Source organism: Amycolatopsis sp. NPDC026612 (assembly GCF_040638285.1).
Taxonomy (GTDB): domain Bacteria; phylum Actinomycetota; class Actinomycetes; order Mycobacteriales; family Pseudonocardiaceae; genus Amycolatopsis.
Map to the genome: position 1 here is coordinate 1 of NZ_JBEZYB010000046.1, position 55,074 is coordinate 55,074.

58 protein-coding genes and 1 tRNA gene (1 of these 59 only partly in view) are annotated in these 55,074 nt (G+C 71.4%); 29 read left to right on the forward strand and 30 right to left on the reverse strand.

Translation table 11 applies throughout. The features are described from left to right. Positions 1-95 precede the first annotated feature (95 nt). The 5 genes from AB0F15_RS30900 to AB0F15_RS30920 all read right to left on the reverse strand — a co-directional run bounded on the left by AB0F15_RS30900 (position 96) and on the right by AB0F15_RS30920 (position 3,893). Complete coding sequence (locus AB0F15_RS30900; protein WP_003105220.1) at positions 96-356, reverse strand: hypothetical protein; 261 nt, start codon at positions 354-356, stop codon at positions 96-98. Next, positions 356-1,333 (reverse strand): TNT domain-containing protein, encoded by a 978-nt coding sequence (locus AB0F15_RS30905; protein WP_360277887.1) that lies wholly within the window; start codon positions 1,331-1,333, stop codon positions 356-358. The genes AB0F15_RS30900 and AB0F15_RS30905 overlap by 1 nt, the downstream gene beginning before the upstream one ends. 111 nt (positions 1,334-1,444) lie before the next feature. Further along, positions 1,445-2,422: a hydroxymethylglutaryl-CoA lyase gene (locus tag AB0F15_RS30910; RefSeq protein ID WP_360277890.1), complete on the reverse strand. Its 978-nt coding sequence runs from the start codon at positions 2,420-2,422 to the stop codon at positions 1,445-1,447. After that, positions 2,422-3,012 (reverse strand): PH domain-containing protein, encoded by a 591-nt coding sequence (locus AB0F15_RS30915; RefSeq protein ID WP_360277893.1) that lies wholly within the window; start codon positions 3,010-3,012, stop codon positions 2,422-2,424. The genes AB0F15_RS30910 and AB0F15_RS30915 overlap by 1 nt, the downstream gene beginning before the upstream one ends. 83 nt (positions 3,013-3,095) lie before the next feature. Further along, positions 3,096-3,893, reverse strand: a complete 798-nt coding sequence (locus AB0F15_RS30920; protein WP_360277896.1) for a biotin--[acetyl-CoA-carboxylase] ligase — start codon at positions 3,891-3,893, stop codon at positions 3,096-3,098. Positions 3,894-3,974: 81 nt separating this feature from the next. Here AB0F15_RS30920 and AB0F15_RS30925 point away from each other — a divergent pair, with 81 nt between their 5' ends. Continuing rightward, a complete protein-coding gene (locus tag AB0F15_RS30925; RefSeq protein ID WP_360277899.1) occupies positions 3,975-5,003 on the forward strand; it encodes a C40 family peptidase in 1,029 nt (342 codons plus the stop codon). Here AB0F15_RS30925 and AB0F15_RS30930 read toward each other — a convergent pair. From AB0F15_RS30930 to AB0F15_RS30940, 3 genes are read right to left on the reverse strand one after another with little or no spacing between them, the layout of a single operon-like run. After that, complete coding sequence (locus AB0F15_RS30930; protein ID WP_360277902.1) at positions 4,976-5,659, reverse strand: DNA alkylation repair protein; 684 nt, start codon at positions 5,657-5,659, stop codon at positions 4,976-4,978. The two genes, AB0F15_RS30925 and AB0F15_RS30930, sit on opposite strands and share 28 nt — an antisense overlap. Next, complete coding sequence (locus tag AB0F15_RS30935) at positions 5,656-6,303, reverse strand: response regulator transcription factor (RefSeq protein ID WP_360277905.1); 648 nt, start codon at positions 6,301-6,303, stop codon at positions 5,656-5,658. The genes AB0F15_RS30930 and AB0F15_RS30935 overlap by 4 nt, the downstream gene beginning before the upstream one ends. Next, entirely contained in the window at positions 6,300-7,400 is a 1,101-nt protein-coding gene (locus AB0F15_RS30940; protein WP_360277908.1) for a histidine kinase, read from the reverse strand. Before AB0F15_RS30940 ends, AB0F15_RS30935 begins: the two co-directional genes overlap by 4 nt. 190 nt (positions 7,401-7,590) lie before the next feature. Between AB0F15_RS30940 and AB0F15_RS30945 the strand changes: the two genes are divergently transcribed. The 3 genes from AB0F15_RS30945 (at position 7,591) to AB0F15_RS30955 (ending at position 9,276) form a co-directional block, all read left to right on the forward strand. Next, positions 7,591-7,911, forward strand: a complete 321-nt coding sequence (locus AB0F15_RS30945) for a DUF6223 family protein (RefSeq protein WP_360277910.1) — start codon at positions 7,591-7,593, stop codon at positions 7,909-7,911. Positions 7,912-7,922: 11 nt separating this feature from the next. Beyond that, positions 7,923-8,261 (forward strand): VOC family protein, encoded by a 339-nt coding sequence (locus AB0F15_RS30950; protein WP_360277913.1) that lies wholly within the window; start codon positions 7,923-7,925, stop codon positions 8,259-8,261. 160 nt (positions 8,262-8,421) lie between these two features. Continuing rightward, positions 8,422-9,276, forward strand: coding sequence for a sigma-70 family RNA polymerase sigma factor (locus tag AB0F15_RS30955; protein ID WP_360277916.1), 855 nt, complete (start codon positions 8,422-8,424; stop codon positions 9,274-9,276). Here the strand turns inward: AB0F15_RS30955 and AB0F15_RS30960 are convergent. Further along, on the reverse strand, positions 9,266-9,853 hold the full coding sequence (locus AB0F15_RS30960; RefSeq protein ID WP_360277919.1) for a dihydrofolate reductase family protein: 588 nt from the start codon (positions 9,851-9,853) through the stop codon (positions 9,266-9,268). The genes AB0F15_RS30955 and AB0F15_RS30960 overlap by 11 nt on opposite strands. A gap of 237 nt (positions 9,854-10,090) precedes the next feature. On the opposite strand from AB0F15_RS30960, the gene AB0F15_RS30965 reads away from it, so the two are divergent. Then, positions 10,091-10,993 (forward strand): LysR family transcriptional regulator, encoded by a 903-nt coding sequence (locus AB0F15_RS30965; RefSeq protein WP_360277922.1) that lies wholly within the window; start codon positions 10,091-10,093, stop codon positions 10,991-10,993. A 138-nt stretch (positions 10,994-11,131) separates the two neighbouring features. Here AB0F15_RS30965 and AB0F15_RS30970 read toward each other — a convergent pair whose 3' ends face one another. Then, complete coding sequence (locus AB0F15_RS30970) at positions 11,132-12,130, reverse strand: helix-turn-helix domain-containing protein (protein WP_360277924.1); 999 nt, start codon at positions 12,128-12,130, stop codon at positions 11,132-11,134. Positions 12,131-12,200: 70 nt separating this feature from the next. Between AB0F15_RS30970 and AB0F15_RS30975 the strand changes: the two genes are divergently transcribed. Beyond that, positions 12,201-12,932 (forward strand): NAD(P)H-dependent oxidoreductase, encoded by a 732-nt coding sequence (locus AB0F15_RS30975; protein WP_360277927.1) that lies wholly within the window; start codon positions 12,201-12,203, stop codon positions 12,930-12,932. Here the strand turns inward: AB0F15_RS30975 and AB0F15_RS30980 are convergent. Further along, positions 12,916-13,665 carry an SDR family oxidoreductase gene (locus tag AB0F15_RS30980; protein ID WP_360277930.1) on the reverse strand — a complete coding sequence of 250 codons (750 nt, stop codon included), beginning with the start codon at positions 13,663-13,665 and terminating at the stop codon, positions 12,916-12,918. The two genes, AB0F15_RS30975 and AB0F15_RS30980, sit on opposite strands and share 17 nt — an antisense overlap. Continuing rightward, a complete protein-coding gene (locus tag AB0F15_RS30985; RefSeq protein ID WP_360277933.1) occupies positions 13,662-14,513 on the reverse strand; it encodes an NAD(P)-binding domain-containing protein in 852 nt (283 codons plus the stop codon). The genes AB0F15_RS30980 and AB0F15_RS30985 overlap by 4 nt, the downstream gene beginning before the upstream one ends. Positions 14,514-14,595: 82 nt before the next feature. On the opposite strand from AB0F15_RS30985, the gene AB0F15_RS30990 reads away from it, so the two are divergent. After that, the gene (locus AB0F15_RS30990) at positions 14,596-14,961 is read left to right on the forward strand and encodes a helix-turn-helix domain-containing protein (RefSeq protein WP_360277936.1); all 366 of its coding nucleotides are present in this window, start codon (positions 14,596-14,598) and stop codon (positions 14,959-14,961) included. Between the two features lie 64 nt (positions 14,962-15,025). Here AB0F15_RS30990 and AB0F15_RS30995 read toward each other — a convergent pair whose 3' ends face one another. Further along, on the reverse strand, positions 15,026-15,589 hold the full coding sequence (locus tag AB0F15_RS30995) for an NAD(P)H-dependent oxidoreductase (protein ID WP_360277938.1): 564 nt from the start codon (positions 15,587-15,589) through the stop codon (positions 15,026-15,028). A gap of 77 nt (positions 15,590-15,666) precedes the next feature. On the opposite strand from AB0F15_RS30995, the gene AB0F15_RS31000 reads away from it, so the two are divergent. From AB0F15_RS31000 to AB0F15_RS31015, 4 genes are read left to right on the forward strand one after another with little or no spacing between them, the layout of a single operon-like run. After that, positions 15,667-16,083 carry a MarR family transcriptional regulator gene (locus tag AB0F15_RS31000; protein WP_360277941.1) on the forward strand — a complete coding sequence of 139 codons (417 nt, stop codon included), beginning with the start codon at positions 15,667-15,669 and terminating at the stop codon, positions 16,081-16,083. A 55-nt stretch (positions 16,084-16,138) separates the two neighbouring features. Further along, positions 16,139-16,936, forward strand: a complete 798-nt coding sequence (locus tag AB0F15_RS31005) for an SRPBCC family protein (RefSeq protein WP_360277944.1) — start codon at positions 16,139-16,141, stop codon at positions 16,934-16,936. Positions 16,937-16,970: 34 nt separating this feature from the next. Then, positions 16,971-18,077, forward strand: coding sequence for a sensor histidine kinase (locus AB0F15_RS31010; protein ID WP_360277946.1), 1,107 nt, complete (start codon positions 16,971-16,973; stop codon positions 18,075-18,077). After that, on the forward strand, positions 18,074-18,721 hold the full coding sequence (locus tag AB0F15_RS31015) for a response regulator transcription factor (protein WP_360277948.1): 648 nt from the start codon (positions 18,074-18,076) through the stop codon (positions 18,719-18,721). Before AB0F15_RS31010 ends, AB0F15_RS31015 begins: the two co-directional genes overlap by 4 nt. Before the next feature lie 18 nt (positions 18,722-18,739). Here AB0F15_RS31015 and AB0F15_RS31020 read toward each other — a convergent pair whose 3' ends face one another. Further along, positions 18,740-19,525 (reverse strand): GNAT family N-acetyltransferase, encoded by a 786-nt coding sequence (locus tag AB0F15_RS31020; RefSeq protein WP_360277950.1) that lies wholly within the window; start codon positions 19,523-19,525, stop codon positions 18,740-18,742. A gap of 55 nt (positions 19,526-19,580) precedes the next feature. On the opposite strand from AB0F15_RS31020, the gene AB0F15_RS31025 reads away from it, so the two are divergent. Together AB0F15_RS31025 and AB0F15_RS31030 are read left to right on the forward strand one after the other, a co-directional pair. After that, positions 19,581-21,218: an acyl-CoA carboxylase subunit beta gene (locus AB0F15_RS31025; protein ID WP_360277953.1), complete on the forward strand. Its 1,638-nt coding sequence runs from the start codon at positions 19,581-19,583 to the stop codon at positions 21,216-21,218. A gap of 8 nt (positions 21,219-21,226) precedes the next feature. Beyond that, the gene (locus tag AB0F15_RS31030) at positions 21,227-21,448 is read left to right on the forward strand and encodes an acyl-CoA carboxylase subunit epsilon (protein WP_360278042.1); all 222 of its coding nucleotides are present in this window, start codon (positions 21,227-21,229) and stop codon (positions 21,446-21,448) included. A gap of 4 nt (positions 21,449-21,452) precedes the next feature. On the opposite strand, the gene AB0F15_RS31035 is transcribed toward AB0F15_RS31030, so the two are convergent. Together AB0F15_RS31035 and AB0F15_RS31040 are read right to left on the reverse strand one after the other, a co-directional pair. Continuing rightward, a complete protein-coding gene (locus tag AB0F15_RS31035) occupies positions 21,453-21,911 on the reverse strand; it encodes a MarR family transcriptional regulator (protein WP_360277956.1) in 459 nt (152 codons plus the stop codon). A 9-nt stretch (positions 21,912-21,920) separates the two neighbouring features. Continuing rightward, positions 21,921-22,814 carry an LLM class flavin-dependent oxidoreductase gene (locus AB0F15_RS31040; RefSeq protein ID WP_360277959.1) on the reverse strand — a complete coding sequence of 298 codons (894 nt, stop codon included), beginning with the start codon at positions 22,812-22,814 and terminating at the stop codon, positions 21,921-21,923. Positions 22,815-23,183: 369 nt separating this feature from the next. On the opposite strand from AB0F15_RS31040, the gene AB0F15_RS31045 reads away from it, so the two are divergent. From AB0F15_RS31045 to AB0F15_RS31060, 4 genes are all read left to right on the forward strand, one after another. Beyond that, positions 23,184-23,252 (forward strand) — tRNA-OTHER (locus AB0F15_RS31045). Between the two features lie 100 nt (positions 23,253-23,352). Then, positions 23,353-24,933 carry a TROVE domain-containing protein gene (locus tag AB0F15_RS31050; RefSeq protein WP_360277962.1) on the forward strand — a complete coding sequence of 527 codons (1,581 nt, stop codon included), beginning with the start codon at positions 23,353-23,355 and terminating at the stop codon, positions 24,931-24,933. Between the two features lie 140 nt (positions 24,934-25,073). Beyond that, complete coding sequence (locus AB0F15_RS31055; RefSeq protein WP_360277965.1) at positions 25,074-25,700, forward strand: PadR family transcriptional regulator; 627 nt, start codon at positions 25,074-25,076, stop codon at positions 25,698-25,700. Then, a complete protein-coding gene (locus AB0F15_RS31060; protein WP_360277968.1) occupies positions 25,681-27,294 on the forward strand; it encodes a DHA2 family efflux MFS transporter permease subunit in 1,614 nt (537 codons plus the stop codon). The genes AB0F15_RS31055 and AB0F15_RS31060 overlap by 20 nt, the downstream gene beginning before the upstream one ends. A 72-nt stretch (positions 27,295-27,366) precedes the next feature. Here the strand turns inward: AB0F15_RS31060 and AB0F15_RS31065 are convergent, their stop codons facing one another. Continuing rightward, on the reverse strand, positions 27,367-29,226 hold the full coding sequence (locus AB0F15_RS31065) for a glycoside hydrolase family 3 N-terminal domain-containing protein (protein ID WP_360277971.1): 1,860 nt from the start codon (positions 29,224-29,226) through the stop codon (positions 27,367-27,369). Between the two features lie 120 nt (positions 29,227-29,346). Between AB0F15_RS31065 and AB0F15_RS31070 the strand changes: the two genes are divergently transcribed. Together AB0F15_RS31070 and AB0F15_RS31075 are read left to right on the forward strand one after the other, a co-directional pair. Then, a complete protein-coding gene (locus AB0F15_RS31070) occupies positions 29,347-29,976 on the forward strand; it encodes a Maf family protein (RefSeq protein WP_360277974.1) in 630 nt (209 codons plus the stop codon). A gap of 103 nt (positions 29,977-30,079) precedes the next feature. Beyond that, positions 30,080-31,432, forward strand: coding sequence for a dicarboxylate/amino acid:cation symporter (locus tag AB0F15_RS31075; protein WP_360277977.1), 1,353 nt, complete (start codon positions 30,080-30,082; stop codon positions 31,430-31,432). A gap of 73 nt (positions 31,433-31,505) precedes the next feature. Here the strand turns inward: AB0F15_RS31075 and AB0F15_RS31080 are convergent, their stop codons facing one another. After that, the gene (locus tag AB0F15_RS31080) at positions 31,506-32,228 is read right to left on the reverse strand and encodes a hypothetical protein (RefSeq protein WP_360277979.1); all 723 of its coding nucleotides are present in this window, start codon (positions 32,226-32,228) and stop codon (positions 31,506-31,508) included. Positions 32,229-32,342: 114 nt separating this feature from the next. Between AB0F15_RS31080 and AB0F15_RS31085 the strand changes: the two genes are divergently transcribed. From AB0F15_RS31085 to AB0F15_RS31110, 6 genes are all read left to right on the forward strand, one after another. Next, positions 32,343-32,618, forward strand: coding sequence for an SAV_915 family protein (locus AB0F15_RS31085; RefSeq protein WP_360277982.1), 276 nt, complete (start codon positions 32,343-32,345; stop codon positions 32,616-32,618). Between the two features lie 106 nt (positions 32,619-32,724). After that, positions 32,725-34,518, forward strand: coding sequence for an acetyl/propionyl/methylcrotonyl-CoA carboxylase subunit alpha (locus AB0F15_RS31090; protein ID WP_360277985.1), 1,794 nt, complete (start codon positions 32,725-32,727; stop codon positions 34,516-34,518). A gap of 58 nt (positions 34,519-34,576) precedes the next feature. Further along, the gene (locus tag AB0F15_RS31095) at positions 34,577-35,095 is read left to right on the forward strand and encodes a DUF1707 domain-containing protein (protein ID WP_360277987.1); all 519 of its coding nucleotides are present in this window, start codon (positions 34,577-34,579) and stop codon (positions 35,093-35,095) included. A gap of 7 nt (positions 35,096-35,102) precedes the next feature. Continuing rightward, complete coding sequence (locus AB0F15_RS31100; RefSeq protein ID WP_360277989.1) at positions 35,103-35,495, forward strand: DUF1707 domain-containing protein; 393 nt, start codon at positions 35,103-35,105, stop codon at positions 35,493-35,495. A gap of 69 nt (positions 35,496-35,564) precedes the next feature. After that, positions 35,565-36,581: a hypothetical protein gene (locus AB0F15_RS31105; protein ID WP_360277992.1), complete on the forward strand. Its 1,017-nt coding sequence runs from the start codon at positions 35,565-35,567 to the stop codon at positions 36,579-36,581. A 56-nt stretch (positions 36,582-36,637) separates the two neighbouring features. Next, complete coding sequence (locus AB0F15_RS31110; RefSeq protein WP_360277994.1) at positions 36,638-37,168, forward strand: GNAT family N-acetyltransferase; 531 nt, start codon at positions 36,638-36,640, stop codon at positions 37,166-37,168. Between the two features lie 7 nt (positions 37,169-37,175). Here AB0F15_RS31110 and AB0F15_RS31115 read toward each other — a convergent pair whose 3' ends face one another. After that, positions 37,176-38,909 carry a glycerol-3-phosphate dehydrogenase/oxidase gene (locus tag AB0F15_RS31115; protein WP_360277997.1) on the reverse strand — a complete coding sequence of 578 codons (1,734 nt, stop codon included), beginning with the start codon at positions 38,907-38,909 and terminating at the stop codon, positions 37,176-37,178. 234 nt (positions 38,910-39,143) lie between these two features. Between AB0F15_RS31115 and AB0F15_RS31120 the strand changes: the two genes are divergently transcribed. Both AB0F15_RS31120 and glpK read left to right on the forward strand, forming a co-directional pair. Continuing rightward, the gene (locus tag AB0F15_RS31120; protein WP_360277999.1) at positions 39,144-39,893 is read left to right on the forward strand and encodes an MIP/aquaporin family protein; all 750 of its coding nucleotides are present in this window, start codon (positions 39,144-39,146) and stop codon (positions 39,891-39,893) included. A 31-nt stretch (positions 39,894-39,924) separates the two neighbouring features. Beyond that, on the forward strand, positions 39,925-41,439 hold the full coding sequence (glpK, locus tag AB0F15_RS31125) for a glycerol kinase GlpK (protein WP_360278002.1): 1,515 nt from the start codon (positions 39,925-39,927) through the stop codon (positions 41,437-41,439). A gap of 66 nt (positions 41,440-41,505) precedes the next feature. Here the strand turns inward: glpK and AB0F15_RS31130 are convergent, their stop codons facing one another. The 5 genes from AB0F15_RS31130 to AB0F15_RS31150 all read right to left on the reverse strand — a co-directional run bounded on the left by AB0F15_RS31130 (position 41,506) and on the right by AB0F15_RS31150 (position 45,725). After that, on the reverse strand, positions 41,506-42,309 hold the full coding sequence (locus tag AB0F15_RS31130) for a VOC family protein (RefSeq protein ID WP_360278004.1): 804 nt from the start codon (positions 42,307-42,309) through the stop codon (positions 41,506-41,508). Between the two features lie 81 nt (positions 42,310-42,390). Beyond that, the gene (locus tag AB0F15_RS31135) at positions 42,391-43,041 is read right to left on the reverse strand and encodes a class F sortase (protein ID WP_360278006.1); all 651 of its coding nucleotides are present in this window, start codon (positions 43,039-43,041) and stop codon (positions 42,391-42,393) included. Between the two features lie 75 nt (positions 43,042-43,116). Further along, a complete protein-coding gene (locus AB0F15_RS31140; RefSeq protein ID WP_360278009.1) occupies positions 43,117-43,635 on the reverse strand; it encodes a hypothetical protein in 519 nt (172 codons plus the stop codon). Positions 43,636-43,772: 137 nt separating this feature from the next. After that, the gene (locus tag AB0F15_RS31145; protein WP_360278012.1) at positions 43,773-44,252 is read right to left on the reverse strand and encodes a hypothetical protein; all 480 of its coding nucleotides are present in this window, start codon (positions 44,250-44,252) and stop codon (positions 43,773-43,775) included. 72 nt (positions 44,253-44,324) lie between these two features. Further along, positions 44,325-45,725 (reverse strand): NAD(P)H-quinone dehydrogenase, encoded by a 1,401-nt coding sequence (locus AB0F15_RS31150; RefSeq protein WP_360278014.1) that lies wholly within the window; start codon positions 45,723-45,725, stop codon positions 44,325-44,327. A gap of 128 nt (positions 45,726-45,853) precedes the next feature. Here AB0F15_RS31150 and AB0F15_RS31155 point away from each other — a divergent pair, with 128 nt between their 5' ends. Next, a complete protein-coding gene (locus AB0F15_RS31155; RefSeq protein ID WP_360278016.1) occupies positions 45,854-46,306 on the forward strand; it encodes a gamma-glutamylcyclotransferase in 453 nt (150 codons plus the stop codon). Positions 46,307-46,415: 109 nt separating this feature from the next. On the opposite strand, the gene AB0F15_RS31160 is transcribed toward AB0F15_RS31155, so the two are convergent. The 6 genes from AB0F15_RS31160 to AB0F15_RS31185 all read right to left on the reverse strand — a co-directional run bounded on the left by AB0F15_RS31160 (position 46,416) and on the right by AB0F15_RS31185 (position 54,338). Then, complete coding sequence (locus AB0F15_RS31160) at positions 46,416-47,249, reverse strand: DUF559 domain-containing protein (RefSeq protein ID WP_360278045.1); 834 nt, start codon at positions 47,247-47,249, stop codon at positions 46,416-46,418. A gap of 205 nt (positions 47,250-47,454) precedes the next feature. Beyond that, positions 47,455-48,756 (reverse strand): amidohydrolase, encoded by a 1,302-nt coding sequence (locus AB0F15_RS31165; RefSeq protein ID WP_360278019.1) that lies wholly within the window; start codon positions 48,754-48,756, stop codon positions 47,455-47,457. Positions 48,757-48,958: 202 nt separating this feature from the next. Beyond that, on the reverse strand, positions 48,959-49,276 hold the full coding sequence (locus AB0F15_RS31170; RefSeq protein ID WP_360278021.1) for a hypothetical protein: 318 nt from the start codon (positions 49,274-49,276) through the stop codon (positions 48,959-48,961). A 50-nt stretch (positions 49,277-49,326) separates the two neighbouring features. Further along, positions 49,327-50,322, reverse strand: coding sequence for a methylmalonyl Co-A mutase-associated GTPase MeaB (meaB, locus tag AB0F15_RS31175; RefSeq protein WP_360278024.1), 996 nt, complete (start codon positions 50,320-50,322; stop codon positions 49,327-49,329). Between the two features lie 3 nt (positions 50,323-50,325). Further along, on the reverse strand, positions 50,326-52,494 hold the full coding sequence (scpA, locus tag AB0F15_RS31180) for a methylmalonyl-CoA mutase (protein ID WP_360278027.1): 2,169 nt from the start codon (positions 52,492-52,494) through the stop codon (positions 50,326-50,328). Beyond that, a complete protein-coding gene (locus AB0F15_RS31185; RefSeq protein ID WP_360278030.1) occupies positions 52,491-54,338 on the reverse strand; it encodes a methylmalonyl-CoA mutase family protein in 1,848 nt (615 codons plus the stop codon). Before AB0F15_RS31185 ends, scpA begins: the two co-directional genes overlap by 4 nt. A 151-nt stretch (positions 54,339-54,489) precedes the next feature. On the opposite strand from AB0F15_RS31185, the gene AB0F15_RS31190 reads away from it, so the two are divergent. Then, on the forward strand, positions 54,490-55,074 hold the 5' portion of the coding sequence (locus AB0F15_RS31190; protein ID WP_360278048.1) for a protein kinase. Its footprint extends 1,158 nt past the window's final position; the window shows 585 of its 1,743 coding nt (coding positions 1-585); it begins with the start codon at positions 54,490-54,492; the stop codon falls past the right edge of the window.

Consider the following 55,074-nt stretch of genomic DNA (forward strand, 5'->3'; position numbering starts at 1 on the left):
CATCTTCACCTTCGCGGTGAGCTGACGACCGGCACTTTCACGTGAAAGTGACCACCTGCGGGCGGCACTTTCACGTGAAAGTGCCGCTTTTGCCGTCAGGAGCCGGGCAGCAGGCCGACGGCGCCGCGGGCGACCTGGGCCCAGGCCAGCCGGCCGAAGAGGTAGTGGCACGCCACCTGCTCGCTGGTGAACCGCGCCCAGTCGTAGCGGTTGCCCTGCTCGCGCCAGAACACCTCCCAGGCCTCGTCCTCGCCCTGCATCAGGCACCAAGCGTTGTCGACCTCGGCGCCGAGCGAGACGACCTCCGGCGGTACGCCCAGCACGCCGAGCCATCGCTGGATCGACTGGGTGTTCATCAGTCCTCATCCCCCTTGGCCTCGGCGAGGTAGCCGAGGGTCACCAGTTCGTCGGCCGCCAGCAGCGCACGGTACCGCGTGCCGCCGCCGACCTGCCCGAACCAGTTCGCGGTCTCCGAGCGCCACATCGGCACCTTGCGCACCACGACGTACCGGCGGTATTCGGCGTCCAGGAACGCGGGTGGCAGCGAGCGTTCCGCGAACGGCGTGCCGTCGGCGAAGAGCACCCGCCCGTACGCCGGGCCGAAGCGGTCGAGGACCGTGTCTGCCGGGACCATCACCGGCTCGGGCCAGTCCACGCTGCTCTCGGGGAACTGCTCGCCCGGTGGCCACGCGTACTCGGGGCCGAGGTCGCTGTGCCCGACGACGAACCGGCGGATCCAGACCGCCTGGGTAGCGCGCGCGTACGGCACGTACCCGTCGGTGAGGTGCCGCGGCACCGGCCGTGACGGCGCGGTCGGCGAGCGGCGGAAGCCCGCGGTGACGTTGGTCAGGGCCTGGTCGTCGAAGACCAGCCGGGCGTCCGGGTGGTCGTTCGGGCCGAAGCCGTCCGGGTCGTCGGGCAGCGGCAGCTGCCGCGCCGGCTTGTCCATCGCGATCGGCAGGTGCCCGATCGGGAACATGTGCACCAGGAACAGCGCGACGACGCTTTCCCGTTCCTTGCGCGGCGAGCCGAGCGGCGGCAGCGGGGTGGGCGAACCCGGGTTCGGCGGCGGACCGGCGACCGGCGGCGGCGGGCCGGCCACTGGCGGCGGCAACGGGGCCGGCGTCGGTGGCGGGGGCGGGGGCGGAGGCAGCGCGAACGGCGGGAGCAGCGGCGACACCGCGTGCGGCCACGCCTCGGGATGGCCCGAGGGCGGGGTCGGCGCCTCTTCGAAGGCGCCCGAATCCGTCAGGCCGTACCCGGGCAGCTGCACCGGCCCGGTGTCGAGGTCGGCCTCGACCGGTTCGGAGCCCGCCTCGGAAGGCTCGGTCACACCCATCCTCCGGCTCGGTCGGTGCCCGGGGGCACACTGTTCGACGCGGCCGCGGCGCTGCCGGTCCCCCTTGATACCGCACGCCCCCCGCGGCGGCGCAGCGAGGTCAGCTCACTGCTTCTTTTCGGGGGCTCCGGGTGGCGGAGCCCCCGGCCCGGGGCGACACAGCGCGGCCACCACGCGGGACGCGCTCGGGCGGCCGAGCTGTCCCGCCATCCACGCGCTGGCCGCCACCAGCGCGTCCAGGTCGACGCCGTGAGCGACGCCGAGCCCGTCGAGCATCCACACCAGGTCTTCGGTCGCCAGGTTGCCCGTGGCCGATTCGGCGTACGGGCAGCCGCCGAGCCCGCCCGCCGAAGAGTCCACTGTCGACACTCCACATCGGAGCGCCGCCAGGGTGTTGGCGAGAGCCTGACCGTAGGTGTCGTGGAAGTGCACGGCCAAAGTACCGACATCGCCGAACAGCCCGACGAGCGTTTCGACCTGCCCGGCCGTCGCGACGCCGATGGTGTCGCCCAGCGAAAGCTGCGAGCACCCCATGTCCAGCAGGCGGCGGCCCGCGGCGGCGACCTGCTTGGCGGGCACGGCACCCTCCCACGGGTCGCCGAAGCACATCGAGAGGTAGCCGCGCACGTCGAGGCCGGCTTCCCGTGCCCGGGTGACCACCGGCTCGAACATCGCGAACTGCTCGTCCAGCGACGAGTTGAGGTTCTTGCGCGCGAACGTCTCGGTCGCGCTGGCGAAGATCGCGATGTGCTCGACCCCCGCTTCGAGGGCCCGGTCCAGGCCCTTCTCGTTCGGCACCAGCACCGGGTACCGGACGCCTTCGCGGCGGTCGACCCGGGCCAGCAGCTGCTCGGCGTCGGCCAGCTGCGGCACCCACTTCGGGTGGACGAAGCTGGTCGCCTCCAGCGTCGTGAGGCCGGCTCCCGCGAGCCGGTCGAGGAACTCCAGCTTGACCTCGACTTCGACGATCGCCTTCTCGTTCTGCAGCCCGTCCCGCGGGCCGACCTCCCAGATCGTCACCCGTTCCGGCAGTTCACCCGCCGAGGGGACCCGTTCGGGCAGGCCCAGTTCGCGCGTGCCCATCAGCGGCGTCGTTCGCCGCGCGGCGGGTGCCCACCGCGCTGGGGCGGCAGCGGCTCGGTCCGCTGGGGCGGCTGCGGGGCGCCCGTGCGGTAGTCGTCGTACGGGTTGTCGTTGACTTCGCGGTAGATGACCGTGTGCACCTTCTCGACGTGCGGGATGTCCTCGAAGCGCAGCGGCTCGTCGGAGGCCGACTCGATGATCAGCGTGCCGCAGCCGAAGACGCGGTCCAGCAGGCCGTGCTCGAACTGGACGCTGTTGATCCGGCCCATCGGGATGTCGATGCCGGTGCGCTTGAGCACACCCTCGCGGGCGATCAGCCGGTCGGTGGTCACGATGAAGTGGGTGGTGCGCCAGCGCACGAGCGGGACCAGGAACAGCCACACCACCAGCACCAGGGCCACCACGCCGATGGCGATCAGCCCGACCGTGTTCCACGGCGACCCGGCGTCCTTCGCCAGGATCGCGAGCCAGGTGCCCGCACCCACGGTGACCAGCAGCGCGAGCGTCGGGAAGATCAGCATCTTGAAGTGCGGGTGACTGTGCACCACGACGTGCTCTTGCTCGCTGAGCAACTCGTCCGGATAAGCCACGGCGGACGCTCCCAAGGTCGGTGCGGCGGTGTCGCCTCACCGTACCGGCGAGGCGAGGAGCGGTGGGCACAACACCCGAACAATCAGGCCGGACGGACGTGGACCACGTCACCCGCGAAGACGGTGTGCCGCTGGCCGCCCGCCACGTCGACCTGCAGCTGCCCGGCGGCGTCGATGTCGGCCGCGCGGCCGGTCAGCTTGGTGCCGTCCGGCAGCTGGACCTCGACGTCCTGGCCGAGGGTCGCGCAGTGGGCGCGGTAGTCGCCGAGCAGCCCGGCTTCGGTGAGGTCGCCGCCGGCGAGGCGCCAGCGCCGCTCCAGGTCGTCGAACCCGGTGAGCAGCGCGACGGCGACGTCGGTGCGGTCGGTGTTCGTGGCGCCCCGCTCGGCCAGCGACGTCGCGGGCAGCCCGCCCGGGCCCGGCTGGACGTCACCGAGCGGCAGGACGTTGAGGCCGATGCCGAGCACGATCGACGGGTTCTCCCCGGCGACGGCCTCGGCGAGGATGCCGGCGCACTTGGCGCCGTCGACGAGGACGTCGTTGGGCCACTTGAGCACGGCGTCCACCCCCACGGACGCGGCGGCCGCGCGAACGGCGAGCCCGGCGACGACGGACAGTGAGCCCAGCACCGCGAAGGGCACGCCCGGCCGGAGCGCGACGCTCAGGTACAGTCCGGCGCCCTTCGGCGAGCTCCACGAACGAGCCCTCCTGCCGACCCCCGCGGTCTGCTCTTCGGCGAGCAGAACGGTCCGGTCGGCGGTGCCGTTTTCGAGGGCTTTCCGCAGGTCGGCATTGGTGGAGCCGGTGCGCTCGACGACGTCGATCCGCGCGTACCGATCCTGCAGCGCCGCGGTGAGCCGGGCAACGTCGATCTCGGGCATGTGCCCACAATATGGGAGTCCCCCTAACGTGCAAGCTACTCGCTCGTTCACCAAGGGGTGCGCTCTTCTAAGTTGGAACCTGTGACGACCAAGCAGACTTCCTGGGCCCGCGGCGCCGCGCTGCGCGGCCTGGTCGCGCTGCCGCTCGTCGCGGGCCTGGTCACGGCGGGCTGGCTGCTGGCCGACCGGTCGCCGGAACCCGCGGCCGCCCCGGTTCCCCCGCCGGTCGTGCGCGACGCGGCGTCGGGCCCGTCGGTCCTCGAAGTCAGCGCACCGGTGAAGGCCCAGGAGCCGGGTCAGGGCGCGTCCGGCCAGGGCGGCAAGAGCCCGCTGCAGCAGTGGGCCGAGCAGCTGTCCGGGCCCCTCGACATCCCGGCGGGCGCGCTGGTGGGCTACGCGAACGGCGAACTGGCGCTGCGCGGCGAAGACCCGTCCTGCCACCTCTCGTGGGTCACCCTCGCCGGGGTCGGCGCGGCGGCGTCGAACCACGGCCGCGACGGCGGGAACCTCCTGGGGCTGCCGGCGGCGCAGGCCAAGAAGCACGGCACCGACGCGCCGATCGCGGCCGGGCGCGCCCTCTGCGCGGGCGGTACCGACCTCGGCGCCGGGCCCGGCTGGTGGAAGGCGATCGCGGCGTACCACCCGGGCAGCGACACCGAGCTCTTCCGCCAGCGGGTGCTCGGCATGGCGCAGCTGTACGCGACGCTGTCGCTCGACCCGGCGTCGGCCGGTTCGGCCCACGTCCGGGCGACCCGGTTCGCGCTCGGCCAGCTCGGCCTCCCGTACGTCTGGGGCGGCAACGGCCCGGACGCGGGCGCGGCGGGCTTCGACTGCTCCGGCCTGACGAAGGCGTCGTACGACAGCGCGGGCGTCGCCCTCCCGCGGACGGCGGACAGCCAATTCCGCGCGCTCCCGCCGGTCCCGCCCACGCAGGAGCCGCGCCTGGGCGACCTGGTGTTCTACGGCAGCCCGGCGACGCGCATCCACCACGTCGGGCTGTACCTCGGCAACGGTCTGATGATCAACGCGCCGACCGAGGGCCAGGCGATCCAGATCCACACGTACCACTCGAAGGGCGACGACTACGCGGGCGCGGGCCGCCCGGCCTGACGGCGCACCACCTCGGCGATCCAGAGGGGTGCGAACGGCGACGTGCAGCCCGGCGGCGTCGGGTAGTCCTCGAGCACCCGCAGGCGTTCCCCGATGGCGACGGCGCGGGCACGGAGCCCGGCGTGCTCGATCCCGATCTGCGCCAGGCAGCTGTTCATCGCCCACTGCAGGCGGCCGGGCGCGGCTTTCAGGTCGGCTTCGATGACGTCGAGCAGGCCGGGGAGGTCGAGCCCCTCTGGCCGCTTGACCACGCGTTCGGTGGTCAGCGCCCAGCCGGCGCTCGCGACCACCGGGTCCGGGTCGGCGGACCAGGCCACGCGCAGCTGCTCGGCGTGCGGGCTCTTCTTCACCACGTAGTTCACGAGCCAGTCGAGCACCTTCGGCGTGCGCGCCTCGCGCACCATGGCGTCCAGCTCGGCGCGCTCGAACGCCTTCGGCCGGCAGAGCAGGATCGCCAGCAGCCGCGCGGCGGAGTCGCCCGACGCCCACAAACCGCGGGCGAGCTCGTGCTGCGTCTTCAGCCGCTTCGCGAGCGCGCGCAGCTTGCCGAGGTTCACCCCGTGGTCGTCGCCGTGGTTCTCGTTCACCGCGCGGACGCCGGGCTCTTCGAGCGCCGCCAGCTCGGCCAGCACCCCGGCCACCGTCGTCTCCGTCACCGCGGCACCAGTCCCGATTCGTAGGCGAACACCACCAGCTGCGCGCGGTCGCGCGCGTGCAGCTTCATCATGGCCCGGTTGACGTGCGTCTTCGCGGTGAGGGGGCTGATCACCATCCGCGCGGCGACTTCGTCGTTGGACAGACCCCGCGCGACGAGTGTGACCGCTTCGCGTTCCCGGTTGGTCAGTTCCGCCAGCCGCGCGCCGGGGACGGGTGGCTGCGTGACGTACCGGTCGATCAGCTTCCGGGTGATCGACGGCGCCAGCAGCGCGTCGCCCCGGGCGGCGACGCGCACCGCGTGCAGGAAGTCCTCCGGCTGGATGTCCTTGACGAGGAACCCGGCCGCGCCCGCGCGCAGTGCTTCGAAGACGTATTCGTCCACGCCGTAGTTGGTCAGGATGACGACGTGCACCGCGGCCAGCGCCGGGTCCGCGGCGATGCGCCGGGTCGCCTCGATGCCGTCGACGCCGGGCATCTGGATGTCGACGAGCGCGATGTCCGGCCGGTGCTCCAGCGCCAGCCACACCGCCTCGCCGCCGTCGCCGGCTTCGGCCACCACCTCGATGTCGTCCTCGACGTCGAGGAGCGCGCGGAACCCGCTGCGGATGAGCGGCTGGTCGTCGGCCAGCAGGACGCGGATCACCCGGGGTCCACCGGCAGTTCGGCCTGGACGCTGAAGCCGCCTTCGCCGCGAGGCCCGGCCTGGAGCCGGCCACCCAGCGCCGTGACGCGCTCGCGCATCCCGGTCAGGCCGACGCCCGGCGCACAGTCCACGGTGGCCTGACCGTCGTCGTCCACGCGGATGAGCAGCGTGCCGGGCCGGTGGTCGATCCGGACCGACGCGGTGGCCGCGGCGGCGTGCCGGGCGACGTTGGTCAGCGACTCCTGGACGATCCGGTAGGCGGTCCGCCCGACCGCGGCCGGCACGGCGTCGGACCGGCCCTCGACCGTCAGCCGCGCGTCGAGACCGGTGGTCCGGGCGCGGCGCACGAGGTCGGGGACGTCGTCGAGCCCGCGCGGCGGATCCTTGTCGTCGTCGCGCAACGCCTCCAGGGTCGCCCGCAGTTCCCGCGCCGCCTCGCGGCCGGCGTCGCGGATCGCCAGCAGCGCGTCGGGCACGTCTTCGCCGCGCTTGCGGGCCAGGTGGACGGCGACTTCGGCCTGCACCTTGATGACCGAGATCTGGTGGGTGAGCGAATCGTGCAGCTCCCGCGCGATGTGCAGCCGTTCCTCGTCCGCGCGCCGCCGCGCGGTTTCCTCGCGGGTGCGTTCGGCTTCGTCGGCGCGGCGCTCGGCCTGGCGCAACGCCTCCCCCGCCGCCCCGGCGGCGATCAGCCACGCCAGCTGGAGGATGTCCCGCGCCTGCGTGAACGCCGCGCCCGGGCCGGCCACCCCCGAAGCCAGGAGCGCGAGCGGGATCGCGGCCAGCATGAGCACCGAAGCCACCACTGCGGCGATCCGGTGTCCCGCCCGGACGGCGGCGTACACGGCGAAGAGGTAAGCGACGACGGGCACTTCGAAGCCGGCGAGCTGGTACGCGAGCGCGCAGACCGCGGTCGCGGCCAGCACGGCGATCGGCGCCCGGCGGCGCGCGGCCAGTGCCAGCCCGCCGGCGGCGAGCGCCGCGTACCCCAGGACGTCGAGCTCCGGGATCCGGTGCGCGCCGGACACCCCGGCGACCACCAGGGCCACCGCGACGCCGGCGGCGATCACCCCGTCGACGACCTGTGCGCGGCTCACCCCTGAACCCTAACCGGGTGACCGCCCGGTGAAGTCCGCCACGAACAGCAGTTCCGGGCTACCGCAGCTGCGGTAGCCGGCCGTCTCCTGCGGCGTCCGCGGTAGCGCGAAGTGTCTGCTCGCGCACCACGACGGGCGGCGGGTCCGGCGGACATGCTTCGGCGTCCGATCCGAACCGAAGGAGCACCTCATGAACGTCCTCGCCGCGGCCGGTCCCTACGACCTCACCCCGGGACGGCTCTGGTCCTTGATCGCCGTCGTGCTCGGAGTAGCGGGAGTCGTCGCGGGCGGGCGGGCACTGGCCCGCGGCCGCGGAGCCGTCGTGGCCCTGGCCGGCGGCCTGGCTTCCGTCGTGATCGGCGGCTGGGTGGTGGCCGCCGCGAAAGGCGGGCCCGGCACCGGCTACGGGATCGTCGGGGGCTACGTGGACCTGGTGATCGGCGCGGTCGCCCTCGTCCTCGGCGGGCTGTCGATGGCCCGCTCGCGCGGTTTTGTCGGTGGTCGCCGCTAGCGTCCGGTGGCATGTACGAAATCGACTTCGCCGAGTTCCCGTCCACGTCGGCCACGGCGTCCGGGCAGTTCTTCGAGCGCGCGTTCGGCTGGACGGCGACGCCGTACGGCCCGGACTACGCCGACGTCCGGGCCGCCGGCCTGACCCTGGGGTTCCAGTCGGACCCGGCCGAACAGCCACGCGCGCCCCTGCTCACCATCGGCACGGAAGACCTGGCGGCGGCCCGGAAGGCCGTGGAAGCGGCCGGTGGCGAGGTGACGAAGGAACCGTTCGCCTTCCCCGGCGGGCGGCGCTTCCACTTCCGCGAGCCCGGCGGGAGCGAACTGGCGGTGTGGTGCCGGGAGGACTAGCACGGCGGCCGGCGCACCGAAGTCCGCCCGTTCTCCTGGGACAGCGCCGCCATCGCGGCCGCTTGCTCGACGTAACCGGCGCCATCCGGCGTCATCCGGTCACCTCCGGTCGCGGCGATACGTCGAGAACGCGACGGTGGGCGCGAGCGAAAGGTGACCGATGGACGACCTGGCGGCCGAATTCGAGGCCGAGCGCGGCAGGCTGCGCGGGCTGGCCCACCGGATGCTCGGCTCGGCGGCCGAAGCGGACGACGCCGTGCAGGAAGCCTGGCTGCGGCTGCAGCGGGTGGACTCCGTCGGCAACCTGGCGGCCTGGCTGACGACGGTCGTCTCCCGCGTCTGCCTCGACGTGCTGCGTTCGCGGAAGGCGCGTCGCGAAGAGCCCTTCGACGTGTTCCCGGAGCCGGTGGACGACGCCGATCCCGCGGCCGAAGCGGCGCTCGCCGACTCCGTGGGCCGGGCGCTGCTCGTCGTGCTGGACGCGCTCGGCCCGGCCGAACGGATCGCGTTCGTTCTGCACGACCTGTTCGAGGTGCCGTTCGACCGGATCGGCCCGGTGCTGGACCGCACGCCGGTGGCGGCGAAGAAGCTGGCGAGCCGGGCGCGGCAGCGGGTCCGGGGCACCTCTCCGCTGCCCCCGGCCGACCTGGCCCGGCACCGCCGGGTGGTGGACAGTTTCCTGGCCGCGGCCCGCGGCGGTGACCTGGCCGCGCTGCTCGACGTGCTGGCCCCGGACGTCGTCCGCCGTGCCGACGCGGCCGCGCTGCCGGCGGGCGCGGCCCTCGAGACGCGCGGGGCCCGTGCGGTGGCCGAGGAGACGCAGGTGTTCGGGAAACGGGCGCGGTTCGCCGAACCGGCTCTGGTCGACGGCGCGGTCGGGCTCGTCGTCGCGCCCCGCGGACGGCTGGTGCTCGCGCTGGCCGTGACGGTCGAAGGCGAGCGGGTGGCGGCGTACGAGGTGATCGCCGATCCCGCCCGCCTCGCCGCGCTGCACGTCACGCTCCTCAGCGCTTGATCCGGTACGACAGGTGCGTCACGCCGGTGCCCTCGACGACCTCCGGGCCGGTCAGCTTGGTGGTGGCGTCGAGGTGGTCGAAGAAGCGGACACCGGAGCCGAGCAGCACGGGGACGAGGTCGACCTGGACGCCGTCGAGCAGGCCGAGGTTCAGGCACTGCTGGGCGATCGTCGTGCTGGCGACCGCGACGTTCTTGTCGCCGGCGGTCTTCTTGGCCTGCTCGACGGCGCTCTCGAGACCGTCGGTGACGAAGGTGAACGGCGCGTCCGGGTGCGGCCAGTCCGCGGGCTCTTCGTGGGTGACGACGAAGACCGGCACGCCCATCGGGTGCGCGCCGCCCCAGCCCTGGGTGAGGGTGAACAGCCGGCGGCCGGTGATCAGGGCCCCGATGTTCTTCATCGCCGCGCGCAGCATCTCCGCGCTGGCTTCGGAGGTCTTGAAAGTGGCCCAGCCGACCGCGGTGGGGACCTCGACGTCGCCGTTGCCGAACCACTCGAAGAGGTGATCGATGCGGTCCTCCGGGTCGGCGACGAAGCCGTCGAGGGACATGGACATGTTGGCGATGACGTCGGCCATGGTGACTCCTCTTTCGCTGGTCGGAGGCGGTTTGCCTCGCTGAGGAGAAGTCTTCCGCGGTCGCCCGGCCGGAAGATCTGCCACCTGGCCGACATCCGGCGGCGGGTGGCCGACCTGAACCATCGGGTCACCGCTCGCCACGCGTGTCCGTCCTTTGTGGAGTTATCGACACCAAGTCGACCATCCGCGAGCCAGAAAGGGAAAGACCGGCGGACTCTGCCGCGATACTCTCCCGGTATGGACGATGTCGAGGTCCGTGAGCTGCGGTATTTCCGCGCGGTCGCCGAAGAGCTGAACTTCTCCCGCGCCGCCGAGCGGCTCGGGATGGCGCAGCCACCGCTGTCCCGCGCCATCCGGTTGCTGGAGCGGCGGCTCGGCGTCCAGCTCTTCGAGCGCACGAGCCGGCACGTCTCGCTGACACCGGCCGGGGCCGTCCTGCTCACGGAGTCGGCGAAGGCCTTGGACGCCGTCACCGCGGCGGTCCGGCGCACCCGGCGGGCAGCGCAGCGGACGCCGGCCCTCGTCGTCACCGCGAAGCGCGGGATCGCGACCGACCTGCTGCGGCGGATCGCCGATGCCCACCCGGATCCCGTCGACATCCGGGTCAGCGGGTACGGCGAGCAGGCGGGCATGCTGCGCGACGGCCGGGCCGACGTGGCGGTGCTCGGGTGCCACGGCAGCACCCACCACGGCCTGGACGTCGAGGTGCTCTTCAGCGAGCCGCGGGTGGCCGCGCTGCCGCCGGATCACGAGCTCGCCGGCCGGTCCGCGCTGACCTGCGCCGACTTCGCCGGGCGGCCGACGCCGTGCTGGCCGCTCTCGTCGGCCGCGGACCGGGCGTACTGGTCCGGGCAGGACGTGACCGGCGGGCCGGTGACACCGGGGCCGGTGGTCCACGACAGCGCCCAGCTCATGGAGACGGTCGCACAGGGACAGGCGGTCGCGCTGCTGCCGGCCTCGGTCGCCGAGCTGCGATCGCGGCAGGACGTCGTCTACCGGCCGGTGGCCGACGCGACGCCGTACTCGCTGGCGCTGGCCTGGGCGGCCGGGGCGCGGGACCTGCGGATCGCCCGGTTCCTGCGGACCGCCGCCGAGGTCAGCGAAGCACTGCCTCGAGCGGGAGCCGTCCCGGCGGGGTGACCGTGCGGCTCACCGGCGCCGGGTAGCTGGCGAAGCCGACGCGGGCCGAGTTCGCGCAGGGTCGCGCTCGAGGTGGTGTCGAGCCGGTCCGCGTGCGGACCCTGGTCAGGGCGGCGCCCCGGGGGGCACAGCGGGATTTCAGCCGGCCTGGGCGGCCAGCTCCCCGCGGAACGTCGAGCGGTACGCGCTCGGCGACACCGCGAGCATCGCCTGGAAGTGCTGGCGCAGCGACGCCGCCGTGCCGAAGCCGGCTTCGGTGGCGACGCGGTCGACCGGCAGATCGGTCTCCTCGAGCAGCCGGCGGGCGCGCTCGACCCGTTGCTGCGTCAGCCATTGCAGGGCCGAGATGCCGACCTCCTCCCGGAAGCGGCGGGTGAAGGTGCGCGTGCTCATCGCCTCGCGGGCGGCCAGCTCGCGCAGTGTCAACGGCCGGTGCAGGTTCTCCAGCGCCCACGCGCGCGCCGCCTTGGTCGACGACGTGCGGGGCTCGGGCACCGGCCGCCGGACGAACTGGGCCTGCCCGCCCTCGCGGTGCGGGGACACGACCGTCCCGCGGGCGACCTCGTTGGCCACGGCCGCGCCGTGGTCGCGGCGGATCATGTGCAGCACCAGGTCGATCCCGGCGGCGACGCCCGCCGACGTCAGCACGTCGCCGTCGTCGGTGTAGAGCACGCACGGGTCGACGTCGACCTCGGGGAACCGCTCCTGGAGCTCTTCGGCCGAGCGCCAGTGGGTGGTGGCCGGGCGGCCGTCGAGCAGCCCGGCCGCGGCGAGCACGAACGCGCCGGTGCAGATCGACGCGATGCGGGCGCCCGCCGGGATGCGCTCGAGGGCGGCCTTGAGCGGCGGGGTCAGCACGCGTGCCAGCGGCTCGTACTCGGCCAGGGACGCGGGGATGATCACCGTGTCGGCCTCGGCGAGCGCCTCGGGGCCGCGGTCGACCGGGATGGTGACGTCGGCGTCGGTGCGGACCGGGCCGGGCTCGGGGGTGCAGGTCACGACCTCGTACAGCGGCTCGCCTGCCGCCGAGCGCGCCTGGCCGAACAGGCGGTGGACGATGCCGAGTTCCATCACCAGCATCCCGTGGCGGACCAGGACGGCGACGTGGTGGCGGGCGGGGTGCACGAATGCGGCCATGGCTCGATTCTTGCACAAGGTGGCCATCGGGCCACTCGATCGAGCCGCGCGAGCGCATGATCATCGAGGGATGAACGTGTTGTGGGTTTTCGCGCATCCCGAGCCGCGCTCGTTGAGCGGCGCCCTCCGTGACGACGGGCTGCGGACGCTCCGCGCGCTCGGTCACGACGTGCGGGAGTCGGATCTGTACGCGATGAAGTGGAACCCGGTGGCCGGCGCGGCAACGCCGGCGCGGGTGCCCACCCGCGGCGAACTGAGCCCGGACGTCGTCGCCGAGCAGGACAAACTGCGGTGGGCGGACGCGGTGGTCGTGCAGTTCCCGCTGTGGTGGTACGGCCAGCCGGCGATCCTCAAGGGCTGGTTCGACCGCGTGTTCGTGAAGGGCTTCGGCTACGGCGTCCGTGCCGAGGACGGCCGGACCCTGCGCTACGGCGAAGGCCGGCTCGCGGGCAAGCGCGCGATGGTGGTGCTCACCGCGGGTGCTCGCGAGCCGGCCATGGGGCCGCGCGGGGTGAACGGGTCCCTGGACGAGGTCCTGTTCCCGCTGCACCACGGAACGCTCTTCTACGCCGGGATGTCGGTGCTGCCGCCCGTGGCGGTGTACGGCGCCGACCGCGTGCCGGACGACCGGTTCGCCGAAGCGCGCGAGTCGCTGCGCGAACGCCTGCGAACGCTCGAAACCGCCGAGCCCATCCCGTTTCGCACGCAGAACGGCGGCGACTACGACGACGACCTCGTCCTCCGCCCGGACCGCGCGCCCGGCGCCGCCGGCCTGGGCATCCACCTCACGCCGGCAGGGTGAGGCGCCGGCCGAGACCGCCGTCCACGGGGAGGTCGGCGCCGGTGGTGAACGTCGCTTCGAAAGCCAGGAACAGCACCGCCGCCGCCACCTCCTCGGCGGTGGCGTGGCGCTTCAACGGCGTGATCTCGTCACCGATCGCCTTGAACTTCGCCAGGACCGGCTCCGGCACGCCGGTGACGCCCATCGTCGGCGTGTCCGTGTAACCGGGGCTGACCACGTTCACCCGGATCCCGCGCGGGGCCAGCTCGGCCGCGTACGTGCGGGCGAACGACCGCACCGCCGCCTTCGCCGCCGAATACAGGCCCATCCCGGCGATCCCCGCCTCGGCCGCGACGGACGTCGTGAAGACGAACGAGCCACCGGGCCGCACCAGCGGCGCGAGCCGCCGCGCCGTGAAGTACGCGCCCTTGGTGTTGACGTCGAACGTCCGGTCGTAGAGCTCGGGCGTCGCGTCTTCGTAGGGCGTCAGCGTCGAGAACCCGACGTTGACGAACACCAGGTCCAGCTCGCCGAGCGTGTCCGTGGCCACCGCACCCAGTTCCTCGACATCGGCCAGGCGAGCCGCGTCCGACGACAGCAGGTGGGCCTGGCCCGGCAGGGTCCCCCGCAACGGCGACACGTCCCGGCCGGTCAGCAGCACCTCCGCGCCGCCGTCGAGCAGGGCGCGCACCACCGCCAGCCCCATGCCGTGCGTGCCGCCGGTGACGACGGCCTTCTTTCCCGGGTACTTCACCGGATCTCCTCGATGACACTGGCGATCGCGTGCGAGCCGTGGCCCGCCGCGACCGCCCGGTCGAACAGCTCCCGCAGCACGGCGGGCACCGCCGTGCCGATCCCCTGCGCGCGGCTCGTCTCGACCAGCAGACCGAGCCCCGCGGCGTTGATGTCCAAACTGGACACATCGGTGGTGTAGTCCCCGGCGGCGACCTGCGCACCGATGCCCGGCAGGAACCCGCCGACGGCCGCGTGCCACGCCGACGCCAACGGCCCGACCTGCTCCGGCGTGACACCTTCGGTGCCGACCAGCGCCAGCGCGTGCAGGTAGCCGGCCATCGTCGACCACATCATGCCGAGCAGCGCCAGGTCGTACAGCGCCGCCAGGCCGGCGTCCTCGCCGAGGAACACCGGCGTCCCCAGCACCGCCAGCACGTCGCGCTGCGCCGTGAACGTCGGTTCCGAACCGCTGTAGAGGATCCGCGCCGCCGGTGTCCCGATGCCCTGCGGCACGGCCATGATCACGCCGTCCACGTAGCCGACACCCTCGGACGCGGCCCACTTCGCGACGCCACGCGCCTGCTCCGGTGTCCCGGACGTGAGGTTGACGAGCACTTTCGGCGAAGCGACTTCGAGCAGCGGCTGCTGAGTGTCATATGTGGACAGACAGCTGAGGACGACGTCCGCCGAAGCCGCCTCCGACGGCGTCGCCGCGAGCCGGGCGCCCCGATCGAGCAGCGGCCCCGCCTTGAGCGGCGACCGGTTCCACACCGAGACGTCGTGTCCCGCCCCCAGCAGCGCCCCGGCGAGGGCGGCACCCATTCGCCCCAGGCCGAGCACGCCCACGTGTTTCTTGCTTTCTACCATGGGTTCCATGCTGCGGGCGCGCTTTACACTGGACAAGTACCGACTAATAAGTCAGGTACCCACCGAAAAGTAAGGATCCTGGATGCAGCCTCGAACGTACCGCTGCGGATTGGACGCGGCCGTCGACGTGATCGGCGGCCGCTGGAAGGCCCTGATCCTCTGGGCGCTGCACGCCGAGCCGCTGCGGTTCGGCGAGCTGAAGCGGAAGATGACGGGGATCAGCGAGAAGATGCTGATCCAGGCCCTGCGGGAACTGGAGGCGGACGAGGTCGTGCACCGCGAGGTGTTCCACGAGATCCCGCCGAAGGTCGAGTACTCGCTGACCGCGCTGGGGCAGCGGCTGAACACGGCGTTGCTGCCGCTGGGCGACTGGGGCGAGGAGAACATGGCCGGCATCGCGAAGCGCCGCGGCGTCACGCCGGCGCCACCGCACCCGGCTTCGGCGTGATCGCGTGGCCCTCGGGCGCCGGCCCGGTCCGCGGCCGGCGCCTGCTCGCGAAGGACGTCCTGGCCTAAGCGGTGACCAGGTCCGCGCCGGCGAAGAACGTCCGCGCGGCCGTCATCGCGTCGGTGTCCAGGAGGACGTCGCCCGGGCGGCTGCCGTTGCCGAGCAGCACGCCGGCCCAGTTCATGCCCAGGTACTCGGCGCAGAGTTCCAGCGTGCCGATCAGCGGCTGGGCCTCGCGCGCGGTCTCGCCGAGCACGCTCACGCCCCACAGCGTCTTCCCGCGCATCCGCGGCTTGAACTCCACCGGCAGCCGCATCCAGCCCGACCAGTAGTCGAGGTAGAGCTTCACGCTCGCCGCGACCGAGTACCAGTACACCGGTGACGCGATCACGATGTCAGTGGCGGCGAAGGTCGCGTCCATCAGCAGCTGTTCGTTCTCGCCCGGCGCCGGGTGGTCGCCGGCGCCGTGGCGGCGGTCCTCGAACGGTGGCAGCGGCACCTCCGGCAGCCGGATCCACCGCTGCTCGACGTCGCCGGGCAGTTCCTTCGCCGCCCGCCGGGCCAGCATCTCGGTGTTGCCCCCGGCCCGCGCGGCGCCGGACAGGAACAGGAAGCTGCGGTCGCTCATGAGCATCCCCTCAGTTACTTGCATGTACATATAAATACTGGACCTGGACTATCCTGGCGTCAAGAGGAGGCCGGAAGATGACCGTCGACGAACAGTCGTGGGGCCGCGTACTCGTGCTGCACGCCCGCATCGAGCAGGAACTCGCCAAAGCCCTGCAGCGGCGCCACGGGCTCGGGCTGTCCGAGTACCGCGCGCTCGGCAAGCTGGTCGCGGGCCCCCGCGGCGGCTTGCGGATGCAGGAACTCGCCGAGGCGATCGGCCTCAACCAGAGCTCGGTCAGCCGGATGTGCGCGCGCCTCGAAGACGCCGGCCTGACCGTCCGCGACCTGTGCGAGGACGACCGCCGCGGCGTCTACTCGGTGATCACCGACGCCGGCCGCAAGCGCTACGCCGAGACCGAGCCGACGTACAGCGCGGTGCTGCGGACGGCGCTGGACAAGGCCGCGAGCGACCCGGACCTCGCCGCCGCGGTTTCCGCCGTCCGCGGCGCTTGACCCGAATATTCCTCAGTGGTTATATACGGGCACGGGCAACCCATGGGAGGACGCCGTGACCGGACGAGCAAAGCTGCAGACCGTCGGCGAACGTCCGGCGGTCCGGCTGGAACGCCGCCTGAAGCACGCACCCGAGAAGGTCTGGCACGCCATCACCGACCCGGCGGAGCTCGAGCACTGGTTCCCCGCGAAGGTGGCCGTCGAGCTGCGGGCCGGCGGCACCATCCGGTTCACCTTCCCCGGTGAGGACAGCACGACGACCGGCCGGGTCGTCACCGCCGACCCGCCGCGCGAATTCACCTTCGTCTGGAACGACGACACCCTGCGCTGGCTGATCTCCCCCGACGGCGACGGCAGCCTCCTGGAATTCACCCACACCTTCGGCCGCGGCGAGCCGGCGATCGCGAAGCTCGCCGCGGGACGCACCGCCGCCGGCTGGGACGTCTGCCTCGACGCCCTCGACGCGCGGCTCGGCGACCGCACGTTCGCCCAGCCGCGGCAGTGGCACGAGCGAATCGCGTCCTATGTGGAGGAATTCGGCCTCGGCGACGGCGAAGTCCTCGGCGACGGCACGATCCGCTTCCGCCGCGACCTCGTCTGGAAGCCCGTGGACGAGGTCCGGGCGCTGCTCCCGGACGAACCCGGGTGGCACGTGCTCCAGGACCCCCTGGACGGCACCCGCGTCGAATTCACCGAAGCGGCGGGCGACGACGTCCCGGCGCAGCTCGCCCGGCGGCACGAGCAGCTCGACCGGCTGTTCGCCGCCACCCACGGCGTCACCCTGCCGGACTGGCCGCCCGACCACGTCGAAGCCGTGAAGAAGCACTACGCGGAGCATCCGACCCAAGGTTGACGCGCGGGCGGAAGGTCCGCATTACGGTCGGTTCATGCGCATTCGCGTCGTTCTGGACGTGCTGGCCGTCCTGGTGCTGACCCTGGGAGCCGGCGGCAACCTCGCCGCCGGCGCGTGGACGCTGCCGCTGTGGCTGCCCGCCTGGCTCGGCTGGACCATCCTCGTGGCGAGCGTCGTGCCGATCGTGCTGCGGCGCTGGTGGCCGCGGCCCGCCTACATCCTCTCCCTGGTGCTGACCGCGGCGGCGGTGCCGATCGGCGGGCCGGTGCTGGCGGTCGCCGTCGTGGCGGCGGGCTGTGCGCTGTACACGTTCGTGGTGGCCCACGGCAGCCGGGCGACCAGGGTCGGGTTCGTGGCCGGACTGGTCGGCGTCGGCGTGATCGGCATCGCGGTGCCGAACCCGAGCACGGCGACGACGGTGAACTTCGGCGCGTCGGCGCTGATCGTCGGGTTCGCGCTCGGCATCGCCGTCCACGGCCGCCGCGAGCACGCCGAGATCGAGCGGGAAACCCATGCCCAGCAAGCGGTCTCGGCGGAACGGCTGCGGATCGCCCGGGAGATGCACGACGTGGTCGCCCACAGCATGAGCCTGATCGCGGTGAAAGCGGCGGTCGGCAACCACGTCGCCCTCGAACAGCCCGACCAGGCCCGAGACGCGCTGCGCGTCATCGAAGACACCAGCCGCGAGACCCTGGCCGAGCTGCGGCGCATGCTCGGCGTGCTCCGCGACGGCACCGGTGTCCCGGCACTGGCACCCGCCCCGACGCTCGACGACCTGCGGGCGCTCGCCGAACGCGCGCAGCAGGCGGGTCCCACGGTCGACCTCGTCATCGACGGCCTCACCGAACTGCCCGGCGGCGTCGGCCAGTCGGTGTACCGGATCGTGCAGGAGGCACTGACCAACGTGGTCAAGCACGCGGGCGCGGGGACGTGCCGGATCCGGGTCACCGGCGGTGACGGCGAAGTGCGCATCGAGGTGCTCGACGACGGCCGCGGCGGCGAGGCCGTCCCCGGTCACGGGCTGATCGGGATGCGCGAACGCGTCGCGGTCTACGCCGGGGAATTCTCCGCGGCACCCGCCGAAACCGGCTTCCGCGTCTTCGCGCGGCTGCCCTACGAAGAAGCGGTGGCGACCCGATGACCCGCGTCCTGATCGCCGACGACCAGGCGCTGCTGCGCGGCAGCTTCCGGGTGCTGGTCGACAGCGCGCCGGGGCTCGAGGTCGTCGGCGAGGCGTCCGACGGCGCCGAGGCGGTCGCCCTGAGCCGCGTCGAGCGGCCGGACGTCGTGCTCATGGACGTCCGGATGCCGGAGATGGACGGCATCGAGGCGACCCGCCGGATCTGCGCGGAAACCGACGTCCGGGTGCTGATGCTGACGACGTTCGACCTCGACGAGTACGTCTATTCGGCGCTGCGCGCGGGCGCGAGCGGGTTCCTCCTGAAGGACACCCGCCCGGCGGACCTGCTGGCGGCGATCGAAGTCGTGGCTTCCGGCGATGCGTTGCTGGCCCCCTCGGTGACCCGCCGCCTGGTGGCGGAGTTCGCGCGCCTGCCGTCGGGGCCGGTGACCCGGCTGGACGGGGTGACGGCGCGCGAGCAGGAGGTGCTGTCGCTGATCGCGCGGGGACTGTCCAACGACGAGATCGCCGCGCGCCTGCACCTCGGCATCGCGACGGTGAAGACCCACATCGGCAGGCTGCTGCACAAGCTCGCCGCGCGGGACCGGGCCCAGCTGGTGATCGCCGCGTACGAATCCGGGCTGGTCCGGCCCACGGCGTCCTGAATCGTGCCCGTGAGCCACTCACCCGACCGCGCGGGTGAAGGGGGCGAAGCGCAGCGTCCAGTCACCCGGTAGCGACCGCCCGCCGAGGACCAGCCGCGGCGCCGGGGCCGTCGGGACCAGGCCGCGCTCGCGGACCCACCCGATGAGGCCCGGGAAGCGGAAGTCCGGGTCCACCCGCACCGCGCCGGGCGCCGACCGCGCCACCCCGCGGATCAGCGCCCGCGCCTGCTCTTCCGTCTCCGCGACGACCGGGCCGATCACCGTCACGTGGCCGATGTCGGTCCCGAACGCGAAGCCGCCGTCGACCACGAACGGCTTCCCCAGCCGCTCCAGGAACGGGCGCCGGTCGACGCCCTGAGCCGCGAGATCCAGCGGGAAGACGTCGGACGGCGACCCGGGCGAAGCCGCCGGGCCGCCGTCGTCGGCGAACGTCCCGGCGTGGCCTTGGCAGCCGCCGTCGGCGACGAACCCCATCGACTCGTACAGCGGAAGGCCGTACTTGGACGCGTGGAGCCAGACGATCCGGTCGCCCGCCGCCGCGATCGCGTGCGCGGTGATCGCCCGGCCCAGGCCCCGCCGCTCGTAGCGGGGCGCGACCAGCACCATCGAGATCGACGCCACCCCGTCGAACGGCACCAGCACGCAGGAAGCGGCCAGGCCGTGGCCGTCCGGGGCGTCGATCCCGAACACCGTCCCGGTCTCGTGCAGCAGCGTCCACTTCGGCGGCTCCCGCGGCCACGAGCGGGACTCGGCCAGGTCGGAGCAGGCGGGCAGGTCGGCGACGGCCAGGGTCCGGATGTCCATGGACGTTGCCTACGCCACACGCCAAGTGACCGGCAAGTAGCTAAGCTCCCGTGGCATGAGCAGTGCGACGGAGCCGCTCGGGACGCCGCCCGAGGATGAACCGGACATCCACACCACGGCCGGCAAGCTGGCCGACCTGTACCGCCGGTACGACGAGGCGGTGCACGCGGGTTCGGCCCGCGCGGTGGAGAAGCAGCACGCCAAGGGCAAGAAAACCGCGCGCGAGCGAATCAAGCTGCTGCTCGACGAAAACTCGTTCGTCGAGCTCGACGAGCTGGCCCGGCACCGCTCGACCAACTTCGGGCAGGAGAAGAACCGCCCGTACGGCGACGGCGTCGTCACCGGCTACGGCACCGTCGACGGCCGCCCGGTGTGCGTGTTCAGCCAGGACGTGACCGTCTTCGGCGGCAGCCTCGGCGAGGTGTACGGCGAAAAGATCGTCAAGGTGATGGACCTGGCGATCAAGACCGGCCGGCCGATCATCGGCATCAACGAGGGCGGCGGCGCGCGCATCCAGGAGGGTGTCGTCTCGCTCGGGCTCTACGGCGAGATCTTCCGCCGCAACGTGCAGGCCTCCGGCGTCATCCCGCAGATCTCGCTGATCATGGGCGCGAACGCGGGCGGGCACGTCTACTCCCCGGCGCTGACCGACTTCGTCGTGATGGTCGACGAGACCTCGCAGATGTTCATCACCGGCCCGGACGTCGTCAAGACGGTCACCGGCGAGGACGTCACCTTCGAGGAACTCGGCGGCGGCCGCACCCACAACACGAAGTCCGGCGTCGCGCACTACCTCGGCTCCGACGACGAGGACGCCATCGCCTACGTCAAGGAACTGCTCTCCTACCTGCCGCAGAACAACCTGTCCGACGCGCCGGTGTTCGACCAACCGGACAGCCCGGCCGGGTTCTTCGAGGACGTCACCGACGCCGACCGCGAGCTCGACACGATCATCCCGGACTCGCCGAACACCCCGTACGACATGCACGAGGTGATCACCCGGGTCGTCGACGACGGCGACTTCCTCGAGGTCCACGAGCTGTTCGCCCCGAACATCATCGTCGGCTTCGGCCGCGTCGACGGCCGCAGCGTCGGCGTCGTGGCCAACCAGCCGACGCAGTTCGCCGGCTGCCTCGACATCGACGCGTCCGAGAAGGCCGCGCGGTTCGTCCGCACCTGCGATGCGTTCAACATCCCGGTGCTCACCTTCGTCGACGTCCCCGGCTTCCTCCCGGGCACCGAGCAGGAGTGGAACGGCATCATCCGCCGCGGCGCGAAGCTGATCTACGCCTACGCGGAGGCGACGGTCCCCCTGGTCACGGTGATCACGCGCAAGGCGTACGGCGGCGCGTACGACGTCATGGGGTCGAAGCACCTCGGCGCCGATCTCAACCTGGCGTGGCCGACCGCGCAGGTCGCGGTGATGGGCGCCCAGGGCGCGGCGAACATCGTCCACCGCAAGACCTTGGCGAAGGCGGCCTCCGAGGGACGCGATGTGGATCAGCTCCGGGCCGAGCTGATCCAGGAGTACGAGGACACGCTGCTGAACCCGTACGCGGCCGCCGAGCGCGGGTACGTCGACTCGGTGATCGTGCCGGCGCACACCCGCGGCCACGTCGGGCGGGCGCTGGCGCTGCTGCAGAACAAACGGGAATCGCTGCCGCCCAAGAAGCACGGGAACATCCCGCTGTGAGCGACGCTGTGAGCGAAGAACAGCGCCCCCTGCTGCGGGTGGTCCGCGGAAACCCGAGCGACGCCGAGCTGGCCGCGCTGACGGCGGTCGTCGCCGCGGCGTCGGCCGCGAAGGCACCGGAAAAGCCGAAGCCGCGTACGTCGTGGTGGGGCGATCACGCTGCTTCGCTGCGTAAGCCGCTTCACCCCGGCGAAGGTGCTTGGCGCGCTTCGGGGTTGCCTCAGGGCTGACGGCTCAACGCTGCACGGTGTCCAGGAAAACGGTCGGGGCTTCGTTTTCCCGCACGATCGTGCCCAGCAGCGCCGCGAGCCGGTCGCGGTCCGGCGTGCCCAGGCTCGCGGCCAGCTCGTCGACGCGGCGGCACGTCGCCGCGTAGAAGTCCTCCGCGAGCTCGTGGCCTTCCCCGGTCAGGAGGACGTGCACGGCCCGGCGGTCGTCCGGATCGGGCTCGCGGCGGACGAGCCCACGCCGCACCGCGCGGTCGACCAGGCCGGTGAGGCCGGACTTCTCCAGGCCGAGCGTCGCGCCAAGGTCGCCCATGCCGTACGGCCGTCCCATCAGCACGCACAGCAGCTGCCCCTGCTGCACGGTCAGCCCGTACTCGCGGGCAGACTCGGCGTAGACGGCGTTCACCAGGAACGACGCCCGCACGAGCCCGGCCACCACCCCGAGTTCCGCCCCGCTCTTTCCCATCCGGTCAGCCTACTTCGCGACGGCCTCGCGCACGGCGGGCACGATCTCCTCGGCCCAGCGCGCGGCGGCCGTCTCATCCGGCGTGCCGCGATCCAGCCCGAACAGCACGAACCCCGCGGCGCCGTGCTCCAGCACCGCACCGGTCAGCTCCTCGATCCACTGGTCCGGCGAGCCGCCGATCCAGCTGCCGTCCTCGGCGCGGGTCTTCGCGAGCGGCTCCGCGGTGATGCGCCCGGGGAAGTTGTAGACGGTGGCGATGTCACCGGGGTCGCGCCCGGCCTCCACCGCGGCCTGGTCGATCACCGGGCGCGAAGTGCGGTAGCGCTCGCTGAGCCAGTCGGCGGCGCGGCCGGGCATCCACCCGTCGGCCACGCGCCCGGTGACGGCGAGCGACTTCGGCCCCACCGAGCCGGTCCACACCGGCGGCATCGCTTCCGCGGCCGGCTCCAGGGCGGTGACCTGGTAGAACTCGCCGTCGAAGGTGACCGGCTCGCCGCCCCCGCCCAGCAGCTTCACCAGCCGGATCCCCTCCTCGAAGGCGCGGACGGCCTGTCCCGGCGTCAGCTTGGTGAAGCCGAGCCGCGCGATGTCGTCCCACAACCCGCCGACGCCCATGCCGAGCACGATCCGGCCACCGGTCAGCGCGGACAGCGACGTGACGGTGCGGGCCAGCATCGACGCGGGCCGCGTCGGCAGGTTGGTCACGCTGACCAGGCCGGAGATCCGTTCGGTCTTCCCCAGCAGAACCCCGATTTCGGCGTACGCGTCGAGCCGGTCGGCGTAGTAGGGGTGATCGGAGACGGTGATGAGGTCGAGCCCGCTGCGGTCGGCTTGGCCGGCCAGCTTCAGCGTCTCGGGGACGGCGGTGACTGCCGTGGACACGCCGATACCGAAGTGCACCATGATTCCTCCCAGTTTTAGTTCGTACTACGAACATAGCATACATGGTTCTTGATGCGAACTACTTGTGCGCCCGTTCGCGGGCGGCTCGACGGCGTCAGGGGAGACCGCCGGAAAACCGGTCGAGCTCCGGCCGATCGCTTGCTACCTTGGATCTCGCCCGGTGCGACGGGGAAGGTTACTTCCGGTATCCCATTGGTTCGAATCCAAAACCGGCCGCCTCACGGTGGCCGGTCGACACCTTCGCCGGCCGAGACCTCGGGCACTCCAACTTCATCACGCACTCCCGGTGCGAGGCCCACGGCTACTTCCTGCGGTAAACGAGAAATCCGTGGGCCACGAAGATCTCGGGAGCCGCGGCTTCACCGATGCCCGGTGCGCAGGCGAGGGTTACTTCCACTCTTAATGGGCAGGTCGGGGGTTCGAATCCCTCCCGGACCACTCGGTCCGGTAGTTCAGTGGCAGAACAGCTACGTACCTTCACCGACTTCGATCTCGGGCATCGCTGTGGCCGTGGCTCCCTCCGCAAGAGGGGGAAGAAATGAGCAAGTTCAACACCGCACGAGCACCCGCCGCGACCTCTCCGGTCCGCGGCGAGGCCACGCCGTCCACGGTCACCCACGAGGGCGGCGCCGGCTACGCGCGCGACCCGAAGTCCGCGCTCTTCCTGCTCGCCGTCGCCAACCTGGTCGGCGAGCCCACCTTCTACGAGTCCGCGGACACCCGCGACACCCGCTACGCCGAGCTGATCCACCGGTCTACTTTGGATGATCCAGAATGGACAGTCCGCTTTCTGCGGTGGCTGCGCACCGACGCGAACCTGCGGACGGCGTCGCTCGTCGGTGCCGCCGAGTTCGCCAAGGCGCGCCGGGACGCCGACCTCGACGGGCTGAGCCGCCAAGTCGTCGCCGAGGTGCTGCAGCGGGCCGACGAGCCCGGTGAGCTGCTCGCCTACTGGACTTCCGTGCACGGCCGCGCCGTGCCGAAGCCGGTCAAGCGGGGCGTCGCCGACGCGGCGGAGAAGCTGTACGACGAGCGTTCCTTCGTCAAGTGGGACTCCGCCGCGCGGGCGTTCCGGTTCGCCGACGTCCTCGAGCTGACCCACCCGGGGAAGCGCGACGACGCGCAGGGCGAGCTGTTCCGGCACGTCCTCGACGAGCGGCACGCCCGCGGCAACGCGATCCCGGACGTCCTGAAGACGCTGCGCGCCCGCGCGGAGCTGCTGTCGTGGGACGCCGGCCGCCGCCGTGCGCTGTTCGGCCGGCCGGACGCCGCGGACGTGCTCCACGCCGCGGGCATGACGTGGGAGTCGGTCGCCGGCTGGCTGCAGGGTCCCCTGGACGCGCGCGTCTGGGAGGCACTGATCCCGTCGATGGGCTACATGGCGCTGTTGCGGAACCTCCGCAACTTCGACGAGGCCGGCGTCTCGGACGCCGTCGCGCGGCAGGTCGCCGAGCGGCTCGCCGACCCGGCGCAGGTCGCGAAGTCGCGGCAGCTGCCCATGCGGTTCCTCGCGGCCCACCGCGCGGCGCCGTCGCTGCGGTGGGCGTGGGCGCTGGAGCAGGCGATCGCGCACGCGCTGGCGAACGTGCCGTGGCTCGCCGGGCGGACGCTGATCCTCGTCGACACCTCGGCGTCGATGAACGACCGCTTCAGCAAGGACGGCAGCCTGATGCGCTGGGACGCGGCGGCGGTGTTCGGCCTGGCCCTCGGCCGGCGCTGCGAGAAGGCCGACGTCGTGTCGTTCTCGAACGGCTACTGGGGCCGGGGCACCAAGGTGTTCAAGCTGCGCCGGGGCGGCTCACTGCTGAGCGACGTCGAGCGCTGGAAGTCCGGCGGGTTCTTCATCGGCGGCGGCACCGACACGGCGGGCGCGGTGAAGAAGCACTTCGCGAAGCACGACCGCGTCGTCATCCTCACCGACGAGCAGGCCGCGTACGGCGACGTCGGGCAGGCACTGCCCGCGCACGTGCCGCTGTACACGTGGAACCTGGCGGGTTACCGGGCCGGCCACGCGCCGTCCGGCGGTGCGCACCGGCACACGTTCGGCGGCCTGAGCGACCAGGCGTTCCGGATGATCCCGCTGCTGGAGAGGGGCCAGAACGCCGACTGGCCCTTCTGAGAGACGCCGTGGAAGCCCCCATGACCGCATCATGGGGGCTTTCACGCTGTGTACGGACGGTCACAGGAATGACCGTGGACCTCGGGTTAGCCCAAGTCGTATAGTCCACGTGGAATAACCGACCTGGAGGAATCGAAGTCATGGCCTCGCCCAAGCTGACGCCACTCGGCCTCGCCGTGCTGGAGCTGCTACACGAGAGGCCGCTGCACCCGTACGAGATGGCCCAGCTCATGCGTGAGCGGTACGTCCACATGCGGGTCAACGTGAAAGCGGGCTCGCTCTACCACACCGTGGAGCGCCTGCTCCGGGCCGGATTCATCGAGATCGTCGACACGCAACGTGACGGACGACGGCCCGAACGGACCGTCTACGGCATGACGCAGACGGGGCTGGACGAGTTCACCCAGCGAGGCCGCGAGCTGCTCGGGGACCTCGCCACCGAGTTCCCCGCCTACCTGTCGGGACTCGCGGTGATCGACGAACTGGGGCACGAAGCCTCGTTGATCGAGCTCGAACACCGGATCACCCGGCTGCGCGCCGCGGTGGCCGCCGACGAGGCGGTGCTGCAGCGGCTGGCCGAAGACGAAACGCCGGCGATCTACTGGCTGGACTGGCGCTACCAGTGCGACCACCGGAAGTTCGAGCTCGGGTGGACCGAGCGGCTCCATGACGACCTGCGGTCCGGGCGGATCCCGTTCCAGGACGACGGACAACCCAAGCTCACGCTCATCACCAAGGAAGACGACGATGAACGCAAGACAAGCTAATCCGTGGGCCGCGCTGGGCGCGCTGTGCCTCGGCTTCTTCATGATCCTGCTCGACACGACGATCGTGTCGATCGCGATCCCGACCATGCTGCGCGAGCTGGGCGCCGGGCTGAACTCGATCGTCTGGGTGATCAGCGTCTACCTGCTCACCTACGCCGTGCCGATGCTGTTCACCAGCCGGCTCGGTGACCGCTTCGGCCCGAAGCGCGTGTTCCTCGCCGGGCTGATCGTGTTCACCGGCGCGTCGCTGTGGTGCGGCCTGTCCGGCAACGTCGAGATGCTCATCGCCGCCCGGGCCGTGCAGGGTCTCGGCGCCGCGCTGATGACGCCGCAGACGCTGGCGTTCATCACGCACCTGTTCCCGCCGGCCAAGCGCGGCCCGGCGATGGGCATGTGGGGCGGCGTCGCCGGGCTGGCGACGATCGCCGGCCCGCTGCTCGGCGGGGTCCTGGTCGACCACTTCGGCTGGGAGTGGATCTTCTACGTCAACGTGCCGATCGGCGTGATCGCCGTCGTGCTCACGCTGCTGCTGGTGCCGGATTGGCAGCCGAAGCACTCGCACTCGTTCGACGTGCTCGGCATCCTGCTCTCCGCCGCGGCACTGCTCTGCATCGTGTTCGGCGTGCAGAACGGCCAGCAGTACGACTGGGGCACCGTCTTCGGCGGGATCACGGTGTTCGAGATCATCGCCGCCGGTGTGGTGCTGATGATCGCGTTCGTGGTCTGGCAGCGCTTCAACAAGCGCGAGCCGCTGCTGCCGCTGCAGGTGTTCTCGAACCGGAACTTCTCGGCCGGGACGCTGACCGCGGCCACCGTCGGCTTCGCGATGACCGGCATGTTCCTGCCGCTGGTCATCTACATCCAGTCGGTGCTCGGGCTGAGCCCCACCATGGGCGGCCTGCTGACCGCGCCGATGTCGCTGCTGTCCGGCATCATCGCGCCGTTCGTCGGGCGCGCGTCGGACAAGGTCAACGGCAAGTACCTGGTGATGTTCGGCCTGGCGGCGCTCGCGGCCGGACTGGGCATCATCGCCTGGCAGGCGACACCGACGAGCAGCGCTTGGTCGTTCGTCCCGGCCCTGCTGGTGTGCGGGCTCGGCATCGGCTGCATCTTCTCGCCGATGAGCAACCTGACGATGGGGTCGGTCGCGCCGCGGCTGGCCGGGACCGCGTCGGGCATCTTCAACACCGCGCGTCAGGTGGGCGGCGTGCTCGGCAGCGCTGCCATCGGCGTCCTGCTGCAGGCGCGGATCAGCGCGTCCATCGCGGACGAAGCGACGAAGGCGGCTTCGCAGCTGCCGGAGCAGTACCGGGCCCCGTTCACGGAGGGGATCGCGCACGCCGCGGCGAGCACCGGGGAGTTCGGCTCGGCGGGCGGTCCGTCGCCGATGCCGGGGCTGCCCGCGGAGATCGCCGCGCAGGCCGGGAAGCTGGCCACCGAGGTGGTCCACAGTGGACTGACCGATGCGGCCCGCGTGACGATGCTGCTGCCGATGGGCGTGCTCCTGCTGGGGGTGGTGTCGGCGGCGGTGATGCGGCAGCTCAAGCCGAGCTGGGAAACCCCGGCGCCCGCTCCCGAAGCGGCCGCGGCCTGAAAACCGGGTGAGCCCCCGCTCCGGTTGTCGGGAACCGGAGCGGGGGCCCACGCGGACCGCGGGAGCGGTGGTCTAGTGGTGGCGGCGGTAGGACAGGCCGTACCCGTAGGGGAACAGGCCCTGCTTGCCGTCACCGACGTTGATCGGTTCCTGCGACGAGCTCTTCGGCCAGGTGAAGCTCAGCTTCCCGGTCGGGTTGTAGTCGCCGTACAGCACATCCGCGACGCCGGCGCCTTCCGAGCCCGGCAGCCAGGCCGCCACCAGCCCGTCGAACGACGGCAGCTGCGCGGCGAGGTCCAGCGGCCGTCCGGAGACGGTCACCACGACCAGGGGCACGCCGGAAGCCTTCAGCTTGCCGATGAGGGCGAGGTCTTCGGCGTCGAGACCGAGGCCGTCGGGGCGGTCTCCGTTCCCTTCGGCGTACGGCGTTTCGCCCACCACGGCGACCGCGACCTTGTAGCTGGAGTCGATTCCGCCACCCGCACGGTCATAGGTCACCACCGAGCCTTTCCCGGCACCGGCCTTGATGCCGTCGAGGACCGTCGTGCCCGGGATGACCCGCTCGCCGCTCTGGCCCTGCCAGGTGAGCGTCCAGCCGCCCGCCTGGTTGCCCATGTCGTTCGCGTTCTTCCCGGCCACGAAGATCTTGTTGTTCCGCTTGGCCAGCGGCAGCACGCCGTCGTTCTTCAGCAGCACCTGCGACTCCCGCACCGCCTGGCGCGCCACGGCGTGGTGCGCCGCGCTGCCGAAGTCCTGCTGCAGCGAACGGTCGGTGTACGGGTGCTCGAACAGGCCGAGCTCGAACTTCTTCGTGAGGATCCGCCGGTTGGCGTCGTCGATGCGGGACATCGGGACGTCCCCGTTGAGCACTTCGGCCTTCAGCGTGGCGATGAACTTCTGGTAGTCGTAGGGGACCATGATCATGTCGATCCCGGCGTTGACGGCCTGCTTGACCTCGGCGGCGGTGAAGCCCTCCTGGCCGTCGATCTGGTCGATGCCGTTCCAGTCGGAGATCACGTACCCGGAAAAGTGCAGTTCGCCCTTGAGCAGGTCGGTGATCAGGAACTTGTTGCCGTGGTCCTTGACCCCGTTCCAGCTGTTGAAGCTGATCATCACCGAGCCGACGCCGTGGTCGACCGCGGCCCGGAACGGCGGCAGGTGGATGCGCCGCAGCTCGTCCAGGCTGATCTGGGTGTTGCCCTGGTCGTCGCCGCCGGTGGTGCCGCCGTCGCCGATGAAGTGCTTGGCCGTGGCCATGATCGACGTCGGGGCGTCGAGCGAGCGGCCCTGCAGGCCTTCGATGACCACGGAGTTCTCGACGGCGTTGCGGGGAATCTCGCCGAAGGACTCGTACGTGCGGCCCCAGCGGTCGTCGCGGGCGACGCACAGGCAGGGCGCGAAGCCCCACTTGACGCCGGTGGCGGCGGATTCGTCGGCGGTGATCGCGCCGATCTTCTCGACCAGCCCCGGGTCGTTCGCGGCCCCCAGGCCGATGTTGTGCGGGAAGACCGTGGCGCCGTAGACGTTGTTGTGGCCGTGCACGGTGTCGGCGCCGTAGATGATCGGGATGCCGAGGCCGGTCGTCGCCGCCGCCTTCTGGTAGGCGTCGATCATGTCCGCCCACGCGGCCGGGGTGTTCGGCGTCGGCGTCGAACCGCCGCCGGAGAGGATGGAGCCGAGCCGGGCGGCGGCGGACTGGGCGGGCGTCGCGGACCCGCGCTCGCCCTCGGTCATCTGCCCGACCTTGTCGTCCAGGGTCATCCGCGCCATCAGGTCCTTGACGCGCTGGGACACTGGAGCGTGCGGGTTCTTGTAGAGCGGCGTCGCGGTGGCGGACGCCATCGGGACGAGGGCCGTGCCCGCGAGGAGCAGGGCGGCCAGGACAGTGGTTCGAGTGGCGCGCAGTGATCTCGTGGTGCGGAGGAGCGGCATTGGGTTCTCTCCGTGACGATCCGTCGATCTATAAGTTGCGAGCCACAACAAAATAGCTCGCCCATAGAGTGACGCCGGTCACAATTCGGTCACGGCCGCTCCGCCCAGTAAGTTTCAGTCGTGCAGTTCGTCCTCGCCTCCCAGTCCCCCGCCCGCCTCGCCCTCCTGCGCGCCGCGGGCCTCGAGCCCGCCGTGTTCGTCTCCGGCGTCGACGAGGACGCCGTAGCCGCCTCCCTGACCGATCCGGCACCGTCCGAACTGGTCACGGCCCTCGCCGCGGCCAAGGCCGAAGCGGTCGTCGACCAGGTCGCCGCGGTGCACCCGGACGCCGTCGTCGTCGCCTGCGATTCGATGCTTTCGATCCACGGGCAGATGGTCGGGAAACCGGGTTCGCCGGACATCGCGCACCGCCGCTGGGCCGCGATGGCCGGGACATCCGGTGAACTCCTCACCGGCCACGCGGTCGTCCGGCTCGACGGCGGGACGCGCGCGAAGGAGACGTCCGGCTGGGAAGCGACCACCGTCCGGTTCGGCACGCCGAGCGCGCACGAGATCGACGCCTACATCGCCAGCGGCGAGCCGCTCAACGTCGCCGGCGGCTTCACGATCGACGGCCTGGGCGGCTGGTTCGTCGACGGACTGGACGGCGGCCACACGAGCGTGATCGGCATCAGCCTGCCGCTGACGCGCCGATTGCTGGCGGAGGTCGGCGTGAGTGTCGTGGACCTCTGGCGGCCTCCCGCATCCTGAGAAGGGCGCCACACCCACGGGTGATCCGGAAGAGTCCTCCCTTGCCTGACGTTCTCTTTACCCGGCAAGACTGACTGTAACTTTCAAGCACCGGAGTCGCCCCGTGTCTTTTCTACGGACGTACACCAAACCGCGGGTGTTCGCGGCCGCGGTTCTCGGCTCGCTCGTCGTCGGCGCCCTGCTGGGTGTCGTCGCGCGGCAGACCGAAGCCGGCTGGCTGACCGATCTCCTCGACCAGATCGGCACCATCTTCACCACGCTGCTGCAGATCGCGGTGATCCCGCTGGTCTTCACGGCGATCGTGGTCGGCATCAACAGCCTCCGCGGCCTGGGCGGCGGCCGCACCGCCGCGCGCCTCGGCGGCAAGACGGTGCTGTGGTTCGCGATCACGTCGTTCATCGCCTCGCTGATCGGCATCGCGGTCGGCCGGCTCTTCAACCCCGGCGCCGGCGGGCTCGGCGGCGTCGAAGCCACCGCCAAGAACGCCGACAAAGCGGCGAAGAGCGTCGACCACTGGGGCTCGTGGGACGCCTTCGTCAACGGGCTGCTGCCGGAGAACTTCGTGAAGGCGTTCGCCGACGGCGAGACGCTGCAGGTGCTGTTCCTCGCGCTGGTGATCGGCGCGGCGGCCTACAGCCTGGGTGACAAGGCGAAGCCGTTCGTGGACTTCACGACGAGCGTGTTCGAGATCATCCAGCGCTACCTCGGCTGGATCGTCCGGCTCGCCCCGATCGGCATCATCGGCCTGATCGGCGCGGCGGTTTCGAACTACGGCGACGCGCTGTTCCGGCCGCTGTTCTCCACCACGCTCGCGGTGTACGTCGGCTGCCTGCTCGTGCTGTTCGTCGTCTACCCGATCCTGCTGCAGTTCGTGGCGAAGGTCAGCCCGCTGAAGTTCTTCGCGAAGGCGGGCACGGCGATCCAGTTCGCGTTCGCTTCGCAGTCCTCGGCCGCGACACTGCCGCTGACCCGCCAGTCCGCGGTCAACCTCGGCGTCCAGCCGTCGTACGCGGCCTTCGCGACGCCGCTCGGCAGCGCGACGAAGATGGACGGCTGCGCGGCGGTCTTCCCGGCGATCGCGGCGATCTTCGTGGCCAACCTGGCCGGGGTGTCGCTGAACTTCTGGCAGTACGCGGGCATCGTCGTGGTGGCCGTGGTCGGCGCACTGGCGACCGCCGGGACCACCGGCTGGCTGACGGCGTTCACGCTGACGACGTCGTTCATCGGTCTCGACGCCAAGCAGGTGGCACTGGGCCTGGCACTGATCTACTCGGTCAACCCGATCATGGACATGATGCGCACGGCGACGAACGTCGCGGGCCAGATCGTGGTGCCGACGATCGTGGCGCGCAGCGAAGGCCTCCTCGACGACGAGGTCCTGAACACCCCAACCGACCGTCCCGAGCACTCCGACGACGGCTCCACAGCCCGCCACGCGGCCCCCACTCCCGCCTGACCGCGCTTTCACGTGAAAGTGATCCGGAGGCCGGCCCTCCACGTCACTTTCACGTGAAAGTGACGGCTCCGCTTCAGGACGGGCAGGCGCGGAGATCGGCGCGGCTGAGCCGGATGTCCGGCCAGCCGCGCAGGTCCGACGGCGACGTCACCCGCCGCGTGCAGCCCACCGACCGGCCCGTCAGGTCGTACACCTCGCCCAGCACCGGGGCCGCCCCGCACTTCGGGGTGCCGGAGGCCACGCCCGGGCAGTCGTGGCGGACCACGATCACGTCGGGACTGGCGTCGGCCGTGACGTCGTAGAGCGCCAGCGTGCCGGCGTCCGCGTAGAACGGCTTGCCCGGGTCGCGCCACACTCCCCCGCTGCCGACCAGCAGCTCGCCGTACGCGGCCGTGCCGTCGTCGCCGACGTCCCCGCGGACCAGGCACGCCGGGGCGGGGCCGTCGATGCAGCGCAGCGAGTTCTGGTCCAGCCGCACGTCCAGCTCGGCGATCGACAGCTCGAACACCGTCCCCGGCTCGGGCCCGACGCGCAGCCGCGCCGAGCCCCCCGCCGCGTCGGTGAGCAGCACCACCGGCGTGCCGCCGACCGTCACCGCCGCGAGCTGGCGGCACGGGCCGCCGCCACAGGTCACCACCGGCGGCACCGGCGCGGCGGAGAGCTCAGCCGCGCCGGACGGCACCTCGGGCCGCGGCCGCAGCAGGAACACCGCGCCGATCGCGCCCACGGTCACCACCGCGGCCAGCACCGCGGTGAGCAGCGCCGACCGAGGCGTCCGCGCTGCCGTAGTCCGCATAAGGCAGAGGGTAAGCCGCTTCGCGACCGCCGGTCGGCAGCGCCCCGGCGCGATGTGTCGGGTTCAACCCGACGGGGTCATGGGTAGCGGAACGTGTCCGTCTATGTTGTCCGGGTGACGAACCCGAACCTGCCCCCCGCCCTGTACCTCCCGACCGGCCCGGTCGACACCACCACCGAAGGCGCGTCGATCGAGCTGCGCCGCACGCCGGACGGCCGTACCGCACTGGTCGCGTTCACCGCGCTGGACCGGCTGATCGACTGCTGCGGCGAGCACCAGCCGTGGGTGCTGGTGAACACCGAGCACCTGCCGAAGGTGCACACCGCGAACCCGTACGACGTGATCGTGCTCGACTCGCCGCTGCCCGAGGAGCTGCGCCACCACGTCTGAGCGTGGTTCACCTCTCACTCGAGAGACTCGAGACGGCATATCCGTAGACTTCCCTGATGCCGCGTGGGCGGTCAGCAATGCAGCTGTCGGACGCAGGAGGTGCGGGGTGGCCGAGCAAATCGGCGAATCCACGGGTGGTCCGGTGACCAAGATCCTGGTCGCCAACCGTGGCGAAATCGCGGTACGCGTCATCAGAGCCGCCAAAGACGCCGGCTTGGCCAGCGTCGCGGTGTACGCCGACCCGGACCGCGACGCACCCCACGTCCGGCTGGCCGACGAAGCCTTCGCGCTGGGCGGCACGACGGCCGCCGAGAGCTACCTGAACTTCGACAAGCTCCTGGACGCCGCCAAGCGCTCGGGCGCCGACTCGGTGCACCCGGGCTACGGCTTCCTCTCCGAGAACGCGGACTTCGCCCAGGCCATCCTCGACGCCGGGTTGACCTGGATCGGGCCGAGCCCGCAGGCCATCCGCGACCTCGGCGACAAGGTCACCGCCCGCCACATCGCCCTGCGCGCGGGTGCGCCGCTGGTGCCGGGCACGAAAGAGCCGGCGAAGGACGCCGACGAGATCGTCGCGTTCGCCGACGAGTACGGCCTGCCGGTGGCCATCAAGGCCGCGTTCGGCGGTGGCGGCCGCGGCCTCAAGGTCGCCCGCACGCGCGAAGAGATCCCCGAGCTGTTCGAGTCGGCCACGCGCGAGGCCGTCGCCGCGTTCGGCCGCGGCGAGTGCTTCGTCGAGCGCTACCTGGACAAGCCGCGGCACGTCGAGGCCCAGGTGCTGGCCGACATGCACGGCAACGCGATCGTCGTCGGCACCCGCGACTGCTCGCTGCAGCGACGGCACCAGAAGCTCGTCGAAGAGGCGCCCGCGCCGTTCCTGAGCGACGAGCAGCGCAAGCGCATCCACGAGTCCGCGAAGGCGATCTGCAAGGAAGCCGGTTACTACGGTGCCGGCACGGTCGAGTACCTCGTGGCCGTCGACGGCACCATCTCCTTCCTCGAGGTCAACACGCGGCTGCAGGTCGAGCACCCGGTGTCGGAGGAGACGACCGGCCTGGACCTGGTCCGCGAGATGTTCCGCATCGCGCGCGGCGAGAAGCTGCGGATCACCGAAGACCCCGAGCCGCGCGGCCACTCGATCGAGTTCCGCATCAACGGCGAGGACGCCGGCCGCGGCTTCCTGCCCGCCCCGGGCACGGTGACGAAGTTCGTCGCGCCGAGCGGCCCCGGCGTGCGCGTCGACTCCGGCGTCGAGTCCGGCAGCGTCATCGGCGGGCAGTTCGACTCGATGCTGGCGAAGCTGATCGTCACCGGGTCGGACCGGAACAACGCCCTCGAGCGCAGCCGCCGCGCCCTCGACGAGATGGTCGTCGAAGGCATGGCGACGGTCCTGCCGTTCGACCGCGTGATCGTGAACGACCCGGCCTTCATCGGCGACGAGAACGGCTTCAGCGTCCACACGCGCTGGATCGAGACGGAGTTCGACAACAAGATCGAGCCGTTCGTGGCGCCGGACATCGAGGCCGCGGACGAACAGCCGCGGCAGAACGTCGTGGTCGAGGTCGGCGGGCGACGCCTGGAGGTGTCGTTGCCGGGCGGGTTCGCGCTCGAAGGCGGCGGTGGCGGCGGGACCGCGGTCAAGGCGAAGCCGCGCAAGCGCGCCGGCGGCACCAAGGCGGCGGTGAGCGGCGACGCCGTCACGGCTCCGATGCAGGGCACGATCGTGAAGGTCGCCGTCGAAGAGGGCCAGACGGTCGAAGCCGGTGAGCTGATCGTCGTCCTCGAGGCGATGAAGATGGAGAACCCGGTCACCGCCCACAAAGCGGGCACCGTCACCGGACTTTCGGTCGAGGTCGGCGCCGCCGTGACGCAGGGCACGCAGCTTCTCGAGATCAAGTAGCGCGGTTCGTTACAGATGTCGTGGTGGGCCGCCCCCGGGGCGGCCTACCATCGACCAGGTGACCGAAGTCCCGTCTCCGCAGCTGCGGATCAGCGACCAGAACCGTGAGTCCGCGCTGTCCGCGCTCGGTGAGCACATGACCGCGGGGCGGATCGACATCGACGAGTACGGCGAACGCTCGGCCCGGATCACCGCGGCCAAGACGCGCGGCGAGCTCGGCGAGATCTTCGCCGACCTGCCGGCCCCGCACCCGCAGTACGACGACGTCCCGAAGGCCGTCGCCGCGGAAGCGTCGAAGGAGACCGAGCCGGCGCCACGGCCGGTGGCCCCGGTGGGCTGGTCGTCGGGGCAGCGGTTCGTGGCCGCGTTCGTCCCACTGGTCTGGATCGCGACGCTCGCGCTGATCGCCACCGGCCTGGTGCACGGGACGCTCATCCTGATCCCGATCGGGCTCAGCGTGTTCGGCCGCGCGATGTGGGGGCACGGGCACCACCACGACCGCCGTGACCGGCACCTGCGCGACCGGGAGCGCCGGCGCGAACTGCGCGACTCCTACCGGCGCGAGCTGGGCCGCTGATCCGGCCGTGGGTGACATGCGGTTGAGCGACGCCGAACGCCAGGACGCCCTGGACGTCCTCGAAGAGCACGTCCGCACCGGGCGGCTCGACATCGACGAGTACGGGTCCCGGTCCGCGAAGGTCACCGCGGCCAGGCGGGTCAGCGACCTCGTCCCGCTGTTCGACGACCTGCCCTCACCCAAGCCGAGCGCCCTGCTGAACGGTGCTTCCGCGCCCCGGGTCCCGGTGGCGTCTCCGGACGACAACGTCCTGGTGCGGTTCCTGACCGCGGGCGCGGTGCCGATCGCGATCGTCCTCGCGATCGCGGTGCTGATCCTGTCCCGGGGCAGGCTGCTGATCATCTCGGTCGCGCTGCCGCTGGTCGTCGCGGCGATCGCGGGGATGCGCCGCCGACGCTAAACCCTTCTCCGGCGTCACGCGTGAACGAGACGCCGAACAAGGGGAGGGATCCACATGGGATTCGGATCGATGAGACGCGCGGCCGTCCTGGCGGCGGCCGCGGCGTGCGCGGTGACGCTGGCCCAGCCGGCCGAGGCGGCCGAAGCGCCGGGGCTCGGGCACTGGGAGGCCGAGCTCTTGGCCATGCCCGACGGCTTCGCGGACGCTTTCGCGCACGTTCAGGGCAACGACAGCCACGGCGGGTACGCCGGGGACCTCTGGCTGGACGGGATTTCCCACATCGTGACCTGGTCGCAGGGGCGGCCCACCGTTCACCCGCAGCCCGACGGCTACGAGGCCGCCGACGTCGTGGACGAGAACTCCGCCGGGACGATCCTCGGCGACGCCAAGGGCGGGTTCTGGTCGCAGCCCCTCGTGCTCGACCACGGCCGCTACGAGCGCTTGCTCGTGCCGGGCGACTGGGCGTCCTTGCGCGCGGTGGCGTTGAACGAACGCGGCGACGTCCTCGCCAACGCCCAGCCGAACAGCGGCGACGGGGTGGCCGTGCTCTGGCCTGCCGGGGACCGGGCGCACCCGGTGGTGATCACCGGCCCGCCGTACCTGAGCGCGGTGGACATCGACGACGACGGCACGGTTCTGATGAACGCGTCCGGCAAGTCCTACACCTGGCGCGACGGAGTGTTGCAGCAGCTCACCGCCCCGCAGGGAGCGGCGTACGTCCACGCGGCGGCCATCCGGAAGGGGCAGATCACCGGCAATTTCTTCGGCTCCGACATGCTCGTCAACCACGGTGTGCGGTGGCGGTCCCCCGCGCAGCCGGAGGTCCTGCCGTCCTCCAGCACGACGTTCGGGCTCAACAGGTTCGGCCTGATCGTGGGAGACGGCCCCCGCCCCGACCCCACCGGCCCGCTGGGGCCCCTGTCGGCGTGGCTCGCCGGACGGGCACTGGGCCCGCTGCCCCTCGCCGGGTACACCGAGGGGCACGCGAAGGCGGTCGGCGACGACGGGACGATCGCGGGCGTGGTGTCCGACGGGGCCCTGTCGGACGCCGGCCGGCCGGTGGTGTGGCGGTACAGCCTGCGCTGAGGCGGTGATGGCCGGGCCGGGAGCGGCGTGCTCCCGGCCTGGCTAGGCTGGGTGGAGTGGAACCGGTGGAGATCAACGCGGGCACGTACTACCTGCGGCAGCTGCGCGCCGACCGGCACATCGACGACCGCCCGCTGCTGATGGAGGCGTTCGCCGACCCGACGCACCGCAAGTACGTGCTGAACTACCGCTTGCGCACGCTGGACGAGGCAACGGAGTACGTGGCGCTGCGAGCGGCCCAGTGGGCCGGCGACGAGCGCTGTTCGTGGGCGATAGCGGAACCGACGTCGGGACGGCTTCTCGGTGAAGTGGGCCTGCGCGAACTGAACCTCGACGCGGCGTACGCGGAGGCGACGATCTGGGTCCACCCCGCGGAGCGGGGCAAGGGCATCGCGACAACGGCGTTGAACGCGGCTCTTCGGTTCGGTTTCGGGGGCCTGGGGCTGACCGAGGTGAGCTACCGGTACGAGGAGAGCAACACGGCCTCGGCGATCGTGGCGGAGCGCTGCGGGTTCACGTTGGTCGGCCCGGAGACGCAGCGCGCTCCGACGGGGGAGCGCCTGATCCGCTGGCACCGGACGTCCTGACGTCCCGTCAGCTCACCGGCTCCACGATCCCCGCCCGGGCTTCCGGCGCCGCCGACCGCAGGGCGTCCGCCGCTTCGTCGCTCGGCTGGGACTGGGACTCGCGCTCCGCCTCCACCCGCGCCCGGTAGACCTCGATTTCGTGCTTCACCGTTTCGGGTGACCAGCCGAGGATCTCGCCCACCAGCGTCGCCACCTGCTCGGCGCAGTCGACGCCGCGGTGCGCGTACTCGATCGAGATGCGCGTCCGGCGGGCCAGGACGTCCTCCAGGTGCAGCGCTCCTTCGTGCGAAGCCGCGTACACCACTTCGACGCCCAGGTAGTCCGGGGCGTGCTCGATCGGCTTCAGCAGCTCCGGGCGACCCTCCGCCGCAGCCAGGACCTCGTGGACCAGCGAGCCGTAGCGGTCCAGCAGGTGCCGCACCCGGTAGGGGTGCAGGCCGTGCTCGGCGGCCAGGTGGTCGGCCTGGTTGACCAGCGCGTGGTAACCGTCCGCGCCCAGCAGCGGGACCTTGTCCGTGATCGACGGCTGGGAGCGGCCCGGCAGGTCCACCGCCGCCGCGTCGACGGCGTCCGCCGCCATCACCCGGTACGTCGTGTACTTGCCGCCCGCGATCGCCACCAGGCCGGGGGCGACCCTCGCCACCGCGTGCTCGCGTGACAGCTTCGACGTCTCTTCGCTCTCCCCCGCCAGCAACGGCCGGAGGCCCGCGTACACGCCTTCGATGTCGTCGTGCGTCAGCGGCGTCGCCAAGACGGTGTTGACGTGTTCGAGGATGTAGTCGATGTCGTGCTTCGTGGCCGCCGGGTGGGCCAGGTCGAGCTCCCAGTCCGTGTCCGTCGTGCCGACGATCCAGTGGTTGCGCCACGGGATCACGAACAGCACCGACTTCTCGGTGCGCAGGATCATCCCCGATTCCGAGACGATCCGGTCACGCGGGACGACGATGTGCACGCCCTTGCTCGCGCGCACCCGGAACCGGCCGCGCCCGCCCGACAGCCGCTGCAGCTCGTCGGTCCACACGCCGGTGCAGTTGATCACCGCGGCCGCCGAGATCTCCGTCTCGCGCCCGTCCTCGACGTCGCGCACGCGCACGCCGGACACCCGGTCGGCCTCCCGGAGGAACCCGACGACCTGGGTGGACGTCCGCACGACCGCGCCGTAGTGCGCCGCCGTGCGCGCCACGGTCATCGTGTGGCGGGCGTCGTCGGACTGCGCGTCGTAATAGCGGATCCCGCCGATCAGCGCGGACCGCTTGAGCGCCGGCACCATCCGCAGCGCGCCGGCGCGGGTCAGGTGCTTTTGCCCCGGGACGCTCCGGGCGCCCCCCATCGTGTCGTACATCAGCAGGCCCGCCGCGGTGTACGGCCGCTCCCACACGCGGTGCGTCAACGGGTAGAGGAAGCTGACCGGCTTCACCAGGTGCGGCGCGATGGTCGTCAGCATCAGTTCGCGCTCGCGCAGCGCTTCGCGCACGAGCCCGAACTCGAGCTGCTCCAGGTACCGCAGGCCGCCGTGGAAGAGCTTGCTCGACCGGCTCGACGTCCCGGACGCGAGGTCACGGGCCTCGACGAGGGCGACCCGCAGGCCGCGCGTCGCGGCGTCCAGCGCCGTGCCCGCCCCGACCACACCGCCACCGATGACGACGAGGTCGAACGTCTCCTTGCCGAGCCGCTGCCACGTCTCTTCCCGGTTGACCGGGCCCAGGCGAGCCGGGTTGGTCTCCGCTGCGTGCTGAGCCACGTGACATCCTCCTCGTGCCGGCGAGGCTTCCAGCATCGCACGACCTGGTGATCATTCGCCCGTCCACGGATGACACTTGTGGCGTAACCCTCCGCGATCTTGAAAAGATTCGGCTGCCCGGTGCTTGGTTCGGGCTTCTACGCCCGGGTAACGTCGCCCGGACGTGGGTCGGCAACGGTGCCGTGGCACGCCGTGATCGACCCTGCGCAGAGTGTCCAGTGTGGAGGTGCAGCGGTGAGTGCTGGAGCGATAATCGTCTGGGAGCTGCTGGGAACGGCAGCGCTGATCCTGCTCGGCAACGGCGTGGTGGCCAACCACGTGCTGCGCAAGAACAACGGCTTCAATTCGGGTTTCCTGTTCATCAACTTCGGCTGGGCGTTCGCGGTCTTCACCGGCGCCAGCATCGCCGCGCCGAGCGGCGCGCACCTGAATCCGGCGGTGACGCTGGGCCTGGCCATCTCGGGCAAGACCCCGTGGGCCGACGTCCCCTTCTACTTCATCGGCCAGATGGCAGGCGCCATCATCGGCGCGGTGCTCTGCTGGGCCACCTACAAGCTGCAGTTCGACGACCACCCGGAGCCCGAGAACACCCTCGGCATCTTCTCCACCGGACCGCAGATCCCGAACACCGCGTGGAACCTCGTCACCGAGGTCATCGGCACCTTCGTTCTGGTCGCGTGGATCCTGCTCAGCCCGGCCGCACTCCCCGACAAGGAGCAGGTCCCGCAGTTCGGCAACGCTGCACTCGGCTACGCGGGCGTGTCGTTCGTCGTGCTCGTGATCGGTACCTCGCTCGGCGGGCCGACGGGCTACGCCATCAACCCGGCCCGCGACCTCGGCCCGCGGATCGCGTACGCCTTCCTGCTGCCGATCCGGAACAAGGCGAACGCCAACTGGGGCTACTCGTGGATCCCGGTCGTCGGCCCGCTGGCCGGCGGCGCCCTCGCCGCCCTGCTCTACCTCGGCGTCCACAACCTGACCTGATCGCCCGCCCCACCGAATTCCGGGAGCACACATGACTTCGTACGTAGCCGCGATCGACCAGGGCACCACCTCGACCCGCTGCATGATCTTCAACCACGAGGGCCGCGTCGTCTCGGTCGACCAGCGTGAGCACGAGCAGATCTTCCCCCGTGCCGGCTGGGTCGAGCACAACGCCGAAGAGATCTGGGAGAACACGCGCCGGGTCGCCGCGGGCGCGCTGGCCAAGGCGGACCTCACCGCCAAGGACATCGCCGCCGTCGGCATCACCAACCAGCGCGAGACCGCCCTCGTCTGGGACAAGACCACCGGCAAGCCGGTGTACAACGCGATCGTCTGGCAGGACACCCGCACCGACAAGATCGTCACCGAGCTCGGCAACCTCGGCGGCGGCCAGGAGCGCTACCGCGACAAGGTCGGCCTCCCGCTCGCGACCTACTTCTCCGGCCCCAAGATCAAGTGGATCCTGGACAACGTCGAGGGCGCGCGCGAGAAGGCCGAGGCCGGTGCCCTGATCTTCGGCAACATGGACACCTGGGTGCTCTGGAACATGACCGGCGGTGCCGACGGTGGCGTGCACGTCACCGACCCGACCAACGCCTCCCGCACGATGCTGATGGACCTCGACACCCTGCAGTGGGACGCCGAGATCGCCGGCGAGATGGGCATCCCCCTTTCGATGCTGCCGGAGATCCGCTCCTCGTCCGAGGAGTACGGCAAGGTCCGCGAGAAGGGCGCGCTGGCCGGCGTCCCGATCGCGGGCATCCTGGGCGACCAGCAGGCCGCGACGTTCGGCCAGGCCTGCCTCTCCCCCGGCGAAGCCAAGAACACCTACGGCACCGGCAACTTCATGCTGCTCAACACCGGCACCGAAAAGGTGATGTCGCAGAACGGGCTGCTCACCACGGTCTGCTACAAGATCGGCTCGAACGACACGATCTACGCGCTGGAAGGCTCCATCGCCGTCACCGGTTCGCTGGTGCAGTGGCTGCGCGACAACCTCGGCATGATCTCGACCGCGGCCGAGATCGAGGAACACGCGCGCAGCGTCGAGGACAACGGCGGCGCGTACTTCGTCCCGGCGTTCTCGGGTCTGTTCGCTCCTTACTGGCGATCCGACGCTCGCGGCGCGATCGTCGGGCTCACCCGGTTCGTCAACAAGGGACACTTGGCCCGCGCGGTGCTGGAGGCGACCGCCTTCCAGACGCGTGAGGTGCTCGACGCGATGAACGCCGACTCCGGAGTTCCGCTGAAGGCGCTGAAGGTCGACGGCGGGATGGTCGTCAACGAGCTGCTGATGCAGTTCCAGGCCGACATCCTCGGCGTGCCGGTGGTCCGTCCGGTGGTCAACGAGACCACCGCGCTGGGTGCCGCGTACGCCGCCGGTCTCGCCGTCGGGTTCTGGAAGTCCGAGGACGACATCCGCACCAACTGGGCCCAGGACAAGCAGTGGGATCCGTCGATGGACGACGCCCGCCGCGAGCGCGAGTACCGCAACTGGAAGAAGGCCGTGACCAAGACCTTCGACTGGGTCTCCGAAGACGACTGAGCGGACTGAGCGGACTGACCGGCCGGGGCCGGGGGTGCTGCGTCATGGCGCCTCCGGCCCGCCTCGTCACACGGCCCAGCCCTCCGGCTCGCCCGACCGCTCGTTGGGGGCGATGACCATGAACGGCACGCCCTGGTCGTCGGCGACCCGCACCTGCCGCCCGTACGGCGAGTCGAACGGCTTCCCCTCCACCGTGCCGCCGAGCTCGGTCACCTTGGCCGCGCTCGCGTCGGCGTCCGCCACCCAGAAGTACGCCGACCAGGAGGACGGCACCTCCGCCGGCACCGACCCGGGCACCGTGCCGAGCCCGCCGACCGGGCGTCCGTCGATGAGCACCACCGCGTACGTGAAGTCGTCGCTGGACAGGTCCTGGAAGCCGTAGCCGAAGACCTCCTCGTAGAACGCCTTCGCCGCCGGGTAGTCACGGCTCATGCACTCGTTCCAGGCCAGGGTGCCCGGGGCCGAAGTGACCTGCGTGCCGATGTGGTCACCGGCCTCCCAGAGTCCGAAGACCGCGCCCGCCGGGTCGGCCGCGACGGCCATCCGGCCCTCCTTCATCACGTCCATCACCGGCATGACGATCCGCCCGCCCGCCTCGGTGATCGACGCGGCCGTCCGGTCCACATCGGACACCGCCAGGTAGGTCGTCCAGACGGCGGGCACGTCCTGGCCCGGCGGGGTCTGCCCGATGCCGGCGACCGGGCGCCCCCGCAGCTCCGCCATGCCGTAGAAGCCGGACTCCTCCCCGCCCCGCTGCACGTCCCAGCCGAACAGGCCGCTGTAGAAGGCCACGGCCTTCGCCTGATCGGGCACCATCAGGTCCACCCAGCCGGGTGTACCGTCGGGCCATCTTTCTTCCCGGAACACCATGCCGACTCCCAACCCCTCGTCTGCGCCGCCGTTGGTGACGACGGGCACAGTCTGGCACCGGGCACCGACAAAAACCGAAAATCAGCCCTGGACCAGGCGGGCGTAGACGACGATGTTGTCGACGTAGTTGTGCGCGCTCCGGTCGAAGACCCCGCCGCAGGTGATCAGGCGCAGCTCGGGACCGGCCGTGTCGTCGTAGACGCCTTCGGCTTCGAAATCCTTCTTCGGCACCTGGTGCACCTTCGTCACTTCGAACACCACGGTGGTGCCGTCCTTGCGGGCGATCGAAACCCGGTCGCCCGCGGCCAGCTCCTTGAGCCGGAAGAAGATGCCCTTCTGGTGGTTGCCGTCGACGTGCCCGAGGACGATGGCCGGGCCGGTCTCACCCGGCGTGGGTGCGTAGGTGTACCAGCCCGCCTGCAGCGGCGTGGTCACCGGCGGCACCTGGATGGTGTTGTCCGGGTTGAGCCCGAGCGGGATCAGCGACGAGTGGGCGCCGATCTTCGGGACGTCGATCGAGACCGGGTCCGACTCGGGCAGCGCCACGGCCGCGGCCTGGCTGTGCGCCAGGGGAGCCGGGTTCACCGCGACCGGCTGGGCGGGTGGCGGCTGCGCGCTGCCCTCGTCACGGCCTCCGCCGAGCGTCAGCGCCAGCACCACCAGCGCGGCCGCCAACGCCACGATGAGGGCGATCAGGAAGCCCCGTCTGCTGCCCGTGGTCCTCGTGCTCATGCTCTCCCCCGTCGCTCGCGCCTTCGCTCGCCGGTCACACGCCCGGGTGGCCCGGGCGGTTGAGCCGGGCCGCGGTCAGCGCCGCCGCGACCGCCGGGCCAGCACGAGACCGCCACCGCCGACGGCCAGCGCACCCATGGCGCCCGCGGCGGCGAGCGAGCCGTGGCCGGCCGGACCGCCGCCCGTCTGCGGCGCCCCCGACGGTACCTTCGCCACCTGACGACGTTCACCCAGGACGGTGAACTTCGTGGTCAGCTCCGCGCCCCCGCAGGAGAACGACACCCAGTAGACGCCGGGTTTCGCAGGCTGCACGATCGCCGCCGCGGCCGCGGCGGGCGCCTTGGCCGGGTCGTTCTGCGGGCCGACGCGCCGCAGCGCGCCGATCGTGAGGACCGGGGACGCCAGGTCGCTCGTGCTCGTGGCTTCGCAGCCGAGCCGGATCCCCACCTTCGTGCCCGGGCGGGCCGCGTTCGGCATGACGCGGAGGTAGGCCTTCGGGTTCCCCGCGTGCCCGGCCGGCGTGGCGGCGAAGGCCGCGGGAGCCGAGAGCAGCAAACCACCCGAAACCACGGCGACGACCAGCACCCTTTTCATTTCCAACCCCTTTTCCCCTCGAAAACCCCCAGGAGTTCTGCCCCAAAAGACGCTCTACCTGCGAAGAGGTTGCCCTGGGGCACTAAAAAAACCACCCCGCAGCCGCAGCTGACGGGGTGGTGGCGGGTTTCGGGAATTCAGCCTGCCATGCTGCCGTCGCCCGCCTTCGCGGCGCCGGACGGCACCTTTGCGACCTGGGCGGCGGAAACCGTGAACTGCGTGCGGTAGGTCTGGCCACCGCAGGTGACGGTCAGCGGGTACGTGCCCGCCGCGGTGCCGGGCTTCAGTTCGGTGTCGGCGCTGATGTTCGCGTCGACGCCCATGAACGGGCCGGGGGTGTAGTTCGTGAAGGTCAGCGCCGGCGAGGAGAACGTCGGCGACGGGCCTTCGCACTTGGCCAGCGCGACGTTCGGCGCGTCGCGGACGTACTTGTTCACCAGCGTCTGGTTGATCGCGGTGTTCACGTTGAGCTGAACCATGCCCCCGGTGGTGCTCGGCGCCGGGGCGGCCGTCGGACTGGTGCCCGGCGTGGGGCCGGTGCTCTGCGCCATCGCCGTCCCGGCCAGCGCCGTCGCCCCGAACACCGCTGCCGCAACGAAAAACACCGTCTTGCGCACCTTCACACCCTTCGCGTCCTTCAGCCTTACAACCGACAAGACGCGACGGGTGCGCCCGGGTTGCGTGCCGGCTCAGTCGAGATCGTCGTGGCGCATGAGCTGGCGCCCGGCCTCGGTGATCGAGCCCGAGAGCGACGGGTACACCGAAAATGTCAGTGCCAGGTGGTCCACTGTGAGCTGGTTCTGGACGGCGAGCGCGATGGGAAGGATGAGCTCGCTCGCCTGCGGCGCCACGACGACACCACCGACGACCACGCCGGTGGCGGGGCGGCAGAACAGCTTCACGAAGCCTCGGCGGAGGCCCTCCATCTTCGCGCGCGCGTTGGTGGCCAGGGGCAGCATGATGGTGCGCGCGGGCACCTCGCCGGAGTCGATCGCCTGCTGGCTGATGCCGACGGTGGCGATCTCCGGGTGGGTGAACACGTTGGCGGCGACGGTCTTGAGCTTGATCGGCGCGACGCCCTCGCCCAGCGCGTGCCACATCGCGATGCGGCCCTGCATGCTCGCCACCGAGGCGAGCATCAGCACGCCGGTGCAGTCGCCGGCGGCGTAGATCCCGGGAACGGAGGTGCGCGAAACGCGGTCGACGGTGATGAACCCGCCGGGGCCGGGCGAGATGCCGACCTTGTCGAGGCCGATGTCCTTGGTGTTGGGGACCGAACCGACGGTCATCAGCGCGTGGCTGGCTTCGATCACGCGGCCGTCGGCGAGGTGGATCTCGACACCCTTTTCGGTGCGCTCGACGCGGTCGGCGCGCGCCTGCTTCGCGACGGTCGTGCCGCGCTGCGAGAAGACCTCTTCGAGCACCGCGGCGGCGTCAGCGTCTTCGTGCGGGAGGACGCGGTCCCGGCTGGAGACGACGGTGACCTTGACGCCCATCTCGGTGTAGGCGGACGCGAACTCGGCGCCGGTGACGCCCGAGCCGATCACGGCGAGGTGCTCCGGCAGCTCCTGGAGCTCGTAGAGCTGGCGCCAGTCGAGGATGCGCTCGCCGTCGGGCACCGCGCCGGGCAGGACGCGCGGGGTGGCGCCGGTGGCGATGAGGACGACGTCGGCGGGCAGCTTCTCGGTGCCGTCCTTCGTCGTGACGGCGACCTTGTGGGTCGCGAGGCCGGGCTCTTCGTCGCAGAAGCGGGCTTCGCCGATGACGACGCGGACGCCTTCGCGCTGGACGCGGGCGCGGATGTCGGCGGACTGGGCGAGCGCGAGCCCCTTCACCCGGCCGTGGACGGTCGGGAGATCGACCCTGGTGTCGGCCATGTCCGTGTTGATACCGAGCTCACCGAGGTCGTGCATCTTCGCCAGCGCGCCCGAGCTGGCGATGAACGTCTTCGAGGGGACGCAGTCGTAGAGGACGCAGGCGCCGCCAAGGCCGTCCCGCTCGACGATCGTGACGTCGGCCCCGTGCTGGGCCGCGACCAGCGCGGCTTCGTAGCCGGCCGGGCCCCCGCCCATGATCACGATCCTGGTCACCTGGGTCCTCCTCGGAGTGCGTGCGTGCGGTGGTCTCACCGTACGCGGCGAAGGTGACCGGACACTGAAGTGGGCGAACACGGCGAGTGCGTCCACTCGGGCCGGGGAGGTGTCGCTACGCTGTCGGCGTGCCGTTGTATGCCGCGTACGGATCGAACATGGAGCCCGCCCAGATGCTGGAGCGCGCGCCGCACTCTCCGATGGCCGGCTCCGGCTGGCTGGAGGGGTGGCGCCTGACCTTCGGCGGCGAGGACCTCGGCTGGGAAGGTGCCCTGGCCACGATCGTCGAGGACCCGGGGTCACGGGTCTTCGTCGTCCTCTACGACGTGACCCCGCTGGACGAGACCGGGCTGGATCGCTGGGAAGGCGGCGAGCTGGGAATCCACTCGAAGATCCGCCTCCGCGTCCAGACGATGGACGGCTCGGTCCTGGCTTGGCTGTACGTCCTGGACGCCTACGAAGGCGGCCTCCCGTCCGCCCGTTACCTGGGCGTCTTGGCCGACGCGGCCGAAGCGGCCGGCGCCCCGGCCGACTACGTCGACGCCCTGAGAACCCGCCCCTGCTCCGGCATCACCGGCTAACGACTGACGGCTCCAATCACGCAAGTCCCGGCTTCAATCACGCGAGTCACGTCCCCAATCACGCCAGTCACGTCTCCAATCACGCCAGTGACGGCTCCGATCACGCGAGTCACGCCGCTCGTCGCTTGAACTGTGCCTGTAGCTCGGCGAGCACCCGGCTCGGGTCCCGGAGATCCGCAGCCGTCGCCCGGATGGTGACCCATCCTCGGCCCGCCAACCGCTGGTCACGCTCGGCGTCGTGGTCACGCCGCTCCTCGTGAGCGGCGAAGCCGTCGTACTCCAACGCGAGGCGCAGCGCCGGCCAAGCCATGTCGAGCACGTACAGCCTGCGGCCGTCGATCGCGGTGATCTCGTACTGCGCCTCCGGCACCGGGAAGCCGGCTTCGACCACGATCAGCCGGAGGACACTCTCGGGCGGCGATTCGGCCTGCCCCGTCGCGAGGGCCAAGAGCATCTGCGCCCTGTGGATACCTCGCTTGCTTCGGCGGTCCAGGATCCGGTCACGAACGTTCTCCCGGAGCCTCAGGCAGTGGTCGGAAGCCAGACCGTGCATGGCCTCGTCGAGTGCGGCGAACGCCGTTCGCTTGTCCCCGTCGCAGAGGAAATCAGCGAGGGCGAGGTCGAGCGAAAACGCCGTCAACCCGTCGAGTTCGACCACATCGCCTTCGGTGAATTCAGCTCGGTGGACAGCCAATCCGGGCCGCGACTCCACCCGCCGGGCATAGGGCACAGTGACGTGCACGACAGGCTCATCAACAGCTGAAATCCCATGCAGCGCAAGGGAAGTAGCTCCAGACAACGCGGCAGGCGGACCTACCGCGATCAGCGCGGCCTGAGCCCGGGTCGCGAGCTTCAGCGCATCTGCCGCGTGGATGACCACGCCGCGCCACGGCTGCGCGAGCACCCCTGTCGCCAGCCCTTCGAGTACTGCTCGCCGCCCCAGAACTGCGTCAGCTTCGCGACGCGAGACGGCTCCGTGTCGTCCTCCCCAAGTGATCACACCATCGAGAATGAGGCCCTCCGGCGATCAGCGGAAGGGCCTCATTCTCGATCTGTGGATAACTCGCCTAGCCTGTGGATAACTTGTGTACGTAACTCGTGACTCGCGTGATCGGGGACGTGACTCGCGTGATTGGAGGCGGAACTCGTCAGGCGAGGGAGGCCAGGGCCGTGTGGACCAGGGTTCGGACTCCGCACAGGAGGGAACGCTCGTCGAGGATGAACGTCGGGCGGTGGATGTCCGACTGGGGGGCCGGGTGGCCGGACCAGACACCCAGGCGGGCGAAGGCTCCCTGGACGTGCTCCAGGTACCAGCCGAAGTCTTCGCCGCCGGACGACTGCTCGGTGGGCGCCACGGCGCCCTCGCCGAGGGCCGCTTCGGTGCCGGCGCGCATCAGGGCCGTCGACTCGGCGTCCGAGACCACCGGCGGGACTCCGCGGCGGTAGTCCAGCGAGAAGCCGACTCCGGTCGGGGCCAGCAGGGACTCCACCGACGACGCCACCAGCGGCTCCAGCGCCGTCCAGACCTCGTGGTCGGCCGTGCGCAGCGTGCCGCGCAGGACGCCGTCCTGCGGCACCGCGTTGGCCGCCTGGCCCGCGTGGACCGCGCCCCACACCAGTACCGTCCCCGACCGGGGGTCGACCCGGCGGGAGAGCACCGCGGGCAGCGAAGTGATCACGGTGCCCAGCGCGTGCACGAGGTCGGCCGTCAGGTGCGGCCGGGACGTGTGGCCGCCCGGCGACGTCAGCCGCAGCTCGATCAGGTCGGCCGCGGACGTCAGCGCACCCACCCGCATCCCGACGGAACCCACTTCGAGACGCGGGTCCACGTGCAGGCCGAAGATCCGCTCGACGCCCTCCAGCGCGCCCGCCGCGATCATGTCCAGCGCGCCGCCGGGCATGACCTCCTCGGCGGGCTGGAAGATCAGCCGCACCCGGCCGGGCAGCTCCGGCGCGCCGGCCAGCGCGCGAGCCGCGCCGAGCAGGATCGCCGTGTGGGCGTCGTGGCCGCACATGTGCGCCGCGCCCTCGGTGGTCGACGAATACGGCAGCCCGGTCGCCTCCGTGAGCGGCAGCGCGTCCATGTCCGCGCGCAGCGCCACGCACCGCTCGCCGCGGCCGATGTCGCAGACGACGCCGGTGCCGCCCGGCAGCACCCACGGCTTGAGCCCGACCGAGCGCAGCAGCGTGACGACCAGTTCCGTGGTCGCGAACTCGTGCCGCGACAGCTCCGGGTGCGCGTGGATGTGCCGGCGCCAGGCCAGCACGTCGGTCGCGTTGGCGCGCAGCCAGTCGTCCAGCCAGAACGGGCCGCGGCCCGCACCAAGGTCCTCCACGGGAGCCATGCTTACGCCGGCGTCGGAAATCAGCGCCTCGGACCCCTCCATGGGGTTGATGATGCGCCCTTGGGGGTCGCCTGGAACGTCCGGCCGTGAATCCAACACCGTCACGCCGCACCTCCTCCCGCAACACGGACAACCCGCGCAGCGGCTGGGGTCACGCGTCGTGCCGATCGATCTGTACGCATTTGCAGACGATCGTGCACCATGCAGGCGGCAAGGCGCGCCTCGAAAACGACCGTCCTAGACGGCCGGTACCGGATCTGCGTTGAACGGTGTGCTCCAGTTCGGCAAAGCCGAACGCGATCCGGCGTCAGGAACCCTTGGCCTTCTTCGAACGGATCTTGCGGCCCCAGATCACGATGGCGAGCAGGACCACCGCGATCAGACCCGCGATCAGCTTGTTCTTGGTCTTTTCGGTGTTGGCCTTGTCCGTCTGGGCCGGGTCGAGCACCGGACCCGGATCGGCCGTGGCCTGCAGCGGGACGGGCGCCGCCCCCGGCGCCACGATCATCGTGACCGGGTGCTCCGACCGCACCGGCCCGGCGAGCGTGAGCGCGGACGCGGGCGAAGCGGTGAACAGCACCGCGCCCAGCAGCCCGACCAGGACCAGACCCCGCAGTTTCGCCATGTCATCCTTTCGCCGCGACCAGGCATTCTGCCCCCGGAACGCCCGCGGTGTCAGCCACCACGCGGTGGACCGAACGCGTCGAGGATCCGCTGTGCACCGAGGGTAGCCGTCAGTTCACCGTCGCGCACCGCACGTTCGACGTCGGGAACGACCGTTCGCACGGCCGGATGCGCCGCCAGCCGACCCAGCAGCTGTTCGCGCACCATCGCCCAGGTCCAGTCGACCTGCTGCTGCCGCCGCCGCGCGTCGAGTTCGCCGGACGCCGTGAGCGTCTCGCGGTGCTGCTCGATCGCGCCCCAGACTTCGTCGAGGCGCAGGTTGTGCAGGCCGCTGCAGGTGAGCACCGGCGGCGTCCACGACGCTTCGGGCCCGTAGATCATCCGCAGCGCGCCCGCCAGCTCCCGCGCGGCGCGGCGCGCGTCCCGCTCGTGGTCGCCGTCGGCCTTGTTGACCGCGATGACGTCGGCGAGCTCCAGCACGCCCTTCTTGATGCCCTGGAGCTGGTCGCCGGTGCGGGCCAGCGTCAGGAACAGGAAGCAGTCGACCATGTTCGCCACGGTCACCTCCGACTGCCCGACGCCGACCGTCTCGACCAGCACGACGTCGTACCCGGCGGCCTCCATCAGCACGATCGTCTCGCGCGTGGCGCGGGCGACCCCGCCCAGCGTCCCGGACGTCGGCGACGGCCGGATGAACGCCCGTTCGTCCACCGCCAGCCGGGCCATCCGGGTCTTGTCGCCGAGGATCGACCCGCCGGTCCGCGTCGACGACGGGTCGACGGCCAGCACGGCGACGCGGTGCCCGGCCGTGGTCAGATCGGTGCCCAGCTGGTCGATGAAGGTCGACTTGCCGACCCCGGGGACGCCGGTGATGCCGACGCGCCGGGCACCGCCGGCCGACGGCAGCAGCTCGACCAGCAGCTCCTGCGCCAGCGCCCGGTGGTCCTCCCGCTGCGACTCGACCAGCGTGATCGCCTTCGACAGCGTCCCGCGGTCCCCCGCGAGCACTCCTTTGGCGTAGGCGGTGACGTCGATCTTGCGCGGCAAGGGTCAGGACTCCTGCGCCGACAGCTGGCCGAGCAGGTCGATGGCCGCGTCCGCGAGCACCGTGCCGGGCCCGAAGATCGCCGCCGCGCCGGCCTCGCGCAGCGCCGGGTAGTCCTGCGGCGGGATGACGCCGCCGACGACGACCATGATGTCCTCGCGCCCCAGCTCGGCGAGTTCGTGCCGCAGCGCGGGCACCAGCGAGAGGTGCCCGGCGGCCAGCGACGAGACGCCGACGACGTGCACGTCGGCCTCGATCGCCTGGCGGGCGACCTCGGCCGGGGTGGAGAACAGCGGGCCGACGTCGACGTCGAAGCCGAGGTCGGCGAAGCCGGTGGCGATCACCTTCTGGCCGCGGTCGTGGCCGTCCTGGCCCATCTTCGCGACGAGGATCCGCGGACGGCGGCCTTCCTCCGTGGCGAACTCTTCGACCAGCTGACGGGCCTTCTCGACGTTCTGCGTCTTCCCCACCTCCTCGCGGTACACCCCCGAGATGGTCCGGATCTGGCCGGCGTGGCGGCCCCAGATCTTCTCGAGCGCGTCGGAGATCTCGCCGACCGTGGCCTTCGCGCGGGCCGCGTCGATGGCCAGTTCCAGGAGGTTGCCGCCCTGCTGAGCGCCCTCGGTGAGCCGCCGCAGCGCGTCCTCGGTCGCCGAAGAGTCACGCTCGGCGCGCAGCCGCCGCAGCTTCTCCAGCTGCTGGGCGCGGACGCCCGCGTTGTCGACCTTGAGGACGTCGATCTCTTCGTCGGAGGTGACCTGGTACTTGTTGACGCCGATCACCGGCTGGCGGCCGGAGTCGATGCGCGCCTGGGTGCGCGCGGCGGCTTCCTCGATGCGCAGCTTCGGGATGCCCGCGTCGATCGCCTTGGCCATGCCGCCGGCCTGTTCGACTTCGCTGATGTGGCCCCAGGCCTTGCGCGCGAGGTCGTAGGTCAGCTTCTCGACGAAGGCGCTGCCGCCCCACGGGTCGATCACGCGGGTGGTGCCGGACTCCTGCTGCAGCAGGAGCTGGGTGTTGCGCGCGATCCGCGCGGAGAAGTCGGTCGGCAGGGCGAGGGCCTCGTCGAGGGCGTTCGTGTGCAGCGACTGCGTGTGCCCCTGGGTCGCGGCCATCGCCTCGACGCACGTCCGGACGACGTTGTTGTAGACGTCCTGCGCGGTCAGCGACCAGCCCGACGTCTGGGAGTGCGTCCGCAGCGAAAGCGACTTCGGGGACTTCGGGTCGAAGCCCTTCACCAGCTTCGCCCAGAGGAGACGCGCCGCGCGCAGCTTCGCGACCTCCATGAAGAAGTTCATCCCGATCGCCCAGAAGAACGACAGCCGCGGCGCGAACTTGTCGACGTCCAGCCCGGCGTCGACGCCCGAGCGGAGGTACTCGACGCCGTCGGCGAGGGTGTAGGCCAGCTCGAGGTCGGCGGTCGCCCCGGCTTCCTGCATGTGGTAGCCGGAAATGGAGATCGAGTTGTACTTCGGCATGTGCTGCGAAGTGAAGGCGAAGATGTCGGAGATGATCCGCATCGACGGCTGCGGCGGGTAGATGTAGGTGTTGCGGACCATGAACTCCTTGAGGATGTCGTTCTGGATGGTCCCCGCGAGCTGCTCCGGCTTCACCCCCTGCTCCTCGGCCGCGACGACGTAGAGCGCCAGCACCGGCAGCACCGCGCCGTTCATCGTCATCGACACCGACATCTTGTCCAGGGGGATGCCGTCGAAGAGCTGCCGCATGTCGTAGATCGAGTCGATCGCGACGCCCGCCATGCCGACGTCACCCGAGACGCGCGGGTGGTCGGAGTCGTAGCCGCGGTGGGTGGCCAGGTCGAAGGCGACCGAAAGGCCTTTCTGGCCGGCGGCGAGGTTGCGCCGGTAGAAGGCGTTGGACTCCTCGGCGGTGGAGAACCCGGCGTACTGGCGGATGGTCCACGGCTGGTTGACGTACATCGTCGGGTACGGCCCGCGCAGGAAGGGCGCGATGCCGGGGTACGTACCGAGGAAGTCCACATCGGACAGGTCTTCGGCGGTGTACACCGGCTTGACGCCGATGCCCTCGGGCGTTTCCCAGGCGAGTGCGTCCGGGCCCTTGCCGGTGGCGTCCTGCACGGCCTTCGCCCACGCGTCGCGGTCACCGGGCGACGGCGTGCCGAGGTCGAGACCGGCGAAGTTCGGGATGGTCATCGCGCAACTCCCAGCTTGGCGTGCAGGCTGTCGAGGACTTCGAGGGCGTCGCAGCCGGCGAAGACGTTCTCGTCCACGCCGTCGTAGGAGCCCTTGCCCGCCAGTAAGACGTGGTCGGCGCCGAGGGACGCGGCCACGGCGGCCGCCTCGGCGGCGTACGCGGCGTCGGTGCCGCACAGGCAGGCGATTCGCGCGCCGGACGCCCGGAACGCGCCGGGCAGGTCGTCGGTCGCACCCGGGTTGACGGCTTCGATCCCGCCCGTCTGGAACAGGTTGGCGGCGAACCCGGCGCGCGCGGTGTGCGCGGCGACCGGGCCCAACGTGGCGAGGAAGATCTTGGGCCGCGAACCGTGCGAAGCGAGGTACGCGTCCGAAGCATCGCGAAGTGCTTCGAAGCCCTCGGCGTACCGGTGCCGTGGCAGGCCGCCCTCCACAGCGGACTCCACAATGGACTCCACCGGTGCGCGGACCACCGGCTTCTCGGCCAGGTTCGGGAACTCGCTGACGCCGGTGAGCGGGTCACGCCGGGTCGCGATCCGCTTCGAGCGCTTCTCCCACGTCGCCGCCAGCCGTCCGGCGAGTGCGCCGGAGGAAAGCTCGGCGACGAGGCCGCCCGCCGCCTCGATCGCGGTGAACTCGGCCCAGGCGGCGTGCGCGAGGTCGTCGGTGAGCTTCTCGACGTACCAGGAGCCGCCCGCCGGGTCGGCCACGCCGGCCAGCTTGGCCTCCTCCAGCAGCACGGCGTGGGTGTTGCGGGCGATGCGCGCGGAGAAGCTGTCGGGACGGCCGATCGCGGCGTCGAACGGCAGCACGGTGACCGCGTCCGCGCCGCCGACGCCCGCCCCGAAACAGGCCACGGTCGTGCGCAGCATGTTCACCCAGGGGTCGCGCCGGGTCAGCATGGCCGGCGACGTCACGGCGTGCTGGCGCATCGGCGAGGTGAAGCCGCAGACCTCGGCGACGCGCGCCCACAGGCGGCGGGCCGCGCGCAGCTTCGCGATCGTGGAGAACTGGTCGGCGGTCGCGGCGAGCCGGAATTCGAGCTGCCCGGCGGCGGCCTCGACGGCGAGCCCGGCGTCGGTCAGGGCCCGCAGGTAGGTGACGCCGGCGGCGGCGAGCGCCCCGAGCTCCTGCGCGTCCGACCCGCCCGCTTCGTGGAAAGGCAGACCGTCGGCGACGACCGTCCGCACTTTCGGGTACTTGCCGTCGACACGCGCCGCGAGCGCGGCCGCCGGTGCGAGGTCCACCGCGGAGCCGGACCGGGCCGCCAGCCCGATCGGGTCGGCGCCCAGCACGGCGGTGGCTTCGCTCGCCGGGATCTCGCGCTCGGCGAACAGCTCGAACAGGGCTTCGGCGGCGGCTTCGAACGAAGCGCCGGCGTCCAGCACCACCGGTGCCAGATCGACGTAGACCTCGTTCAGCGCGTCGGCGACCGACTCGGGCGGCACCGAGAGCCAGATGGACGTCACGCCGCCTTCGAGGTCGGCGAGGATGGCCTTGTTGACCGCGCGGGCGTCGTCGCCGGTGAACCTCGCCCGGACGTCCCAGCCGGTGCTGACCTGGCCGTCCGGGTGCGAGCCGCGCACGTACGGCGGCAGGCCGGGGAAGCCGATGTCGCCGGGGACGTCCTCGGCCGTGTACAGCGGCTGGATCTCGATGCCGTCGTAGGTCCGCGTGACGAGCTTGCTCTCCGGGGCGCCCGCGAAGTCCTCCGGCAGCTTCCCGCTCTTGCGCAGGACGCCCGCGACCAGCTCCTGCCACTGCTCGCGCGTCGCCTGGGGAAACTCGGCCGCGAGGTCGAGCTCGGAGATCGGCGCTGACTCCGGACCGGCCACATCAGTCATACCCAGTGATGGTAGAGGCACTCGCCGCGTCCGACCTGTGACTCTAGTCGCGCTAGGGGGCGGCCCCGGACAGGTTAGGGGCCAGCTTGCAGAGACTGTCGGTCCCGTACGCCACAATTGGCGCGTGCCCCCCTCCAGCGAAGAGACACGAGTGGTCGCCGGTCGCTACCGGCTGCGTTCGGTGCTCGGCTCCGGCTCGATGGGCACCGTCTGGTCGGCCTACGACGAGTTCCTGCACCGGCAGGTGGCCGTCAAGGAGATGAAGGTGCCGCCGGGCATCCCGGCGTCGCAGGCGGACGAGCTCCGGGAGCGCACGCTGCGGGAGGCGCGCGCGATCGCCGTGCTGTCCCACCCGAACGTGATCATCCTGCACGACGTCGCCCGCGAGGACGACCAGCCGTTCGTGGTGATGGAGCTGCTGCCCTCGCGCAGCCTGGCGCACATCCTGCGCGACCACGGGCCGCTGACCGTCGGGCAGGCCGCCGCGGTGGGCATCGCCGTGGCGTCCGCGCTGGAGGCCGCGCACGCCGCCGGGATCACCCACCGGGACGTCAAGCCGGGCAACGTCCTGGTGGCCAGCGACGGCCGGATCAAGCTGACCGACTTCGGCATCGCCCGCAACGTCTCCGAGGCGACCATGACCCGCACCGGGATCATGCTCGGCTCGCCCGCCTACATCGCGCCGGAAGTGGCCTCCGGCGGCGCCGTCACGCCGGCCGCGGACCTCTGGGGCCTC

What these genes read in the sequence shown, in the direction of transcription:
- AB0F15_RS30900 (WP_003105220.1), bottom strand. Translation starts at nt 356, where the DNA reads ATGAACACCCAGTCGATCCAGCGATGGCTCGGCGTGCTGGGCGTACCG.
- AB0F15_RS30910 (WP_360277890.1), bottom strand. Translation starts at nt 2,422, where the DNA reads ATGGGCACGCGCGAACTGGGCCTGCCCGAACGGGTCCCCTCGGCGGGT.
- AB0F15_RS30920 (WP_360277896.1), bottom strand. Translation starts at nt 3,893, where the DNA reads ATGCCCGAGATCGACGTTGCCCGGCTCACCGCGGCGCTGCAGGATCGG.
- AB0F15_RS30945 (WP_360277910.1), top strand. Translation starts at nt 7,591, where the DNA reads ATGAACGTCCTCGCCGCGGCCGGTCCCTACGACCTCACCCCGGGACGG.
- AB0F15_RS30950 (WP_360277913.1), top strand. Translation starts at nt 7,923, where the DNA reads ATGTACGAAATCGACTTCGCCGAGTTCCCGTCCACGTCGGCCACGGCG.
- AB0F15_RS30955 (WP_360277916.1), top strand. Translation starts at nt 8,422, where the DNA reads ATGGACGACCTGGCGGCCGAATTCGAGGCCGAGCGCGGCAGGCTGCGC.
- AB0F15_RS30960 (WP_360277919.1), bottom strand. Translation starts at nt 9,853, where the DNA reads ATGGCCGACGTCATCGCCAACATGTCCATGTCCCTCGACGGCTTCGTC.
- AB0F15_RS30965 (WP_360277922.1), top strand. Translation starts at nt 10,091, where the DNA reads ATGGACGATGTCGAGGTCCGTGAGCTGCGGTATTTCCGCGCGGTCGCC.
- AB0F15_RS30970 (WP_360277924.1), bottom strand. Translation starts at nt 12,130, where the DNA reads ATGGCCGCATTCGTGCACCCCGCCCGCCACCACGTCGCCGTCCTGGTC.
- AB0F15_RS30975 (WP_360277927.1), top strand. Translation starts at nt 12,201, where the DNA reads ATGAACGTGTTGTGGGTTTTCGCGCATCCCGAGCCGCGCTCGTTGAGC.
- AB0F15_RS30985 (WP_360277933.1), bottom strand. Translation starts at nt 14,513, where the DNA reads ATGGTAGAAAGCAAGAAACACGTGGGCGTGCTCGGCCTGGGGCGAATG.
- AB0F15_RS30990 (WP_360277936.1), top strand. Translation starts at nt 14,596, where the DNA reads ATGCAGCCTCGAACGTACCGCTGCGGATTGGACGCGGCCGTCGACGTG.
- AB0F15_RS30995 (WP_360277938.1), bottom strand. Translation starts at nt 15,589, where the DNA reads ATGAGCGACCGCAGCTTCCTGTTCCTGTCCGGCGCCGCGCGGGCCGGG.
- AB0F15_RS31000 (WP_360277941.1), top strand. Translation starts at nt 15,667, where the DNA reads ATGACCGTCGACGAACAGTCGTGGGGCCGCGTACTCGTGCTGCACGCC.
- AB0F15_RS31010 (WP_360277946.1), top strand. Translation starts at nt 16,971, where the DNA reads ATGCGCATTCGCGTCGTTCTGGACGTGCTGGCCGTCCTGGTGCTGACC.
- AB0F15_RS31015 (WP_360277948.1), top strand. Translation starts at nt 18,074, where the DNA reads ATGACCCGCGTCCTGATCGCCGACGACCAGGCGCTGCTGCGCGGCAGC.
- AB0F15_RS31020 (WP_360277950.1), bottom strand. Translation starts at nt 19,525, where the DNA reads ATGGACATCCGGACCCTGGCCGTCGCCGACCTGCCCGCCTGCTCCGAC.
- AB0F15_RS31025 (WP_360277953.1), top strand. Translation starts at nt 19,581, where the DNA reads ATGAGCAGTGCGACGGAGCCGCTCGGGACGCCGCCCGAGGATGAACCG.
- AB0F15_RS31035 (WP_360277956.1), bottom strand. Translation starts at nt 21,911, where the DNA reads ATGGGAAAGAGCGGGGCGGAACTCGGGGTGGTGGCCGGGCTCGTGCGG.
- AB0F15_RS31040 (WP_360277959.1), bottom strand. Translation starts at nt 22,814, where the DNA reads ATGGTGCACTTCGGTATCGGCGTGTCCACGGCAGTCACCGCCGTCCCC.
- AB0F15_RS31050 (WP_360277962.1), top strand. Translation starts at nt 23,353, where the DNA reads ATGAGCAAGTTCAACACCGCACGAGCACCCGCCGCGACCTCTCCGGTC.
- AB0F15_RS31055 (WP_360277965.1), top strand. Translation starts at nt 25,074, where the DNA reads ATGGCCTCGCCCAAGCTGACGCCACTCGGCCTCGCCGTGCTGGAGCTG.
- AB0F15_RS31060 (WP_360277968.1), top strand. Translation starts at nt 25,681, where the DNA reads ATGAACGCAAGACAAGCTAATCCGTGGGCCGCGCTGGGCGCGCTGTGC.
- AB0F15_RS31065 (WP_360277971.1), bottom strand. Translation starts at nt 29,226, where the DNA reads ATGCCGCTCCTCCGCACCACGAGATCACTGCGCGCCACTCGAACCACT.
- AB0F15_RS31080 (WP_360277979.1), bottom strand. Translation starts at nt 32,228, where the DNA reads ATGCGGACTACGGCAGCGCGGACGCCTCGGTCGGCGCTGCTCACCGCG.
- AB0F15_RS31105 (WP_360277992.1), top strand. Translation starts at nt 35,565, where the DNA reads ATGAGACGCGCGGCCGTCCTGGCGGCGGCCGCGGCGTGCGCGGTGACG.
- glpK (WP_360278002.1), top strand. Translation starts at nt 39,925, where the DNA reads ATGACTTCGTACGTAGCCGCGATCGACCAGGGCACCACCTCGACCCGC.
- AB0F15_RS31130 (WP_360278004.1), bottom strand. Translation starts at nt 42,309, where the DNA reads ATGGTGTTCCGGGAAGAAAGATGGCCCGACGGTACACCCGGCTGGGTG.
- AB0F15_RS31135 (WP_360278006.1), bottom strand. Translation starts at nt 43,041, where the DNA reads ATGAGCACGAGGACCACGGGCAGCAGACGGGGCTTCCTGATCGCCCTC.
- AB0F15_RS31140 (WP_360278009.1), bottom strand. Translation starts at nt 43,635, where the DNA reads ATGAAAAGGGTGCTGGTCGTCGCCGTGGTTTCGGGTGGTTTGCTGCTC.
- AB0F15_RS31170 (WP_360278021.1), bottom strand. Translation starts at nt 49,276, where the DNA reads ATGGCGAAACTGCGGGGTCTGGTCCTGGTCGGGCTGCTGGGCGCGGTG.
- scpA (WP_360278027.1), bottom strand. Translation starts at nt 52,494, where the DNA reads ATGACCATCCCGAACTTCGCCGGTCTCGACCTCGGCACGCCGTCGCCC.
- AB0F15_RS31185 (WP_360278030.1), bottom strand. Translation starts at nt 54,338, where the DNA reads ATGACTGATGTGGCCGGTCCGGAGTCAGCGCCGATCTCCGAGCTCGAC.